This window comes from Phycisphaerae bacterium, from assembly GCA_018003015.1.
Classification (GTDB): domain Bacteria; phylum Planctomycetota; class Phycisphaerae; order UBA1845; family PWPN01; genus JAGNEZ01.
In genome coordinates, this window is record JAGNEZ010000009.1 from 57672 (window position 1) to 115342 (window position 57671).

General features: G+C 64.0%; 42 protein-coding genes and 1 tRNA gene (2 of these 43 cut by a window edge). 18 read left to right on the plus strand and 25 right to left on the minus strand.

The genetic code is table 11. The features are described from left to right. From KA354_06100 to mdh, 3 genes are all read right to left on the minus strand, one after another. Window positions 1-2180 carry the 5' portion of a calcium-binding protein gene (locus tag KA354_06100; GenBank protein MBP7934205.1) on the minus strand. The gene continues 277 nt to the left of window position 1, outside the view, so the window shows 2180 of its 2457 coding nt (coding positions 1-2180); it begins with the start codon at window positions 2178-2180; its stop codon lies beyond the left edge, outside the window. 706 nt (window positions 2181-2886) lie between these two features. Further along, a complete protein-coding gene (locus KA354_06105) occupies window positions 2887-3759 on the minus strand; it encodes an RNA methyltransferase (protein ID MBP7934206.1) in 873 nt (290 codons plus the stop codon). Between the two features lie 15 nt (window positions 3760-3774). Next, on the minus strand, window positions 3775-4716 hold the full coding sequence (gene mdh, locus KA354_06110) for a malate dehydrogenase (protein ID MBP7934207.1): 942 nt from the start codon (window positions 4714-4716) through the stop codon (window positions 3775-3777). A 149-nt stretch (window positions 4717-4865) separates the two neighbouring features. Between mdh and KA354_06115 the strand changes: the two genes are divergently transcribed. Beyond that, window positions 4866-6629, plus strand: coding sequence for a TIGR03790 family protein (locus KA354_06115; protein MBP7934208.1), 1764 nt, complete (start codon window positions 4866-4868; stop codon window positions 6627-6629). 20 nt (window positions 6630-6649) lie between these two features. Here the strand turns inward: KA354_06115 and KA354_06120 are convergent, their stop codons facing one another. Together KA354_06120 and infA are read right to left on the minus strand one after the other, a co-directional pair. Further along, a complete protein-coding gene (locus KA354_06120) occupies window positions 6650-8473 on the minus strand; it encodes a TIGR03960 family B12-binding radical SAM protein (GenBank protein MBP7934209.1) in 1824 nt (607 codons plus the stop codon). Window positions 8474-8577: 104 nt separating this feature from the next. Then, window positions 8578-8805 carry a translation initiation factor IF-1 gene (infA, locus tag KA354_06125; protein MBP7934210.1) on the minus strand — a complete coding sequence of 76 codons (228 nt, stop codon included), beginning with the start codon at window positions 8803-8805 and terminating at the stop codon, window positions 8578-8580. A gap of 175 nt (window positions 8806-8980) precedes the next feature. Between infA and KA354_06130 the strand changes: the two genes are divergently transcribed. The 4 genes from KA354_06130 (at window position 8981) to KA354_06145 (ending at window position 12151) form a co-directional block, all read left to right on the plus strand. After that, the gene (locus tag KA354_06130; GenBank protein ID MBP7934211.1) at window positions 8981-10390 is read left to right on the plus strand and encodes a hypothetical protein; all 1410 of its coding nucleotides are present in this window, start codon (window positions 8981-8983) and stop codon (window positions 10388-10390) included. A gap of 83 nt (window positions 10391-10473) precedes the next feature. After that, window positions 10474-10698, plus strand: coding sequence for a hypothetical protein (locus tag KA354_06135; GenBank protein MBP7934212.1), 225 nt, complete (start codon window positions 10474-10476; stop codon window positions 10696-10698). Between the two features lie 104 nt (window positions 10699-10802). After that, the gene (locus KA354_06140; protein ID MBP7934213.1) at window positions 10803-11846 is read left to right on the plus strand and encodes a hypothetical protein; all 1044 of its coding nucleotides are present in this window, start codon (window positions 10803-10805) and stop codon (window positions 11844-11846) included. 5 nt (window positions 11847-11851) lie between these two features. After that, window positions 11852-12151 carry a GNAT family N-acetyltransferase gene (locus KA354_06145; GenBank protein MBP7934214.1) on the plus strand — a complete coding sequence of 100 codons (300 nt, stop codon included), beginning with the start codon at window positions 11852-11854 and terminating at the stop codon, window positions 12149-12151. Here the strand turns inward: KA354_06145 and KA354_06150 are convergent. Together KA354_06150 and KA354_06155 are read right to left on the minus strand one after the other, a co-directional pair. Further along, window positions 12109-12957 carry a SpoVG family protein gene (locus tag KA354_06150; GenBank protein ID MBP7934215.1) on the minus strand — a complete coding sequence of 283 codons (849 nt, stop codon included), beginning with the start codon at window positions 12955-12957 and terminating at the stop codon, window positions 12109-12111. The two genes, KA354_06145 and KA354_06150, sit on opposite strands and share 43 nt — an antisense overlap. Before the next feature lie 46 nt (window positions 12958-13003). Beyond that, the gene (locus tag KA354_06155; protein ID MBP7934216.1) at window positions 13004-13861 is read right to left on the minus strand and encodes a 4-(cytidine 5'-diphospho)-2-C-methyl-D-erythritol kinase; all 858 of its coding nucleotides are present in this window, start codon (window positions 13859-13861) and stop codon (window positions 13004-13006) included. A 293-nt stretch (window positions 13862-14154) separates the two neighbouring features. On the opposite strand from KA354_06155, the gene KA354_06160 reads away from it, so the two are divergent. Then, window positions 14155-14334, plus strand: coding sequence for a hypothetical protein (locus KA354_06160; GenBank protein MBP7934217.1), 180 nt, complete (start codon window positions 14155-14157; stop codon window positions 14332-14334). A 30-nt stretch (window positions 14335-14364) separates the two neighbouring features. On the opposite strand, the gene KA354_06165 is transcribed toward KA354_06160, so the two are convergent. The 6 genes from KA354_06165 to KA354_06190 form a co-directional block, all read right to left on the minus strand. Next, complete coding sequence (locus KA354_06165) at window positions 14365-15783, minus strand: MFS transporter (GenBank protein ID MBP7934218.1); 1419 nt, start codon at window positions 15781-15783, stop codon at window positions 14365-14367. A 388-nt stretch (window positions 15784-16171) separates the two neighbouring features. Then, window positions 16172-17008, minus strand: coding sequence for a PEP-CTERM sorting domain-containing protein (locus KA354_06170; GenBank protein ID MBP7934219.1), 837 nt, complete (start codon window positions 17006-17008; stop codon window positions 16172-16174). A gap of 542 nt (window positions 17009-17550) precedes the next feature. Then, entirely contained in the window at window positions 17551-18021 is a 471-nt protein-coding gene (locus tag KA354_06175) for a hypothetical protein (GenBank protein ID MBP7934220.1), read from the minus strand. A 410-nt stretch (window positions 18022-18431) separates the two neighbouring features. After that, a tRNA-Ser gene (locus tag KA354_06180) sits at window positions 18432-18518 on the minus strand. A gap of 310 nt (window positions 18519-18828) precedes the next feature. After that, the gene (locus KA354_06185) at window positions 18829-19002 is read right to left on the minus strand and encodes a hypothetical protein (protein ID MBP7934221.1); all 174 of its coding nucleotides are present in this window, start codon (window positions 19000-19002) and stop codon (window positions 18829-18831) included. Window positions 19003-19113: 111 nt separating this feature from the next. Further along, on the minus strand, window positions 19114-20784 hold the full coding sequence (locus tag KA354_06190; protein MBP7934222.1) for a hypothetical protein: 1671 nt from the start codon (window positions 20782-20784) through the stop codon (window positions 19114-19116). A gap of 724 nt (window positions 20785-21508) precedes the next feature. Here KA354_06190 and KA354_06195 point away from each other — a divergent pair. Continuing rightward, window positions 21509-21778, plus strand: a complete 270-nt coding sequence (locus KA354_06195; protein MBP7934223.1) for a hypothetical protein — start codon at window positions 21509-21511, stop codon at window positions 21776-21778. A 32-nt stretch (window positions 21779-21810) separates the two neighbouring features. On the opposite strand, the gene KA354_06200 is transcribed toward KA354_06195, so the two are convergent. Both KA354_06200 and KA354_06205 read right to left on the minus strand, forming a co-directional pair. Continuing rightward, window positions 21811-22629 (minus strand): hypothetical protein, encoded by an 819-nt coding sequence (locus tag KA354_06200; protein ID MBP7934224.1) that lies wholly within the window; start codon window positions 22627-22629, stop codon window positions 21811-21813. 17 nt (window positions 22630-22646) lie between these two features. Further along, the gene (locus KA354_06205) at window positions 22647-23516 is read right to left on the minus strand and encodes a metallophosphoesterase (GenBank protein MBP7934225.1); all 870 of its coding nucleotides are present in this window, start codon (window positions 23514-23516) and stop codon (window positions 22647-22649) included. A gap of 66 nt (window positions 23517-23582) precedes the next feature. On the opposite strand from KA354_06205, the gene KA354_06210 reads away from it, so the two are divergent. Together KA354_06210 and KA354_06215 are read left to right on the plus strand one after the other, a co-directional pair. Next, complete coding sequence (locus KA354_06210) at window positions 23583-24323, plus strand: ABC transporter ATP-binding protein (GenBank protein ID MBP7934226.1); 741 nt, start codon at window positions 23583-23585, stop codon at window positions 24321-24323. Then, complete coding sequence (locus tag KA354_06215) at window positions 24280-27327, plus strand: FtsX-like permease family protein (protein MBP7934227.1); 3048 nt, start codon at window positions 24280-24282, stop codon at window positions 27325-27327. The genes KA354_06210 and KA354_06215 overlap by 44 nt, the downstream gene beginning before the upstream one ends. Before the next feature lie 156 nt (window positions 27328-27483). On the opposite strand, the gene KA354_06220 is transcribed toward KA354_06215, so the two are convergent. After that, the gene (locus KA354_06220) at window positions 27484-28602 is read right to left on the minus strand and encodes a peptidylprolyl isomerase (protein ID MBP7934228.1); all 1119 of its coding nucleotides are present in this window, start codon (window positions 28600-28602) and stop codon (window positions 27484-27486) included. 144 nt (window positions 28603-28746) lie between these two features. On the opposite strand from KA354_06220, the gene ispG reads away from it, so the two are divergent. Both ispG and bioD read left to right on the plus strand, forming a co-directional pair. Then, window positions 28747-29922: a flavodoxin-dependent (E)-4-hydroxy-3-methylbut-2-enyl-diphosphate synthase gene (gene ispG, locus KA354_06225; GenBank protein ID MBP7934229.1), complete on the plus strand. Its 1176-nt coding sequence runs from the start codon at window positions 28747-28749 to the stop codon at window positions 29920-29922. A 288-nt stretch (window positions 29923-30210) separates the two neighbouring features. After that, window positions 30211-30948: a dethiobiotin synthase gene (gene bioD, locus KA354_06230; protein ID MBP7934230.1), complete on the plus strand. Its 738-nt coding sequence runs from the start codon at window positions 30211-30213 to the stop codon at window positions 30946-30948. A gap of 110 nt (window positions 30949-31058) precedes the next feature. Here the strand turns inward: bioD and KA354_06235 are convergent, their stop codons facing one another. From KA354_06235 to KA354_06250, 4 genes are all read right to left on the minus strand, one after another. Continuing rightward, complete coding sequence (locus KA354_06235) at window positions 31059-32285, minus strand: argininosuccinate synthase (GenBank protein ID MBP7934231.1); 1227 nt, start codon at window positions 32283-32285, stop codon at window positions 31059-31061. Between the two features lie 107 nt (window positions 32286-32392). Beyond that, complete coding sequence (locus tag KA354_06240) at window positions 32393-33205, minus strand: class I SAM-dependent methyltransferase (protein MBP7934232.1); 813 nt, start codon at window positions 33203-33205, stop codon at window positions 32393-32395. A gap of 45 nt (window positions 33206-33250) precedes the next feature. Beyond that, window positions 33251-34846 carry a shikimate dehydrogenase gene (gene aroE / locus KA354_06245; GenBank protein ID MBP7934233.1) on the minus strand — a complete coding sequence of 532 codons (1596 nt, stop codon included), beginning with the start codon at window positions 34844-34846 and terminating at the stop codon, window positions 33251-33253. Between the two features lie 122 nt (window positions 34847-34968). After that, the gene (locus KA354_06250; protein ID MBP7934234.1) at window positions 34969-36516 is read right to left on the minus strand and encodes a 2-isopropylmalate synthase; all 1548 of its coding nucleotides are present in this window, start codon (window positions 36514-36516) and stop codon (window positions 34969-34971) included. 474 nt (window positions 36517-36990) lie between these two features. Between KA354_06250 and KA354_06255 the strand changes: the two genes are divergently transcribed. The 3 genes from KA354_06255 (at window position 36991) to KA354_06265 (ending at window position 42223) form a co-directional block, all read left to right on the plus strand. Continuing rightward, a complete protein-coding gene (locus tag KA354_06255; protein MBP7934235.1) occupies window positions 36991-39342 on the plus strand; it encodes a glycoside hydrolase family 127 protein in 2352 nt (783 codons plus the stop codon). A gap of 130 nt (window positions 39343-39472) precedes the next feature. Then, a complete protein-coding gene (locus tag KA354_06260) occupies window positions 39473-41326 on the plus strand; it encodes an MFS transporter (protein MBP7934236.1) in 1854 nt (617 codons plus the stop codon). A gap of 345 nt (window positions 41327-41671) precedes the next feature. Next, window positions 41672-42223, plus strand: coding sequence for a hypothetical protein (locus tag KA354_06265; protein MBP7934237.1), 552 nt, complete (start codon window positions 41672-41674; stop codon window positions 42221-42223). A 974-nt stretch (window positions 42224-43197) separates the two neighbouring features. On the opposite strand, the gene KA354_06270 is transcribed toward KA354_06265, so the two are convergent. From KA354_06270 to KA354_06285, 4 genes are all read right to left on the minus strand, one after another. After that, window positions 43198-43668: a GNAT family N-acetyltransferase gene (locus tag KA354_06270; protein MBP7934238.1), complete on the minus strand. Its 471-nt coding sequence runs from the start codon at window positions 43666-43668 to the stop codon at window positions 43198-43200. A gap of 45 nt (window positions 43669-43713) precedes the next feature. After that, entirely contained in the window at window positions 43714-46938 is a 3225-nt protein-coding gene (locus KA354_06275; GenBank protein MBP7934239.1) for a hypothetical protein, read from the minus strand. 48 nt (window positions 46939-46986) lie between these two features. Then, on the minus strand, window positions 46987-50187 hold the full coding sequence (carB, locus tag KA354_06280; protein ID MBP7934240.1) for a carbamoyl-phosphate synthase large subunit: 3201 nt from the start codon (window positions 50185-50187) through the stop codon (window positions 46987-46989). Between the two features lie 215 nt (window positions 50188-50402). Further along, window positions 50403-51677: a Gfo/Idh/MocA family oxidoreductase gene (locus KA354_06285; protein MBP7934241.1), complete on the minus strand. Its 1275-nt coding sequence runs from the start codon at window positions 51675-51677 to the stop codon at window positions 50403-50405. A gap of 85 nt (window positions 51678-51762) precedes the next feature. On the opposite strand from KA354_06285, the gene KA354_06290 reads away from it, so the two are divergent. Genes KA354_06290 through KA354_06300 form a run of 3 tightly spaced genes read left to right on the plus strand, consistent with a single transcriptional unit; the run spans window position 51763 to window position 55034 of the window. Beyond that, the gene (locus tag KA354_06290; GenBank protein ID MBP7934242.1) at window positions 51763-53283 is read left to right on the plus strand and encodes an extracellular solute-binding protein; all 1521 of its coding nucleotides are present in this window, start codon (window positions 51763-51765) and stop codon (window positions 53281-53283) included. A gap of 18 nt (window positions 53284-53301) precedes the next feature. Continuing rightward, entirely contained in the window at window positions 53302-54186 is an 885-nt protein-coding gene (locus tag KA354_06295) for a sugar ABC transporter permease (GenBank protein MBP7934243.1), read from the plus strand. Beyond that, complete coding sequence (locus KA354_06300) at window positions 54183-55034, plus strand: carbohydrate ABC transporter permease (protein ID MBP7934244.1); 852 nt, start codon at window positions 54183-54185, stop codon at window positions 55032-55034. Before KA354_06295 ends, KA354_06300 begins: the two co-directional genes overlap by 4 nt. On the opposite strand, the gene KA354_06305 is transcribed toward KA354_06300, so the two are convergent. Next, window positions 55009-57291: a hypothetical protein gene (locus KA354_06305; GenBank protein MBP7934245.1), complete on the minus strand. Its 2283-nt coding sequence runs from the start codon at window positions 57289-57291 to the stop codon at window positions 55009-55011. The two genes, KA354_06300 and KA354_06305, sit on opposite strands and share 26 nt — an antisense overlap. A 372-nt stretch (window positions 57292-57663) precedes the next feature. Here KA354_06305 and KA354_06310 point away from each other — a divergent pair, with 372 nt between their 5' ends. Then, window positions 57664-57671 carry the 5' portion of an ATP-dependent Clp protease adaptor ClpS gene (locus KA354_06310; GenBank protein ID MBP7934246.1) on the plus strand. 352 nt of this gene lie beyond the right edge of the window, so the window shows 8 of its 360 coding nt (coding positions 1-8); its start codon is at window positions 57664-57666; the stop codon falls past the right edge of the window.

Below are 57671 nucleotides of genomic sequence, written 5' to 3' on the forward strand. Positions count from 1 at the left end.
ACGTTGCCGGTTCCAGATGATCCGCTGACGAGCACCGTATCGGCTCCGGCCGTGCCGTTGAGGATAATCGTATCAGCCTGAAGATCACCCATCCCCGAGCCCGGCGGGTTGGCGAGGTCGATGGCGACTCCGGTGACATCGGTTCCGGCGAGGTCGTTCACGGTGATGACGTCGGCTCCGCCCAGGGCTCTCAAGCCGATTTGCTCGACGTCGTCGACGTCTACGGTCACGCTGCCCACGTTCCGGAAGAGACGCAGCCGCTGGCCATTGGCGGAGATATCGATCGTTTCTGCGGCGCCCGAGCCGTTGAAGACCATCGCATCGATCCCAGCCTGCCCCTCGACCGTGTCGCTGCCGTCGCCGGGGTCCCACTGGAAAATGTCCTCGCCGGCCCCGAGGAGAGCCACATCGTTGCCCTGGTTGCCGTCGATGAAGTCGTCGCCATCGCCGCCGAGGATCAGATCAGGGCCATTTCCGCCCCGCAGGGTGTCGTCGCCGACTCCTCCGTCCATGGTGATCTGAATCAAGGCGGCCAGGTTCCCCGTGCAGGTGACGGTGTCGTTGCCATCGCTGGCGTTGATGACGAGCCTCTCACAGGTACCGATATCCAGGGCAAATGGGGCGGGATTGACCCGGTCAAGACGCACGCGCGTTCCGTTGGCTATGACCGTGAAGTCCTCGGCACCTATGCCGCCGTTGACCTCGACGGTGTCGACGCCTTCGGCGCCCTCGACGAGGTCGGTGTCGTCACCTGGGTTCCAGACGAAGCGGTCGTCCCCGATTCCCAGGTTGACCACGTCATCGCCGTTGCCGCCGGTGATAGTGTCGTGATCATCGTCGCCGTTCAACACATCGCTGCCCTGACTGCCGGTCAATATGTCATTGCCGGTCCCGCCGTTCACGGTCAAGGCGATCGAACCGGCCGCCAGTCCTTCAGCCTGCACGTTGTCGCTGCCGTTACGCGCCCTAACCGTGAGCCGGTCATTGGCTCCCTCGGCCGCGGTGACATTCACAACCACGGCGAGGCCGGTAACCGTTGTGCCGGCTCCGCTCCCGGTGATGGCCACGTTGTCATCGCCGTCTGTGGCGTCCACGATGACGTTGTCCGCCTGTCCATCGCCGACCGCACCGTCGAGCGTCGAGGCCAGGTTGACGTTGATTTGAGCCACGGAGGTTCCGGTGAGGTCGTTCAAGGTCACGATATCGGCTCCTCCCGCGACTCCCAGGTCGATCCGATCGATGTCGTTCAGGTCCATGATGACACTGCCCACGTTGCGGAACAGACGCAGACGCTGGCCGTTGGCGGAGGCATCGATGACTTCGCCGGCGCCAGACCCGTTGAAGATCAGCGCGTCAGAGCCAGCCTGCCCCTCGACCGTGTCGCTGCCGTCTCCTGGATTCCAGCGAAAGACATCATCGCCGCCCCCCAGGAGAGCCACATCGTTCCCGCGGTTGCCGTCGACCGTGTCGTTGCCGGAGTCACCGATGAACATTTCCGGGCCGGAGCCTCCGCGGAGCTCGTCGTTACCGCTTCCGCCGTCAAATGTGGTTGCCTCGGTATCGGTAAAGACTCCGTTGGACTCGTCTATCCTGACCAGATCATGCCCCCAACCCATGTTGAGCCGGATGCGATCGAACTGAGCGCGGTCGAAAGTGAAATCGGCCGAACCGTTGTCCTCGAAATCGATTTCCAGAACGGCAGGCACTCCCGACCTCAGGCGAAGGGTCAGCCGATCGCTTGCCGCCGTGCCGAAGACGAAGAGCTGAGTCCCGATGACAACGGCGGCAGGTCCTGTGCAGCCCGGGTCGGCAGGCTGGTTTGCACCGCTGTAGCATCGCTGAAATACGCCGAAATCGCTCAGGTCGACATCGGCATCATCATCGAAGTCGGCGGCCTGGCAAAGCGATGTGCCCGCCGAAGGGATGGCCGGTCCCGACCAGCAGGAGTTCAGCACAGCGAGGTCGTCGGGACCCACATCACCGTCGTGGTCAAAATCGCCTGGCGTGGTGAGCGGGCAACCGGCTGTATCGACGATCGCCCCGGGGATAGTGTCGGGGCAGCTGTCGACGTTGTCGCACACGCCGTCGCCGTCCAGGTCACTAATACAAACGGCCGTCGCGAGCGACTGAATCGCCAACCCAGCTGCCAGACAAACGCCAAATCCGCTGAATCGCCTCATGACTCGTATCCTCATACAGAACCAGCGTGCGTACCGTCCTCACGGTGGTTCAGCGCCCGTCCACGATGCTTGAGTCGCTCCGTGATGGGGGCGCGGATACCACCCGTGCCATCAAGACGTGCCCACCCGTTACGTGAGGCGATTCCCGAACGCCGCTGTACGCCGCGAGCGCGTCGATCACCCCGGTCACAAGCAGGACACGTCGGCAGGAGTCGCGGCGCTCCAGCAGGAAGACAATCGCCAATCCGACGATCCGTCGAGTCGTACGGCAGTCACATCCTGTCCGGCCTCGACGGGATCATACGCACGTTCCGGTGATCCAGACCACATTTTTCGGCCTTATCTCGAGGCCGCCGTTGGGAAACGAGGTCTCTTCGTCCCGGCCGCATGGTTCGCGACCCTGATCGGCAGCCAATCACGTGATCCACAGGCGATATTCTTTCAGCCCTTATTTGCCTCTTTCACGATTCAACAGCCTATTCCCCTGCCCATCCCCCCGCGCGGGCCGTGCGACCCCGGCTCGTTGAGCTCCAGATTGAGGAATGCCGGCATGATGGCGTTCCCGCGTATCCTGAGGGGTACCGAGTGGCAGGCAGGCGAGATCCGGGTCAGAGCGCGACTTAACGCCCCGTCATCGACCTTCCAGGACACGACATCATACAGGTGGACGCCGAGAGGTTCATTCCTGTCATTCTGAGCCGGAGACTCAACGATCTTTTCTCTTGGCGATCTTGGCATCTTGGCGGCTCGCAGGCCTGCCCTCGTTGGTCGAGCGTTTCGACGGCCCGTAGCGGGCGAACTCTTCGATCTGCTGAGCCAGGCCAATCAGAATCTGGGCCTCCGCGCGGGTGAGTTGGGCACGGGAGAGGATAGCCCGGATGGGGAACATGAGGTGGTCGGGCTTTTCCGGTCGGAGGTAGCCGAGTGTCAGCAAGGCGTGCTGGAGCTTGTCGGTCAGGCGGGCCATCATGGCCAGATCAGCCGGATCGGAGTGGCGACGTCTGACCTCATCGGTGTGGCGATACCGGGCCAGCGACAAGAACGTCTCGTACAGGCAGATGGCCACGGCGTGAGACAGATTGAGGGTTGGGTAGTGCGGTGAGGCCGGGATCTGGACGACGGCGTCGCAGGCCAGGAGGTCCTCGCGGGACAAGCCGTTGTCCTCGGAGCCGAACAGCAGGGCTAGATCGCCGTCGGCCACATGGGCGGCCAAGGCGGCTCCGAGGTCGCGGGGCAGGAGGTCGTCGCGTTGATGGACGGGGCCGGGCCGGCGGCTGGTGGCCACAGCGAAGACTGCCCCCTGGAGGGCCTGCTCCAGGGACTCGACCACGCGGGCGGAATGGAGTCGGTGCTCGCCGTGAGTACTGCGTTGCATAGCCTCGCGATGGAGCGGATCGGCCTGGGGAGCGACCAGTACAAGCGGGCCGGCCCCGAAGTTCTCCATGATGCGGGCCACGGCTCCGATATTGCCGGCGATTTGCGGGCGGATCAGAATCACGCGCACCCGGGCCATAGCCCCGGAGGGTTTGCCAACCGGGGGAAGACGGGATTCGGAGGGTAAGCGCTCGTCTTCCTCCATGCGCGAATCGCACCATCAAGCCATGAGCCTGCTGGTCAGGGCCACGAGTTCCTTCACATGGTCGATGCTGACCTGGAACGCGGCCCTCTCTTCCGGCGTGAGCGGTATTTCGATCACTTTCTCGACGCCACGGGCCCCGAGCATCACCGGCACGCCGACGAAGTATCCGCCGATGCCGTATTCCTTGTCGCAGTAGGCCGCGCAGGGCAGGATTCGCCGTTTGTCCCTGATGATGGCCTCGGCCATTTGGACGCCGGCTGCGGCGGGGGCGTAGTATGCGCTGCCGGTCTTGAGCAAGGAGACGATTTCGCCGCCGCCCTTTCGAGCCCGATCGACGATGGCATCGAGGCGAGCCCGGCCGATGAGATGCGTTATCGGGATGCCGGCCACCGACGTGTAGCTGGGCAGCGGGACCATGTCGTCGCCGTGTCCGCCGAGGAGCAGGGCGGTGATGTCTTCGATGCTACAGTTGAGTTCCATGGCGATGAAGGCCCGGTAGCGGGCGGTGTCGAGAACGCCGGCCTGGCCGATGACTCGATGGGTAGGGAAGCCGGACGCTTTCCAGGCCACGTAGACCATGGCGTCGAGTGGATTGCTGACGACGATCATCACCGCATTGGGGCTGTACCTGGCGGCCTGCTGGGCGACGCTCTTGACGATCTCGGTGTTCTTGGCGACGAGGTCGTCGCGGCTCATGCCCGGCTTACGGGCCAGGCCGGAGGTGATGATGATCAGGTCGCTGCCGGCGGTCTCTTCGTAGCGGTTGGTGCCGATGATGTCGCAGTCGAACCGTTCGATCGGGGCGGCTTCCCGGAGGTCAAGGGCCTTGCCCTGGGGCAGCCCTTCGACGATGTCAACGAGGACGATATCGCCCAGTTCCTTGGCTGCCGCCCAATGGGCACACGTGGCCCCGACATTGCCTGCGCCGATCACGGTGATCTTCGCCCGTTTACCCATGTTGGACTCCTCCGCGGCGTGAGGCCGCCCATCCCGGCGACGACGAAGGAATGGAGCCTGCGTCTGCCGCACGCGGGCGGATTATAGACCGACGACCAGGTGGGGCCAAGCCGATTGGCGAGCCGGCGGAATCCACGTAGAATGAACGCGTGGACCCAGGCAAGAGCCGAGACGCAAGCACGACTCGATCGATCGGGCATGTGGTCTGCCTCGCCATTGGCATGATCGTCATTGGGGCCGGCGTTCCCGTATCGGCGGGGGTGCTTGCCGCCGATGAGCTGCTGCTCATCTACAATGACGCCGATCCGGCCGGCAAGGGGCTGGCTGAGCGATACGCCGAGGTTCGCGGGGTGCCCGCGGACCGGCTCTGCCCACTCATCGTGCTGGGCAGGTCTGAGGAGATTGTGCCGGGCCAGTTCGAGAGGCTGATCCGCCAGCCGGTGCGAGACTATCTCGAGCGGCACGGACTTCGCGAGAAGGTGCGATGCCTGGTGCCCTTCTACGGTCTGCCGATCCGTGTGAGTCCCCGCAAGAACACGGCCGCGGAACGGGTGTTGCTGCTGCAATGGCGTCGCCAGCTCCAGGAGACGCTGATCGAACTGGACAAGGTTGACGCCGAGTTGGCCGTTCTCGCCGGTGAGGACCCGGCGACGCGTCCGACCACCACGCAGCCGAGCGACAAGGATCTGGCGCGTCTGGCCGAGGATTACGAGCGGCTGCGGGCTTCGGCCTTCGCGCGAATCATGCCCAATCCGCCGACCCGGGAGCCCCCGCCAGCGTTTCATCGGTGGGTTAAGCTGGTGGAGACGGGTGAAGGGGCGGCTCGACTGCTGGCCCAGATCAGCACGCGGGCGGACGCCGGGGAGGATGCTTCCCGGGCGCTAGCCGACTCACAGCGACAAGGGCGTGAGGTCTTGTTGCAGGCCCGAGCGCTGATGTCTCGCGCGTTCACCGATCCCGAGCGGGAGAAGGCCCGGCCACTGCTCCGTCAGTGGGGAGGTCTGCTCGACGTGGCGTATAGTCTGCAGAGCGACATGCAGGAGGTTGAGGGGCGGGAGACCGAGGCGGCGGTGGACAGCGAGCTGATGCTGCTCTGGTGGGACCACCATCCGCGCTACCGCTGGCAGCCGAACCGGCTCAATTGGCGGCAGCGAGTGGCGTACCCGACAGGCAGCCCCGGCGCGCCGGAAGGCATCGGCACGCAGCCGGCAGGGCGGGACGAACGGCGTACCCTGCTGGTCTGCCGGATCGACGGGCCGACGGCCGGTGTGGCCCGCCGGATCATCGACGAGTCGATCGCCGTCGAGAGAGCTGGCCTTCGCGGGAACGTGGCCATCGATGCCCGAGGCATACGAGGAAGCCAGGGGCACGGTGAGTATGACACGGATCTTCGCAGCCTCGCCCAGCTGCTGAAGGACAATACTTCCCTGCCGGTCCACCTGGACGACCGTTCGGCGCTGTTCGCGGACGGCGACTGCCCGGAGACGATGCTCTACTGCGGCTGGTACAGCCTTCGCCGATACGTCCGGGCCTGCGCGTTCGTTCCCGGATCGGTGGGCTATCACATTGCCAGTTTCGAGGCCGCCGGTCTCAAGCAGCCGAAGGAGACGGGCTGGTGCCGGGGTCTGCTGCTGGACGGCATGGCTGCCACGCTGGGTCCGGTGGCGGAGCCTTATCTCCATGCTTTCCCGAAGCCCACGGAGTTCTTCGGCCTGCTCCTCAGCGGGAGGATGACGCTGGCGGAGTGCTACGCCTACACCACTCCCTGCACATCGTGGATGATGATGATGATCGGTGACCCGCTGTACCGACCGTTCGGCGCCAAGCCGGTGCTAACGATTGACCAGGTATTCCCGGCGGAGCTGATCCCCCCCGAATGGGCAGGTGGACGACCGGCCTCACCGGCGAACTGAGGACACGCGGTCAGCCGGTGTCACTGCGGGTGTTCGGTCGGAGTGGCGTGGACAGCCCGAGCGACGAGGTCTTCGTACTGCTGGCGAAGATAGGCACGATCGGGGCCGCTGGCGATGTGGTCCCACGGGAGAATCTCGCTCACCGGGCGCTCGCGGTGGGCATAGAAGCCCGGATCGAGGCCGGTCTGCTCGAACGCCTTTTGCCAGAGGTCAAATCGGAAGCACTCGTCCCACCCGTCCATGCGGGCGCCGAGCCGATAGGCGGCCTCGATCACCCCGCTCAGCCGGCGATCGCCGCGAGACAGCACGCCCTCGAGAATCGAGCGCTCGACCTTGTGGGTCTTGATGCGGACGGCCGAGCGGAACTGCTCGGAAGTGCGGCGGAGCAGGATCCGAGCCTCGTGGAAGTAATCCGCGTGAGGCTGGGCAGCCCACTGAAGGGGTGTATGCGGCTTGGGGATGAGCCAACCCACACTGGCCGTGATCGAAGCCGGCCCCCCCCCGACCGCCCGCTTGGCGAGGCTCAGCTTCCGTGACAGGTGGAAGATGTCGGCGATGTCTTGCTCGCGCTCGCCGGGGAAGCCGCACATGAAGTAGAGTTTCACCGAGTTCCAGCCGGCCGCGTACGCCTGTTTCAGGCCGGCGAACAGGTCCTCGTCGGTCACCTTCTTGCGGATCGCGCTGCGTAGCCGCGAGCTGGCCGCTTCGACCGCCACGGTGAGGCCGCTCTTGCGGACGCTGGATACCAGCCAAGGGATATCCGAGAGCATCTTGTCGACCCGGAGCGAGGGGACCGACAGACTCACGTGCCGTTCATGGAACTGTTTGTTGAGCCGCCCGGCCAGTTCCGCCAAGTGCGGGTAGTCGGCGGTATTGAGGCTCAGCAAGCCGATTTCCTCGCAGCCGGTCGCCTCCCAGGCGTGTTCGGCGATTCCCAGGATACGATCGACGCTGCGAGCGCGAACCGGGCGTTTCGTGTAGCCTGCATGGCAGAAGCGGCAGCGCTGGGGGCAGCCGCGCATGATCTCAATGCTAACGCGATCGTGAACGACCTCGGTGTGAGCGACCAGCGGCCGGAGCGGCACGAAGGCATCCTCGAAGTCGGGCGTCTGACAGCAAGCGATGTGTTGAGGTGGCGTGAAGCCGGCCGGACACCGACCACGCGGGCGGAATGCAGCCATGGTGCCGTCGGTGTGGTAATCCACATCGTACAGCGCCGGGGCGTAGATCCACTCGAACTTCCGGGCCATCTCCCTCACCATGTCCGACCGGCTGGCACCCTCGCGTTTCATGCGGCGGTAGAGCTCGACGATGGCCGCCATGCTGTGCTCGCCTTCGCCGATCACCACCAGATCGACGAAATCGGCGATCGGCTCGGGGTTATCCGCCTGGGGTCCGCCGACGATGACCAACGGATCCTGTTCTTCCCGCTCCTCGCCACGCAGGGGAATGCCGGCCAGATCAAGGAGCAGCAGCAGGTTGGTGTATCCCAACTCGTAGTTGAGCGAGACGGCGAAGATGTGGGCATTGCGGGCGGGCTGGCGTGTGTCCCAGGTGAACAGTGGGATATCGCGCCGCCGCATGATCTGTTCGGCATCGCCCCAGGGCGCGTAGACCCGCTCGGCACAGACTCCCGGCATCTGATTGCACAGGGCGTAGAGGATCTGGCAACCGAGGTGGCTCATGCCGATGGAGTAGGTGTCCGGGAATGCCAGCGCGACGCGTACGTCCGCCCGTTCCCAGTCGCCTGGGCGCACAGGCTGGTTCCACTCATGGCCGATGTATTGTCCCGGCTGCCGGACAAAAGGGAGAAGCTCTTCGCTGATCCGTTGACGGAGGCTCATGCGGGATCAAAGGCTGAACGGAGGAGGGTGGCAGGCCGTCCCTGTGCGCAAGGTTGAGTGTGGGGGAGGATCGGGCGTGAAGCGACCGAGCCCGTTCCGCCGTTTCACCGCTGGCGATACACGATCCGCCCGCGTCCCAGATCGTAGGGGGAGACTTCCACGGTCACGATGTCACCGGGAACGATGCGGATGAAGTTCTTCCGCATCTTGCCGGCAATGTGGGCAAGCACTTCGTGCTTGACTCCGCCGGTCTCTGCCTCGACGATGAACTGGGCGTTGGGCAGGGCCTTGATTACCTTGGCCTCGAACTGAATACTCTGGGCCTGGGCCACGTCGCACCATCCTCGCAAAACCACCGATCGGACACCTGGAGCCTTATGGTGAATCCACAGGCGGCCGAAGGCGCATTATCGTCTGCCTTGCGAGAAAAGGCAAATGGGCGGCGCGTGTGACGGGTGCCGACCATCTGCGGTATAATCGCTTCGTTGAGAAAACCGAAGCGACCTGGTGAGCAGAACGAATCCATCCAGACACGGCGTTTCTCCGGCGCGCGCGGCGGCCCTGGTGGCCTTATCCGAGTTGCGTCTCGGCCGGCATGTCGCGGGCGAATCGGTGGAGCATCTGCTGACCGCCGCAGCCCTCAGCGAGCGCGATCGGCACTTGGCCGTCGAGTTGGTCATGGGTGCTCTACGGCATCGCCAGACGCTGGCGGCCGTCTTCGGCACGTTCGCGATCAACGGGTGGAAACGGGTCAAGCCGGAGCTGCAGCAGATTCTCCTGCTCGGCGGCTATCAGCTCCTCTGGCTCGACGGAATACCGGCCTTCGCTGCCGTGGACGAGGCCGTGGCTCAGGCCAAGGGCGAGGGGGGATCGCGCGCAGGCCAGTTCGTCAACGCTTTGCTCCGCTCGCTGCAGCGCGAGATCGAGCAGCGCCGAGTACCCGCAGCGGAGGCCGATGCGGTCAGGGCCATCCCGATTGACCCCTGGCAGTACTGCCAGTTCCGTCGGGCGGTGCTGCCGGATCCGCACCGGCATCCGATCGATCATCTTGCGGCCGCCGCTTCCCAGCCGAACTGGCTGGTGAAAAGGTGGTGCGAAGCCTTCGGGCTGGAGCGGGCGCGAGAGGTGTGCCTGGCGGGGCTATGCCGGCCGCCGATCGTCCTCCGCCCCAACCGGCTGCGAACCACGGCGCAGGCTCTGGCCGATCGTCTCTGCGAGGAAGCTGCCGCGGCGGAGCCGGTTCTGAGGGGCGACGTGGTCGTGGTGAGCCATTGGGGACCGCTCTCATTGACGGGCGCCTTTCTCGAAGGCTGGTTTCAGCCCCAGGACCGCACGGCCATGGGGGTGATCCAAGCGATGGCGCCGGCGTCTGGCCAGCGCGTTGTCGATCTCTGCGCCGGTCCGGGCACCAAGACCACGCAGATGGCGGAACTGATGAACAACACGGGGGTGATCCTGGCCAGTGACAAGGATGACAGCCGGCTGGCACCCGTTCGGGAAAACGGTGCCCGGCTCGGGCTGAGCATCATTGACACGGTTCTCCCCGGAGATCTCGAGGCGGCGGCGCGTGCCCTCGGGCCCATCGACTGGATTCTGGTGGATGCGCCGTGCAGCAATACCGGCGTACTGGCTCGCCGCCCGGAGGCCCGGTATCGAATCCGCATGCGGGCCCTTCAATCGCTCTCCGCCCTGCAGTTCCAGCTTCTGGATTTCGCCGCCCGCCTGGCCACCCCCCAGAGCCGGATCGCCTACAGCACCTGCAGCCTGGAAATTGAGGAGAATGAAGCCCTGGTCACGCGGTTCCTGGAGCGTCACCCGGACTGGCGGCTCGAGCGGTCGGCCAGGATCCTGCCTTGGGCGGGTGCGGCGCCGGCCGACTATCACGACGGGGGTTACTGGGCGATTCTGGCCCGATGACTCATTTCCTGGGGGAGGTCAACTGGTTTCAGACAAGATCCGATGAAAGAGGCAGGTCCTGTAGTCTTGGCGAGGCAAGAATCATGCCCCCTCCGGATTATCAGACGCTGCTGACGGTGCTGTTTGCCTTGCTGGGGGGCGGCATATTCCTTCGTGTCGTCGGGAAGGAGAAGCACCGGCGCGAGAAGTGGCTTCAGTACCGTCTCGAGGAGAAGCTGAAGGAGCTCAGGGCTAAGCAGATGGAAAGCCCGGACGGGGAGGCAAGCAACGAGCCAATCACCGCAACTCCAACCGAGATCGAAAGTTAGATGCTGGCCGGTCGTGTTGACTTGGCCGCCGACAGCCCTTAGAGTGCCTCTGGACTCGGGATGCTGAGCCGCGACGGCAAGCCGCAGCCCCAGGAGCAAGTAACGTGTTCGAACTACCCAATCCTGAACGGAACCGGTCAATCCGATCCATGTCGCTGGCGATTGCGATTGGGGGCGCTGTGGTGGGCGGTGCCTTCGCGTTGGTTGGGCTGTACCAGTTCACCCCCTGGTCGAGCGCTCACGGATCTGGTGTCTTTCTGCTGGCCGCGGGGTGCATTCTGATGACGGTCTCGCTGTTCGCCTACTGCCTGCTGGAGCTCACCGCCCAGGCGGAGGAGAACGTCAACCGCATTCACCAGATCGCCGTGGATCTGCTGGTCATCGCCCGGCGTATTGAGCCCCACTTCAAGACCATCGCGGACAACGTGCGGCTGTCTGACACGGCCAAGTCGCTCGCTCACCGGGAGCTGGAACGGGAGGCGCTTCGGCAGGCAATCCACGAGGAGATGTACGGCGGGGATGCAGAGGCCGTCCAGTATCTCATCAACGAGATGGAGCGTCGTTTCGGCTACAAGCAGGAAGCTCAGAAGCTGCGTGAGGAAGTCAGCCTGAAGCGTGAGATGACCATTGAGGAGAAGATCAACGAGGCCCTCTCGCACATCGAGAAGATGATGGACGAGCATCGGTGGGACCGGGCCCAGGTCGAGTCAGACCGTCTGACCAAGCTGTTTCCCCGTCACGAGCGGGTGAGTTCTCTGTCCGCCGAGTTGGATCGCCGCCGGGATGTCCGCAAGCAGGAGCTTTTGGACCAATGGAAGTTGGCGGTCCAGCGTGAGGAGATCGACCGTGGCATCGCGATTCTGACCGAACTCGACGCTTACCTGACGAAGGAAGAAGCCCAGGCATTGCAGGATTCCGCCCGCCACGTGTTCAAAGCCCGGCTGGTCAATCTGGGCGTGCAGTTCGGGCTAGCCGTGACCGAGAGCCGCTGGCGCGACGCCCTCGAAGTCGGGCTCCGCATCCGCCAGGAGTTCCCGAACAGCCGGATGGCCCAAGAGGTCTCGCAGAAGCTGGAGACGCTTCAGGTCAAAGCGGGTTTCGTGGCCGACGCCGATCTCATCGAGCAGCGTCCGGTCCCGGCAGAGTGACTGAAGTGCTGATTCGACTTGCGAGGCCGGCCGATCTCGTGGCCATCAACGACATCTACAACTACGACGTGCTGCAATCCAACTGTACCTACCAGACCAAGCCGGAGTCGCCGGATGAGCGGCGTGCGTGGTTCGAGGAACACGGCGAAGGGCATCCGGTGACGGTGGCGGAGCGTTCGGGCGAGGTTGTCGGATGGGGCTCCCTGTCGTCGTTTCGTTCCCGCGCCGCCTATGCCCGGATCGGTGGAGGCCGTTACCGAGGTCAGAGTCCGGCGCCGAAGGAGTCGTTCTCGCCCGCGGCCTGAGGTGGCGGAGGGACGGTGGGCGCCTTAGGCCCAGCCGTCTCGGAAGAACCGCGATCGGCCCGTGACGGGCGCGGAGCGGGAGGAGTGGCCTCGCGGCGTGTACCGGAATCCTCGGCCGTCTGGTCAGTCGTGGCCGGGTGGTCCGCGTCGGATCCTCTTCCGTTGGGCTGGCGCCGGCTTTGGGCATCGCGTTTGAGATCGGCGATGAGCGAGTTGTAGTCGCCGAAGTGGTCGCCGGTTATCTTCCTGCCTTCCCCGGCGCGGGCATCGGCCACGGGGGCGGGCGGCGTTTCCCTAGGCTGAGGTCGAGGCTCGCGAGCCGGCTTGGGCTGGGGGGCAGGCGCGGCTTCCGCGGGAATGGGGGCGGCAAGATCCTCCACGTCCTCATAGTCGTCGAAATCGTCGAACTTGGCAGGCTTGTAGTCGGGTGATTTGGCTTTCTCCTGCTCGGCCTGGTAGGCCTCGACGACCGCCTTCTGGACCTGCTCGCGGCAGGCGGCGTTAATGGGGTGGGCCACATCGGCGTGGAGCTTGGCTCGGCCCTGAGTGTCCTTGGGGGCCCGGTTCTCGTTCAGGGAGGCACCGCAATCGTTGCAGAACCGGGATCTCAGATGGTTCTTCGAACCGCACCGGGGACACCTGTCCATCAACTTGCGCGAAGGCATGGCCACAAACACGCCGTTTGTGCCATCGATGATTTTCAGGTCGCGGATGACGAACGCGCCGTCCAGGGTGATGCTGCAGAAAGCCCGAAGTCGCTCTCGTGCGTTCTCCACCAATTTGATCCGTACTTCCGTGATTTCCATGGGTGCAACCTCCGAAAAGGCGAAAAGGTGCAGAGCTCCGCGGACGTCAATTCTGCTCCAACGGCCGTACCACGCAAGCGTCCACATCGAGGTCTTGGGCCGCTCGGTCGGCAAATGTCCGAGCCTGGGACTCCTCGTCGAAAGCCGTAAACAAGGTCGATCCGCTGCCCGACATCCGCACCGGACGGCCGGCGAGGGCTGCGGCCCGATCGCGCCACGCGCGCAAGGCCGGGCTCAGTTGGAAAGCGGGCCCTTCCAACATATTGTAGCTCTGTTCCATCCACCTGACCGCCGGCAATCGCTCCGTGGGCCAAGTGGCGATGGTCGGGGGAGAGGGTGTCTCGGCCGGGCGCCACGCGGCGTAGACCTCGGCGGTTGAGACCGACACACCCGGCAGCAGGAGGACGATCCAGCCGCTCCAGGCCAGGGGAACGGGCCGGACGTGCTCGCCCCGGCCGCTGATGACGACCGGAGCACCGTAGAGGAAGAGGGGGACGTCGCTGCCCAGCCGCGCCGCGAGTGGCAGGAGGCGATCTGTCGGCCAGTGGAGGCCCCAGAGCCGGTTCAGGCCGATCAGGGTGGTGGCGGCATTGGAGCTTCCGCCGCCCAGCCCGCCCCCCATCGGAATACGTTTCGTGAGTCGGCAGGTCATTCCCGACCGTGCTCCGGCCTCGGCGGCAAGCACAGAGGCGGCCCGCCAGATGAGGTTGCCTTGTCCCGCGGGCAGGTCCTGCCGGTCACAGATCACCTCGAACCGCGCATCCGCCCTCTCTGAGAACGCCAGATCGTCGAAGAGTGTGATGGTGCTGACGAGGGACTCGATGTCGTGATAGCCATCCGGCCGGCGTCCCACGACTCGCAGCGTCCAGTTGATCTTGGCGGGCGATTGAAGCGTTAGGTCCATGATCACTGTTGCCCGAATTCGCGCCGGCCGCCGCACGTCAGACTCTGCCTCCGCCCTTCACTGGCGGCGCGATTCTAGCAGGCGGGGACGACCTGTCAACGACGCACGCGCGTGGCTTGGGGGCGGGGATCATGGCCAAGGTGGCTATTCTCGGACTCTCCCCCGTTCCGAGGCTAGAGCGACCCTCGGGCCGGTCCCGGGGGCCATTTTCAACTCATCCCCCGGGCTCGCCGACCCGATTTTATCAGTATCCGGGCTCAGGGAAGCTCCAGGCAGACGAGGACCAAGCGCACATGGCTGTCACGCTGATCTGTCCCAATCTCAAGTGCCGAACGATCCTCCAGGTCCCCGACAAGGCTCGGGGCAAGAAGGTCCGTTGCGGGAAGTGCGGCAAGAACTTCATTGTCCCTGATCCCACCCAGAAGCGGGCGGCGGCCCCGGGTAGTGAGACGGCCAGCCCGGCCGGCAAGTAGCTCCCGCCTGGCCGCGAGGTTCCTCTTTCATCAATCCTCCGGCAGGGGCCGGTCCTTGGTTTCCGGCGCCCAGATCAACGCAAGCAGTCCCAGCAGATAGAACCCGCAGAGCACCACCGCCCCCCAGCGGAAGACCTCGACCACGCCGACGTTCCGCAGGAAGTCGGTCAGCAGGTTCGAGAACAGCAGGATGGCGGCGGTCAACACACGAGCGGCGTTGTAGCAGAAGGCCGTGCCACTCGATCTCAGACGAGTTGGATAGATCTCTGGGAAATAGATCGAGTAGCCACCAAACACGCTCAGGGTCACGAAGCCCACGAGGGGCAGCAGCACGTAGACCTGCCACTCCTGCCTGAGGGTGAGGAATACCGCAGCGACAACGATCAACGCCACGGCAAATGAAGCTCCGAAGCTGATTTTCCGGCCGAACCGGGTAGCCAGGATGGTGAACACGAACATGCCGAAGAAAGCCCCGACATCCTGGAGCAGCGTGCCCAGGGCCTTGACCGTGCCGATCTTCTCCCTGGTCAGGCCGGAACCCTTGAACGCCTCGTTGATCAGTTCCGGAGACCAAAAGCCGACGCCCCACAGACCCACGACGCCTGCAGAGGCCAGGGCCACACCGGCCAGCGTGTTTCGCCGCCAACGCGGATCGGTGAACATGCTGCGTATGTCGCCCATCTGTTTGTGGAGCTTGTCCTGGGCGTTCTGTCGCGCCGCAAGCCAGGTTTCCGGCTCCTTGATGGTCTTCATGATCAAGAACACGAGCACGGCCGGCACAGCCCCGAGGAAGAACAGCAATCGCCAGCCGGGGATGCCGTTGGGGAAGAGGCTACTCAGGTAGCCGTCGGCGCAGAGGCCCTTCAGATAGAAGCTCTCGGGCAAGACCAGCGTCCAGGCCAGCGCCGAGGCGGTGATGTTGCCCACGGCGGACAGGGCCTGGAACATGCCCAGGGCAAACGGCCGAGAATGGGACGGTAGAGTCTCGGCGATCAGGGTAGCCGCGGTCGCGAAGGCTCCGCCGATGCCGCAGCCCATCAGGAACCGCCAGCAGCAAAAGTCCCACCAGTAGACGGAGAAGCCGGACAGTCCGGTGAAAAGCGAGTAGATGAGTACCGACATCGAGAGCGTCTTGGCCCGCCCCCACTTGTCGCCCACGATCCCGAAGTAGAAGCCGCCGACCGCCCAGCCGATCATCATCGCGGCGGTGGCGTAGTTGCCGTAGGTGCGAACCAAGGCGGCGGTTTGATCCAGACTGGTCAGGTCACCCAAGGCGGGGGCGCGGGCGAGGACGAAGATTCGCTGGGCCATGGTATCCAGCGTCCAGGCCAGGGCTCCGATGAACAAGACCCACCAGTGGTAATTCGACATGCCCTGGTACCACCGCTGGCTCGGTGATCCGGCCCCATCGGTTGACGTTGCGCCAGAATTGGTGGTCTGATGGCTCATCAGGCTGCTCCCGCGATCGGAGTCATGGAAGCTGTTCCTCACATGGTTCAGCTTGCGGCAGTAGAGAGGTTCGCTGCCCCGCTGTCAACCTCGACGTTCCCGACCGGTCCTCCGCGCGCCTAAGACCGGGTTGAAAAACGGGTTGCGACGATGATCAGCCTCGACCATTCGATCCTCGGATCAGCAGGCGGACATCCCGTTGGCTGCCTTCGCCCGATGGCGTTCGGGCTGTCATCGGGGGGATGAACCAGAACGGGGATTGGGTCACATGATGGGTTGACGAGAACAACTGGGTTACTCGAATTGGCCCCGGTCGCGTACGGCGATCCGCAAGGCATAAAAAAAGCGGAGCGCGGTGGTGCGCTCCGCTTGGTTGAGCAGGAGTGACTTACTTGCCGACGCGCCGGGTCAAACCGAAGAGCCCGCCAAGGACGAGCAGGAGTGACATGGCCGCCGGTTCCGGAACGATCAGCGCGGTAGTGGTGCTGCCCATCCCGGCGATCTCGCCAGTCGTCAAGGCGCGATTCCACACTGCGGCTGTGGCGACGAGTCCCCAGGCGTCCTCCCAGTCGTTGTCCGCGAAGAGCAGGAAAGTCGGATCGAGGGAGAACCTGCCGTCAACGCCCTGAGCGGGGCCGTCGAGGTACAGCGCGCCGTCAACATAGACTCTGAAGAAGCTGCTGTTGTCGACGGACCAGACGATTCGGTGCCATTGGGACGAATCGAAGGTCAGGGTTGAGTAGCCTGTATCAGCGGTGCCGATGACGGATTCGGTGCGAGACGGCCCCTTGATGAACAGATCGCCGTCATTGGAGTTGCCCATGTTGGTCTGGAACAGGCTGTTGTAGTAATTGCCGTTCCACATGGCCGTTTCCGTTGTCTGGAGGTAGTCGACAGCGACGGTGTACTGATTCACGCAGCTGCCGCCGCCGTTGGCGCCGATGTTGTGCGTGACCGTCAGGTAGTGCCAGCTCAGTTCCTGAACGACACCCGCGTCGCTCATCCCCGGCTCGATGACAACCATGGGACCCGGCATCCAGGTACTGTTTTCGGGATTGCTGGTGGTCAGGTCTGTACCCACGGTTGCCTTCAGCTTGTCTTCGCTGGTTTGGAACCGCCAGAGCCCGGTGACGCCTGCTGGGACATTGCCAGCAGCCGCCACACCCGCCGCCACAAGAACCGCCATGACCGAGACGATACGTGCAGACCAGTTAGATACTCTCACTTTTCCCTCCGTTCAGAACGATATACACCAAACACAGAAGCCCAACGGACAACCCGTGACTGGACCCCCCGTAGTTGGTTAATCTTATCCCAACACCTGCGGCTTTTCAACGATCTGTGTCTGGCAACCGGCGTTCCCACCCCAGGTCCGCGTGCTCCGTGGTCGGTCGCGGGCTACGACGACGGCCGCTCGGATGATGCCCGGTTCTCCGCGACTGGATTTATTGGACCTCCGCAGGAGCAGGTTGGGAGGGCATGGGGTAGGAGAGCGACTTGCTCACTTGGAGGGATGGCCCGGGCAGATCTGCGGGTGTCCACCCCCGCTCGCGTAGTCACGTAGCCGTCGCCGCCGGCTTGTGGGTCGCGTGGTGCGGCAGCTCTTGGCGAGGGGGGGACCATGCACGGGGAAAGGCATCCCTGGTGGTGAGACAGGGACCTGAACGGGGCGAGCGGCTGGACGCCTTTCCGGGCGTTTTCGCACCGGTTGTGCCCGGCGCCGCGGTCCTGGAGCGTTGTCTCCTGGCCGAGTTGCGGATTCCGGCCTCACTCCGGAGGCTGAGGCTGGAGCCGGCCGCCCCTAAGCGTGGAGTTCGAACCGGAGAAGCCGCGACGCGACGCAACCGCCGCCCCGCATTCCGGGCAGACTCCGCTGGTGTTTCCGGTGAGGTCGTAGTTGCAGTGGCCGCAGTAACCGCTGAGCTTGCGGGCCAATCGCCGCCTGAAGGATCGCGTCTGAGCTGTTGCCCGGGCCATTAGGATCGCAGCTCCTGCGAGGACCAATCCGGCGCCCGCCAGGCCCAGGACCCAGCATGGGCGCAGCTGTTCACGCTCGTACGCGAGGTAGGCGGCCGACACGACGGGGATGGCAGGGCCGTTGCCGATGAGCTTATCTTGCAGATTAGCAGCTATGAGAGTCCCTGAGATCCAAGCCCCAAGAACGGCGAGCAGCCCGACGACGATCATCGTTGCGCTCACCCATAGCACGGAAATCCCGCCAGCCTTCACCTTCCCCATCGTCGCCTCCATAGCACGCCACGGCCCGCCCCTCGAATTGGATCCAGTATACGAGTTCCTTTCCGAGCCATCAAGGATCGGCCGGACGGCCAGGCCCGCAATCTGCACGAGGGGGGTTACAGTCTGACCATGGACAGGTACGCCCAAACGGTCCACAGGAATCGAGCCACGGCCCTGGCGGTCTTGCCGGATCTCTCCATCCCTCCGGTCCAGGAACTGGAGGCCACGGGAACGGACGGGGCCGGTGTCAAAGGGGGCTTCGTCTGGGCGCCTAGTTGGGCGCAAAACAGGCAACAACCGGAGGCTGTAGTAGACGATGGCGGACAAACACCACTAGAACCTAAAAGCAGTACAAGGCGCAACAACACCCGCAAAACCGCTGAAATCGGCAAGTCTACGGGCGATTCTAACGGAGGCGGAGGGATTCGAACCCCCGGTGCAGTTTCCCGCACGCCGGTTTTCAAAACCGGTCCCTTCAGCCGCTCGGGCACGCCTCCGGGAAAGCCGTCGGCCCGCGACCAACGATGACGAACTCGGGCAGGGACTCGGAATCCCACTCAGCGCCGGGCAGTCACGCGGCTTGAGGCCACTGAGGCACCACGCGACGACGGGGAGCCCCACTCTGTTTCATCGCGGACGAAGCGTAACGGCAACACGGCTCTCACGCAACCCTGCCGCACGGTCCCGGGCGGCCTGCACCTCGCGGATCCGGTCTCTGAGGAGGCAGATCGGCGAGAATCCCGAGGCCTCCGTAGGAGCTTTCCCCGCCAGGTATCGCGGCACGCTTGGGGGAGTCTTCGCAGCAACTCAGGATCCCGTGCTCCGGGCGACGAGCTCACTTTCGAGATCCTCGATGCGGGCCCGCACCTTCCTGGTCAGCGCCCACTTCGCGGTGAGAGCCTCGGCCAACTGGCGGACTTCGATGGTATCGAACGGCTTCTTCAGAATAAGCAGCCGGTCGCTGGGTCCCAGTCTGCTCACCCGTTGTTGATGACCTGGGTGCGCACGTGGTATTCTCCGGCCAGCCACACGCGTACGGTCAACCGCTTCGGGGCGGATACCCTGCGGCGATCGCCGTACGGTCCCACGAGCTCAGTCCGGCATGTACGACGTGTCGATGCCGTGGTAGAGCATGAGAACGACCTCGATGAAGTACGCGCTGGTATCGAGAAACCGCTCGTAGCCCTGGGCCGACTGCGTTCTGTCATCCACCCGCCGCCAGTCCACGATTCCGTTGCCTACGCCGGCTTCGCGTTCACCGGTTACCCCGAACCACAATCCGGATCGAGCGGAGTCTGCCACCCACAGGAACCGCCACCAAGCGCGCTGCAGCGTCTCCAGATCTCCGGTCCGCACCGCTTGGCGCCACTCCATGCGTGCCAACTGGAGACCTGCTCCGGGTGAGAGCAGCTGATTCTCGGGACGCGCGGTGTCGAAGTAATGATGAAGATGAGTTCCATAGAAACGCCAGTCCGTGGGATCAGCCGTGTGCGGCGTCATTCGGATCGACGATGAGCCTCGGTCGCCGACTGTCCAGAAATCGCTGATCGATCTGGCCAGGGGGTCACCGGCATCGAGCACACCCGCCTCGTAGGGCAGGAAACAGAGTTGGTCAATCTGGTCACCGTGACATGGCATGTAGCCTCCGGACGCATCGCGGTATCGAAAGAAGCCCTTCCAGACTCCGGCATCGGCCATCGCTCTCACGCCGGCGCTCAAGACCGTCGCCGCAGCGGCGTAGTCCCGAACCGGGCTCTGGCCGGCGGCCTCACTCCACAGCGCCAGGGTTCGCATGGCCGCCGCAGAGAAGACCGCGTCGGTGAGCCACAAATCCTCGCCGCTCGAGTTTGAGCGGACCATTTGATGTGTTGTGTTGACGTGGCGAGCGATAAACTCGCCCCCGTCTCGAGCCGCTGGCCAGGCGTCCTGCAACCATTGGTCCGCAAGGCTCGCCCGCCCGATAGCCCGCTTGTATTGGCCGTATTTCCACATGGTGACGATCATCTGCCCGGTCACCGCGGCATTCGGCCCGCTGCAGCCCTCTCGTTTCCCCAGCGCGTCGTACTCCACGTCGCTGCAGATAGCACCACGGTCGTCACCGGCGTCGGCCACGATCGGCTGACGTCGCTGCAGAAGCCAGGTCTGGAAGAAGCGATCCAGGATCCGGTCATATCGACCGATACTGACCGAGTCGCCGTGCAACTTCCGGGCACCGGCCATCAGACCGATCGCGCCCATGGCTGCCTCGCCGGGCCGGACCCAATCCGGGCCCTTCCAGTGAATCCGGTTGTCATTGAGAACACCGTACCCATCCGCGTCGGGAGCGACCGCTGCGTGGTTGGTCGCATCTTCGCTGAACGAACAGTCGGCAATGTAGTCGCACTCCTTGACCAGGGTCTGCCTGGCCCACTGGCGATCGCCGGGCATCGGCAGCCACGTCCCGGACACACAGGCGGGGTTGGCCGGCGTGGCCGGACCACTGAAGCACCGTTGGAGCAGGCCGAAGTCATCCTGATCGACATCGCCGTCGCGATCGCCGTCTGCCGGCATTCGGCCGGCCGCGTCGGCCGTCAGCGCGCAGCCCGGCGGCAAGGCATCAGCTTCGAGGGGCACGCCCGCACCGGCCATACAGGGAAGGAAGAGCGTGAAGTCATCACCGTCAACATCCGCATCGCCGTTGACATCGCCGGGAATGAGCCCAGCCTGAGCGACGACGCCGGCCGACATGGGGGCAAGAGCCGATCCGGCGATCGTGAGGCCCACCAGGATGTGCCTCCACGTTCGGATCGCCCCTTGAGGGCGTGCCGCTCGGTGCCGAGCGTTTACGCCCCCTTCAGCACTCTCCACAGCCCCAGGCCACACCGCCGTTTGACCTCTCAAAAGAACTCCCCATTCCCCTGAGCCGCCGCCCTGCAGGCCACTCCACTTTCAGCTCGATCGCAGCATCCGCCGATCAAGGCCCCGCGCGCAGGTCGCCGGACCGGCGCGGCCGTGGACCGGCCACCAGGCGTCCTCGCAGCCGACCTTCCGCATCCTGACCATGAGCCTCTCTCCAACCCACCGGGAGGCGGCGTTTCTGTTCGGCGTCTGGCACCCGAACACGCCGTTGCCTTGCCTGAAGGTCGACCGGCCGAGCCAAGCATCGCGGGTACGCCGGAATGCTGCCGAGCAGTCACCTCTTCATGATACGACACAACCAAGGGGTGACCATCCTGTGTGGGCCAAGCGTTGCCGGGATCCGGAACGCGCGAAAGTTCACCGCGATTGAACCATCCGGTCAGTTATCGGCCGTTGTAGTCCTATCGCGAGGACGATACGGTGCCGAATCAATTCTCCAAATCATCTAAAGTCGCTATTTTCTGTCTTTTTGGCTGTACAAAACGCAAATAGGCGGTGTAGGATGTCTGGAAATACTCACCCATCTTGCCTTGGGCAGGACGCTCCGCGAGGAAGAGCGAGGGGGGTTGAACTTGGAGAGGAGAACGGGATGTGGTTTGAGCATAGGTTCGAGGTGGTTGGGCATGTGCCTTTTCCGATTGACATGTTGCGGTACGACAGTTGCTTTCCGGCGACGGTGCAGGACTCCAAGGCCATCACCGAGTCGCTGGAAGGCCCGCATAGCAGTATGAAGACCGTGGCGCTTGTCTGTCTCACCCACAAGACCGACTGGAGGCCGGCGGCGGACCGCTGGCGGGCATGCGGCTGGACGATCCGGCTGCATTCAAAGCAGAAGACGCCGAGCTTCCCGGAGCGTTGATATCCCGGCTCAGGGGTTGCCGGGCATTGTGATCACGAGGAAGACGATGCTGGTGCCGGGGTCGAGCTGTCTCGCGAGGTCTCTGCTGGCGAGGTGGCCGTTGCCGGCCGACGTCTGCGGTCGGGGTGGAACTTCACGGCCGCCGTTGTGGCCGTCTTGCCGTCTTGGACCTTGACCGCCACGGTACGAGTCCCGAGTATCTCATGCCACAGCTCGATCTCGTACTCCCCGGTCGGCAGCCCTTGAACGGCCGCCTGTCCTTTGGCGTCGGATATTGCGAAGAACGGGTGATCGACCACGTGGCACCAGGCGAGTTCCCACGGATGGACATCGCATTTGAGCTTGATCACCTCCGGGTATTCCAGGACCACGCGGCGTCTCTGGCCTTCCGGAATATTGAAGCTGAACTCCTTGTTTCGCCTGGCGAAGCCGTGGGGGACCTCCAGCGTCTTGGTGTCGTTGTGAAATTCGAGCGGCTGGCCGACCATGACACCCACCACGTGAGGTGTGAACCAGCACTTCTCGTTGACACGCACGGGTTCACTGGGCGCCGGCCACTTGCTGTCTTTGGGTAGGCCTTTGACCACGGCAACGAACACGTTCTGGAGTTCCCGATCCTTGCTCACCAGGAGTGTGTCTTCCGTCCTCGGCTTCTCTCTGACCAACTGGGCGCAGTAGGGATCTTCGCTGCAGTCGACCTCCTTGGGTTCCGGCGGATTGCCGTCGTACAGCACCTTGACTACGAACGAAGGTGCCGGGCGCTGCTCCGCGAAGAGAATGCGGCCGGCCGCCAGCCCCCCCACCGTGAACGCCGCCCGACCCATGAAGTCCCGTCGACCTATCTCTGTCATCGGTGTTCCCTTTCGCGTCAGAGATCAAGCACTTCGTATCTTTTGGCCAGATAGGTGCATCCCACGTTGATGCACTCGATATGCCCGCACCGAAGCCGGTCCAGCCTATGGCTGTGGCCGCACACGAGCATGCGGACTTTCGGTTGTCCCAGCAGCGCCCTTCCGAACCAATCGCTGCCCAGGAACGCGCCGGCAAACGCCCAGGAGGGGGTGTCCGTAGCGGGCACCAACTCGGCAAAAGGCACGTGATGCATTCCCACGACGATTGGATCGCACTGCCCGGCCACTTCCGTCAGATGTCGGCTGAGCCGATCCACCAGTCGCTGGCAGAACTCGACGTCGGTCATCCTGAGCCGAGTGTGTTCGCCGTCCATCCAGCGGGTGCCGATACTGAAAGCCGCTTCGGGCACATCCGATCGATCGGCCAGCAGGTGCTGGAAGCCGGGGAGGCGATCAGCGGCTCCCGGAGCGATTTTAGCCTCATAGAAGCGGAGCGGAATCCCCAGCTGCCGTGGCCGGTAGCTGAAATCGTACCATCCGATCGAGCCGACCAGGCCAACATGGCCGAGCACCGCCGGCTCGATGTCGAGAGGGTGGAAGCCTGCCTGACGGCAGATCGCGGGCAGCTCGCGTTCCAGTTTGTCAAGGGAGTCGCCGCCAGGGCCCGTCCAGATGTCATGGTTGCCAGCCACGAAGAACTTCCGCCCCTTGAAGCGGTCGAAAAGCCGAAGGGCCTCCAGTACAATGCCCGAGTCTCGCCCGGCGACATCGCCAAGGACCAGTAGGGCATCGGCCTCGAGCCCGCAGATCTCCTCGGCAATAAGTCGGGTCGGCTCGCGACTGCGAGTGATATCGTAGTGAAGGTCGGCGGTGGCAACGATCCGCATGGTCATTGACCTCGATGATCCAGTGTAGGAGCCGTTTCAGCCGACTACAAGATGGCGCGGAGTGACATGGACGCGGTACTAGCAATCGAGGATCTGGCCAAGACTTACCGCATGGGCGGTCAGGTCATCAGGGCCCTGGACGGCGTGTCGCTGAGGGTGGCGGCGGGCCGGCTGGTTGCGATCATGGGGGCCAGCGGCTCGGGCAAGAGCACGCTGCTTCACCTCTCGGGTGGATTGGACACCTGCGACCGCGGCACGGTCCGGGTCGAGGGTCTGGACATCACCCACATGTGGGATCGCAGCCGCACGCTCTTTCGCCGGCGGCGGGTCGGGATCATCTTCCAGGCGTACAATCTCCTGCCCACGCTCACCGCGGCCGAGAACATCGCCGTACCCCTGCTCGTGGACGGCGTGCCCGGCGCGGACATCCGTCGCAGGGTGGGTGACATCATGCGGCTGGTGCACATTGACCACCGTTCCGAGCATCGCCCCCAGGCCATGTCCGGTGGTGAGCAGCAGCGCGTGGCTATCGCCCGGGCCCTGCTGAACGATCCGGCCCTGATCCTGGCCGACGAGCCGACCGGCAACCTCGATTCGGTCAACGCGGCGGAGATCTGGCAGTTGCTCCGTCATCTGGCCCACGAACTCAACAAGACGGTCCTCATGGTCACACACGAACCGGTGGCGGCCTCCTACGCGGACGAGATCCACGTGCTCAAGGACGGCAAGCTCATCGGCTCGATCGAGGGAGTAGAACTCGGCGATGCGGCACTGGTGGCAACTCGGTACGCGAAACTGGCGGGCTAAGCCCGGACGGACAGCCGGTGCCCTCGCTGCCATCGCCCTCGGCGTTGGCGTGGTGATCTGGGTGACTTGCGCCTATGAGTCCGTGCGGCTGGCCCTTCGTGATCAGGTCTGGCTGTGGGTGGGTAAGAGCCACGCCGCCATTGAAAGCGGTTACGGAGCCGACGGCAACGTCTTCCAGTCGGTCAGCGAAGAAGTCCGGAGGATCCCCAACGTCAAGCACGTGACCTACCAGCTCAAGCGGCGAATGCTGCTTCGGAGGCTCGATCCGACCACCTCCCGCCCGGAGACCGATCTCCCTCTTGCGGTCCCCACTTCTCAGCCCCCGCCGCTCGCCAGTCTGCCGGCCGACGTTGCCTTCGACGACGAAGCGGACCCCAGCATGCTCGATCAACTCGTGCAGGCCATCGGCATCGAGCCGGATCTCGAGTACATCTTCCGCGACTACGACCAGGAGCGTGTTGCGGGACGAATGCTGCGGCAGGACGACACCGACGCGGCGGTGATTGACTACCAGTTCGCCAACATGCTCGGCCTCAAGCTCGGCGACAAGTTCACCCTGCGCGCGGCGGCCCTCAACGAATATGACCGCCCGACCGAGTCGGTGGCCGTGTTCACCGTGGTCGGCACGCTCAAGCACCGCCGGGTGGCCAAGACTCAGCGTCCGGTAGTACTGGCCAAGCTCGATCGCATCCAAGCACTGTCCGGCTATGGACGCGATCCGAAGCGGGTCACCAAGATCGATGTAATCCTGGAGAACACCACAGACCAGGCGATCGTCCGGGCCGAGTCCGATTTGAGCATGATCGTTCGCAAGTACCAGGAGGGTTACCTGGTTACCTCCTCGCGTGCCAAGATGAGACAGGTCCAGATGGCCCAGGATCAGACTGGTGTGGTCATGGGAATGTTCTCCACCGTAGCCCTTTTCACCGCCCTGTTCACCATTCTCTCGACGCTGAGCATGGGGATGGTGGAACGGATCGGCCAGATGGGCACACTCCGCTGTCTGGGCATGACCCGTGTCCAGATGGCCCTCCTGGTCCTGGGCGAAGCCTTGCCAACTGGCATTGTCGGCATCCTCCTCGGTATCCCGGTTGGACTGGGTCTCGCCAAGATGAGCGTCTGGCTGGCCCCCGAGTACATCGGTGAATTGGCGATCAACAAGTCCGGGCTGGCCCTCGCCCTGGCCGGCGGGCTCGCTACAACGCTGGCCGGTGCGTTGCTGCCGATGATGCAGGCCCTGCGCGTCTCACCCTTGGCCGCTTCCCGGCCCCAGGCCCAGCCCCCTTCGGGCATTCTAGCCTGGCTGGCGGCGCTTTTTGGCGTCGCGATGATTGTCACTCACTCGGTGATGCTGGTTCGCATTCCCGCCAACCAGTGGTTCCTCAAGCCCCACCTCAGCTTCATCGGCGTAGGGCTTCTGTTCACCGGTTACGGGCTGATCATGCCCCTGACCATCCGACTGGTGGGCCCGCTCGCGGTTCATCTGATGACCGTCGTCCTCGCCCTGCCCCGGCGGCTGCTGGGCGACCAGATCGGGCGGGCGGTATGGCGCTCGTCGGCCATCTGCTGCGGACTGATGGTCGGGCTATCACTCATCGTCACGCTGGTCGTCCTAAGCGCCTCCCTGGCGGCCGGATGGGATTTCCCGAAAAACTTCTGCGAGGCCTTTGTGTACACCCTGCCCCCGATCGACTGGACCGTGGCCGACCAGGCCAGGCGGACGGAAGGCGTCAGGAACTCCAACATCAAGGGCAAGGAGGAATGCGCCCTCATCAATACCGGCATCAAATGCCGGACCATTGGCGCCGGGCTCTTCGACTTCCCCGTTTCTCTCTTTGTCGCCGGCGATCCGGAGGAGTTTTTCCGGATCGCCAAGCTCGAGTTCGTCGAGGGCAACCGCGATGAGGCCGAGGCCAAGCTCAAGCGCGGCGGCTACATCCTGGTCACGCCCGAGTTTGTCCGTACCAAGAAAAAGACTTACAAGGACAAGGTGCTCGTCCGGCAAGGCGCCCTGTTCGGTCAAGGACGCTACTTCGAGATCGCCGGCGTGGTCACCAGCCCGGCCCTGGACATCGCCGCCAACTACTTCAATGCCGGGGACATGCTGGTTGCAGCCGCGGTCCACGTCGTGCTCGGCACGTTGGACGATGCCAGCAAGGTCTTCGGGCTGCCCCGCCAGACGAGCCTGTTCCTGGTCAACTTCGACATCCCCTTCTCGGCCCACGTGCCGCCTGAGTTCAAGGAAGCCAGACCACCGCTGACCAGCGACCCGCTTCGAATGGTCAGCCAGCTGAGATCGTGGGCTCCTTTGATGCCCGAACGAAAGGCCGAGATCGACTTGATCATGGGTGATGTCGAGAATCGCCAGGCCAGCCCCGGCAGCCGCGTCGCCTGGGACCAGGTACCTCTCCTTCGCCTCTTCCGCGAGGCCCTCACGCCGCAACTGGCTCCTCCCTGGCCCGATCTCACCCCGGAAGAGCGATGGCAGACCTACCGCGAGGAGCTGGTGATGCGGCTGATCGCCAGGCGGACCGGCAGCTCCAACACCATGCACGCCTCGGTCCGGGCACTCAAGTCCCAGATCGACCACGATCTGGGCCGAGCGACCCGGCTCTGCTCGGCGATTCCAATCGTGGCCCTGATCGTGGCCGCCCTGGGCGTGGCCAACCTCATGATGGCCAACGTCACCAACCGCATCCGTCAGATCGCCATGCTCCGATCCGTCGGAGCTACCCGGTGGCAGATCACCCGACTGGTCATCGGTGAAGCCCTAGTGCTGGGTGTCCTTGGATCGCTGATCGGCGTCGCCCTGGGGATGCACGCCGCCTTCGGCATTAACGCCATGACCGAGGCCATCTGGGGTTTCCGCCCCGAGGCGACCGTTCCCTGGGGCTGGCTCAGCCTCGCCATCGGCCTGACCCTGACCGTATGCCTGATCGCAGGTGTTCTCCCTGCCCGGCGAGCCGCCAGCACGAACATCATCGACGCGTTGCGCACGACCTGACGGTCGTGCGAGCGGTCGGCTTTCCATCAGCTTCCGGTTTGGTGATCGCAGCCCCGGAGCGTTCCGGGAGACGCCCCGAGGGGCCGAGGGCAACAGGCGCCTCCCTTCTGCACCGTCGTTCTGACATCCCAGTGTTTCGAGGAGTTGGCGCTTTCCCTACTTCCTCTCCACTCTGCGTTTCTGCGCGAAAGCGCGGCCCAGGGCGGGCTCGCGGATGTCGACAGCAGCTGACTGAGCGAGCTCACTCTCCAGCGTCTCCTGCCGAACGCGGCTCAGCCGGTCGCTCAGGCTCTTGCGAAGCCCGTCCTTGCCGACGCTCTCGAATCTGGCGTTGCTGGCGGGGAACCGACGTTCCAGCTTGATGAGGTGATAGGTGTTCTGTTCATGGATGGCGGTTGAGACTTCGCCCTCTTTGAGGCTGAAAGCGGTCTCGCGGATGAGTGGCGGAATGCCCGGGTCATTTCGCGTGAACGGTGAGACCAACCCGCCTCGAGCCGCGTTGAACTCGTTCTCGCTCAACTGCCGGGCAACCAGTTCGAAGTCTTTCCCGCTGGCAAGCAGGGCCTTCGCCCTGGTGACCGCGGCCAGCGAACCGAGTTGGATGTGACGCACCTGGACCTTCTCGCCGTAAGCCAAGGCATATTCCTCACGGAGCATCTTCTCGGTGATCTCCATCCTGGCCACTTCGGCGGCAGCGATCTTGGCCAAGTATGCCCGCTGCTCCATGCGCAGCTGCCACTCGCGCGCGGAGATGTTCTTGGCGGCCAGGAACTGATCGAGAAGCGTCTGAGCGGTCGCGGCATCAATGCTTGGGCCGTTGGAGGCGCTCAGCGGGGAGGCCAGCCGGCGAAGAGCGTCCTGATGAGCGGCGGCCACATCGGCGGCGGTGACGCTCAGCTGCAGCTCGCCAGCCCGTTTCTTGGCCGCACTGAGCAGCACGAGATGTTCCAGGATGGTCAGGCCATGGCACTCATAGAGCAGTGTATCCACTTCGGATCGGTAAATAGGCGTGCCGTCCACCAGGGCCAGGACCTCGCCCGGCTGGGTGGTTGGGGAAGAAGCCGGGTCAGAGGCAACCGAAAGAGCACTCGCCAGCGGCGCGGGTGATGGAGCCGGGCCCGGCTTGGGGTCCGCGGGCGTCTGGGGAGACTCCAGAACCTGCTCCACCGGCGTGCCCACCGGCTTCTCCTGCGTGGCGCAGCCCAGCCAACAACAGACGAGCCCTGTCGTCAGGGCGATGAATCCAACCAGACCCGTGTGTTTGACTCGATCCATGGCGACCTCCACGGCCGTTCGATGACGGCCTGAGGCACACCATTTCACTCCCCCTTTCGCCGGTTGGCAAGGGGACCATGACGTGCCCGCCGAACGCACCTATAATGCTCTCTTCGGCAGTTGCGAACGGAGACCTACGGTCCTATGAGCCATGAACCCTCGGAACGGAGCTTCAAACGCCGGTTGACACGGCAGGTCAAGATCGGCAACGTCCACGTGGGCGGCAACGCGCCTATCTGCCTGCAGTCCATGACCAGCACTCACACCCATGACGTGGACTCGACAATCGCCCAGATCAACCGGCTTGCAGCCGCCGGGTGCGATGTGGTTCGAGTGGCCGTGCCGGACCGAAAGGACACGGAGGCGCTCAAGGAGATCGTCCGGCAGAGTCCGATGCCCGTCATTGCCGACGTCCACTTTCACTTCCAGCGAGCTCTGGAGGCCATCGCGGCCGGCGCGCACAAGATCCGGCTCAACCCCGGGAACATCAAGGATCGCAGGCAGGTCAACGAAGTCATCCGGGCCTGCCACGATGCGGGCATCCCCATCCGAGTAGGCGTCAATGAAGGCAGCATTGTCGAGCGTCAGGACAAACAGCTCCGGGCGGCGGAGAAGGACAGTCTGGCCGCCGATCGATCGAATCTCGTGGGACTGATGGTTCGAAAGATGGAGGACTACATCCGCATCTTCGAGGAAAACGACTTCCGCGACGTTGTCCTGGCGGCCAAGAGCCCGGATCCGATCACTGTAATCGACGCGTACCGGGCGATCAGTCGGAGGTTCGACTACCCGCTGCATTTGGGCGTTACCCACGCCGGGCCGCCAGAAACGGGACGGATCCGGTCGATCGCCGCTCTGGCATCCCTGCTGGCCGAGGGGATCGGAGACACGATTCGCATCTCGTACGCAGCCGATCCGATCCACGAGGTCGAGGACGGCAAGGAGTTGCTCTGCAGTCTCGGCCTCCGGCGCAGGACGGAGCCAGAACTGATCGCCTGTCCGACCTGCGGGCGAATCGAGGTGGACCTGTTCAAACTCGTTACCCAGGTCCGGACGAAGCTGGCATCCCTCAAAACGCCGATCAAAGTGGCGGTCATGGGTTGTGTGGTCAACGGCCCGGGCGAAGCCGAGGGGGCGGACGTCGCCGTCTTTGCCGGCCGGGGCCGAGGCGTGATCTATGTTCAGGGAGAACAGGTCCGGAGCGTCAACGAAGACCAGATTGTTGAGGCACTCTACGACGAGGCCCGAGCTTTCGCCTCCCGGGTCGAACGCGGGGAAGCCCGACTGTCGCGGGGCGAAGTCAGCATCACCCCGGCGTGACCGTCCGGCCGCGGGGCTGATGCCCACGCATCATGATGTCGGGTACCTCTTGATTGTCAGTCCGGAGTCTTCGCCACAGCGGTCGCAAGACTTGTTCTTCTCGCTCGGTGGATGAAGACAAAACACGGATGTGGAGAGAGCTCAACCTCAAAGGATGCTTGCGATCCTCCACTGTTCTGCCCCTCCGGGGTGTGCCTTTGCCAAGGCCCCGGCCCGGTCCGGCGATTGGCGGTCGGCCCACACTCGCCCCTACAATGCACACGACCTCGAGGGTTTGGAGTACGATCCATGAACGGCTGGTTCGTGACGGGCACGGATACGGGTGTGGGCAAGACAGTGATTGGCGGGGCACTGGCCATGCTGGTCCGGGCGGCGGGTCTGCGCGTCGGAGCGTTCAAGCCGGTGGCTACCGGCTGTCGGCGGGACATGAGGCTGGGGCTGGTGTGTGAGGATGCCGAGTTCCTGGCTCACTGCGCAGATGCCGCCGAGGACTTGGCGACGATCAATCCGGTCCGTTACGCCGGCGACCTGGCCCCCATGGTGGCGGCCGAATGGCGCAAACAACCCATTGACTGGGAAGCTATCGACCAGAGCTGGGGGCGGCTCCGGCAATCGTCCGACTGGATTATCACCGAGGGGGCCGGCGGCCTGCTCGTGCCCATCGACCGGGACAACACCATGGCCGACCTGGCCCGGCGTCTCGATCTGCCGCTGGTCATCGTCGCTCGTCCTGGACTGGGGACGATCAACCACACGCTGCTGACCCTAGAGGCCGCCCGAGCGCGGAAGCTAACCGTGGCCGCCGTGGTGATCAACGGCTACCGTCCGGGATCGGCCACATTGGCGGAGGAGACCAATCCCGAGGTCATCGGCCGGCTGGCGAAAATGCCCATTCCCCTGATCGTGCCGTTCGATGCCCGAACCGACACTCGCCAGGGAATCATCGGCGAGTCCGTTCTGTACCCGCTCCGCGACTTTGTCAATCATGCGATCGGGCAACAGAGAAAGGCAAACCGCACGCCGTGACCGCCCGCTGCCCTCTGCTCGTGACCAGTGAAAGCCGCAGGCCCCAAACCGGGGTCATGCTCGTGTCGACTCCCCGAAGATCCTCCCTCCGTTCTTGGTGTTTCGGATTTCTACTTCCTCTTCCCCTTCTGTCGCTCGACGATCCCGCTCACCTTGGCAGGCAGCCCGAACAAGCGGATGAAGCCGATTGCATCGGTTGAGTCGTATTCATCGCCCATGGTAAAGCTGGCCAAGTCGGGCATGTAAAGGGAGAAGGGGCTCCTGCATCCGACCACGCGGCAGTTGCCCTTGTACAGCTTGACCCGCACCGTGCCGCTCACGTTCTTCTGCGTCGTGTTGAAGAACGCATCCAGAGCCTGGCGCAACGGTGCGTACCAGAGACCGTAGTAGACCAGCTCCGCGTAGCGCAGGGCGACTTCCTGCTTGTAGTGGAACGTGTCGCGATCCAGGCAGACGTGCTCGAGCGACTGGTGGGCGGCGTACAGGATCGTACCCGCCGGCGTCTCGTACACGCCGCGGGACTTCATGCCCACTAGGCGGTTCTCGACGATATCGACCTGCCCGATGGCGTGCCTGCCGCCCAGCTCGTTGAGCTTCTCGATGATCTTGACACCGTCCATCGCCCGGCCGTTGAGCCCCACGGGCACGCCGGCCTCGAAGTCGATCTCGACGTAAGCGGCCTTGTTCGGCGCCTTCTCGATCGGCACGCTCATGACCAGCATCTGGTCCTTGGGCTCGTTCCAGGTGCTCTCCAGCTCGGCGCCCTCGTGGGAGATGTGCCAGAGATTGCGGTCCCGGGAGTAGATCTTCTTCTTGGTCTGATCGACGGGGATGCCCCGGGCGCTGGCGTACTCCACGGCCGCCTCGCGGCTGCGGAGCTTGAACCGGGGGTCTTTCCAGGGGGCGATAATCTTGAGCTTGGGATCGAGGGCCATAACGGTGACCTCGAAGCGCACCTGGTCGTTGCCCTTGCCCGTTGCCCCGTGGGCGACGGCGTCGGCCCCGAACTCGTGGGCAACCTTGACCTGCTCCTTGGCGATCAGCGGGCGGGCGATAGAAGTACCCAGTAGGTACCGGCCCTCGTAGACCGCCCCGCTCTTGAGCATCGGCCAAAGGAAATCGCTGACGAACTCCGACCGCAAATCGCGAATCACGCACTCGCTCGCCCCGCTGTTGAGGGCCTTCTTGCGGACCGCCTTGAGTTCATCCCCCTGACCCAGCTCGGCCGCGAAGGCGATGACCTCGCAACCGTAGTTCTCGCGGATCCAGGGCAGAATGACGCTGGTATCGAGACCACCGGAATACGCAAGAACGACTTTCTTAGGATTCTGTGCCATTTTGATGTTCCTCTTCCATCGGATCCCGTGAAAGCGGGGATTATCCGCTCCTCGCCCGCACATGTCCAGCAGCGTGCCCCCGAAGCGTCGCCCCGCAGGTTCCACGATCAGAGCGGCACGGCCTGCATCGGACGACAGTCACGCTGCCTGGCCGGTACCTTCCACGGCTTGCGTCCCCCCACCATGCACCAGAGATGGTACTTGACGAACACGTCCGCGTTCACGTAGCCGATCTCCTTGAGCCAGCGGACTTGATCCATGAACGGCTCGTGCAGATCATCGCCCTTGGTCTTCGGCCGGTCGAAACGCTCAACGTTGCGGCGTCGCCAGTTCCTGAAGTGCTCCCCCCACTGCCGGGCGTGCCCTTGCAGTTCGGGCGGCACATGGGGCATCTGCTCGTCCACGTACCGTACCCACACGTTCAGACTCCCGAGGTACGCGTCCAGGTCCAAACCCTTCATCTCGTCGGTGTTGAGCAACCAGCCGCCCTCGGCGAGGAGATCGAAACTGCGGGCATAGACCGCCCTTTTCTCGTCGGGCTCGAGGTGGTGAATGGCGGACATGGAGAAGATGACGTCCACAGGTGCCGACACGCGGCTAACCCAGTCTTCTTCCATCGGCGAGAGCACGTAGGTCACCTGGCCCCCGAACCTCGCCAGCCGTCGCCGGGCGGTCGCCAGAAACGCCTCCGATGAATCCACCCAGTAACATGAGGCACGCGGGCACACGGTCAGCATCCGCTCCAGCAACCGACCACTGCCCGCACCAAGGTCAATCACCCGCGGGCCTGCCAGCGAGACCAGATCCACCTGGCGAATCATCTCCTGCTGCAGGAACTCGTACATGGGCACGAGGAAGGGGGCCATTTGGTCGTAATCCTCGGCCATCTGGGCGAAACGTCGCCTGTCCACTGATTGCATGCCTATACCTCCTTTGGAGTCCGAAATCGAAGCGTCAAGGCGGCACTAGCGGCCGAGACGCTCAACGAGGTGAAGTCGAATCGTGGCGATTGGGGCGGGAATGCCGGTCCAGATCTGGAATTGGGCGGCGGCCTGATTGACGAACATCGCGACGCCGTCGATGATGCGGCAACCGCACTCTCGGGCATCGCGGAGCAACCGGGTTTCGATCGGATTGTAGATCGTGTCAAACACGACCATGTTGCCCGAGCGCGGACCACCGGGCAGCGGCGAGTCGTCCACCTTTGGCCACATTCCGATACTGGTGCAGTTCACGACCACGTCGGCCTCGAGCCGGGCGCGATCCTCCCACGGCCGTGCGGTGGCCTGGAATTCGTCAGCCAGTCCGCGGGCCTTGTCGGCGGTGCGGTTGCAGATCGTCACCCGGCAACCAGCGTCGCGCAGACCGGCCACAATTGCCCGGCTCGCTCCGCCGGCGCCCAGGACGACCACGGCGGCATCGCCAAGATCGCCCCTCCCGGCCAGGCCGGCCATCAGGGCGTCCATCGCCCCCCGGTAGTCGGTGTTGTAGGCCGAGACTCGGGCGTCGGAGCCGTCCGGTTTCGTGCCTTTCTCCACAGACAGCGTATTGGCCGCTCCGATCCGGCGAGCCAGCGGCTCGATGTGGCCGCCGCGTTCCTCAACGTAGCGCAGCAGATTCTGCTTGTGTGGAATGGTCACGCTGCAACCCCGCAGGTCCAGCCATGGCCGGCGCAGGCACCCGTCGACGAAGGCCCTGAAGTCGGCGTAGTCCGGCTCGACCCGCATGGGCAGGTAGACGCCGTTGTGGCCAACCTCGCCGAACGCCGCGTTCATGATTGCCGGACTCATCGAGTGTGCCACCGGGCAGCCGATGACGCCGTAGACACGGGTCTCGGCGTTGAGTGCGCCCCAGCGGTACGTCTCGCGCAGCTGCGAAACCGGCATCTGGCCGGGAGCGCTCTCCTGCCCCGCTTCCAAGACTGCAAACGTCAACGCCGCCCCCCACTTGCGGGCCAGAACGCGGGTGAGTATCCCAGCCTCACCCATGGACAGGGCGATGGTCGGGCGCACAGCGGCAGACGCCCGCAGGGCCTCGAGCATGAGCAGCGAATCGGTAATCTTGTTTGCCTTGCACGCCAACTTGACAACATGGGCCGGCTCACGAGCGATGTCGGCGAGAATCGATGCCGGGCCGTCGGGGGTCCTCTCGAAGTCGTGCTTGGACAGGATGAGCCGGGCGCGCGGGCGGCCGCTATCGGCATTCACATCACAGACCAGGCCGATCTTCTGGCGGATACTGGCACTCCGCCGCCAGGCCTCATACTCGAAGTCCAGGTAATGAGCGCCGCACAGCCCGGCCAGTTCCATGAGGCTCACCCGCCGCGATTCGTCGCCTTCCCACCGGCCACCCTCCTCGGCCGGTCTGCAGGTGACGATGATCTCGCCCGGAAATGAACGGGCGGCGTCCATCAGGCCGCGGACCGACGCCAGGTCGTGATCCAGAAGGTAGTCCAGTCGCAGTTCGATCATGTCAGCATGAGCAGCGGTTGCGGCCCGGATGTCGGCGGCCATGCGCTCATACGTATTCGCTGTCAACGGAACGCAGAGCTTTGTTGTCATGGGGTCACCTGCTGACTTCTTTTCCCCGGTCAACGTTGTCTCCGCCTGACCGAGGAGGCCACTTCATCCGGTATGGTCGCTGGATGCTATCGTCAACACCCGGGCCGCTGTAGATCCCGCTGTCAGTCCTTGGCGGCCGCGGGCGGACTAAGCGCCTTGGCAAGCCCCCTGACGACCCGGTTGACGGCATTGAGGAACGCCAGAGCGCTGGCTTCGATCACATCGGTGGACCGGCCGCGCCCGCGATACGATTTGCCGCGGGCCACGAGTTCCAGCTGGACTTCGCCCTGGGCGTCGCGCCCACCAGTCAAGGCGTGCAGGTCATACTCCTTGAGCACCGCATCCACGCCGGTCATGCGCAGGATACAGGTGAACGCGGCGTCGATCGGCCCGTCACCGGTGGCGGCGTCGGTCACAACCTCGTCGTTCTGGTGGTTCTTCAGACGAACGGTCGCGGTTGGCACGACGCCGGTTCCGCCAGTCGTCTGCAGGGCGACCAGTTCCCAAGCCCGGCCATCGTCGGCTTCGTCCAGGATCTGGCGGACAATCGCCTCCAGATCCTCGTCGAAGACCTCCTTCTTGCGGTCGGCCAAGCTCTTGAACTGGGCAAACACCTGATCCAGCCGGCTGTCGTCCAGATCAAAACCCAACTGCATCAGCCGCTCGCGGAGCGCATGCCGGCCAGAATGCTTGCCGAGCACCAACGTCGAGGCGGTAATGCCCACGTCCTCAGGATTCATGATTTCGTAGGTGGACCGGTGAGCGAGCATACCATGCTGATGGATGCCGGCTTCATGGGCAAACGCGTTCTCCCCGACGATGGCCTTGTTCCGCTGGACATGCAGGCCGGTCAATGCACTTACCAGGCGGGACAGCGGATACAGCCGCTTGGTGTTGATCCGTGTCTGACACCGGAAGACGTCGGCCCGGGTGCGGATGGCCATGACGACTTCTTCCAGACTCGCATTCCCCGCCCGTTCGCCGATGCCGTTGATGGTGCACTCGACCTGCCGAGCACCCGCCCGAACGGCCGCCAGCGAGTTGGCCACCGCCAAACCCAGATCGTTGTGGCAGTGGACGCTGATGACCGCCTTGCTGATGCTCTTCACGTTGGCGAAGAGATACTTGATGATGTCCTCGAAGTGATCGGGGGTCGAATAGCCTACAGTGTCGGGGATGTTCACCGTCGTCGCCCCGGCCTCGATGACGGCTTCGACGACCTCGGCCAGAAAGGGCAACTCGGTCCGGGACGCATCTTCCGGCGAGAATTCGACGTCGTCGACGAAGCCTTTGGCCAGCTTTACGCCTTCGACGCTCAGCTTGATGATCTCCTTCTCGGCTCGCTTCAGCTTGTACTGGCGGTGAATGGCCGAGGTCGCACAGAAAGCGTGGATGCGCGGCTTGGCCGCACCCTTGACTGCCTCCGCGGCCCGAACGATGTCTTTCTCCGTACAGCGGGCCAGTCCCGCGACCGCGCTGTTCCTGATCACGCCGGCGATCTGCCGGACGGCCTCGAAGTCGTCGGGCGAGGTGATGGGAAAACCGGCTTCGATGACGTCCACGTTAAGGAGCTCGAGCTGCTTGGCGATCTCCAGCTTCTGAGTGGTGTTCAACGACGCTCCCGGAGACTGCTCCCCGTCCCGGAGCGTGGTATCGAAGATGCGGATCATGGGCCGATCTTTCGTTCCCGACGGCTCGCTCGCGCTCATGGCCTGTCTACCTCCAACTCCCTTAGGCGTACACGTTACCCCGGGTCCACCGGGGTTACCAGCCCACCGGTCACCCGGCGAGGCGGCAGTTGAACTCACCAACGAAAAAAGCCCCACGCTTGGTTGCGTAGGGCTTCTCGATTCCAGCTTCTTCTTTCGGTCAGCCGGCCGAAGACCCTACGCGCAGACCAACAAGCAGCAGGCCAAGGGCGAGCCCCAGCTCTGCTGCCCCGCTCACGCGCAAGGTCGAGTTATAGGCCGAAACCGACATCATACTGGGGATCATATCGGCTCGAGCCACGCTTGTCAACAAGTGAATTCGTGTTTTCCGGGCCGGGTAGCGGCTGGCCAAGCTCTGGTGTATCCTGCCCACGGGAACGGACAGCTGCTGTCTGGGCTCGTCCGGCCCCTCAACCACGATCCTTCGAGGTGTCTATGAAACCCAGTGTGTTTGTGATGGCGGTGGCCATGACCCTGGCCGCGGGACTCCAACTGCGGGCCGAGCCCCCTTCGCATGCCCGATTGCAGGCCGTGCCCTTCACCCAAGTCCAGATCCAGGACGAGTTCTGGCTGCCGCGGATCGAAACCAACCGGAAGGTCACCCTGCCCCATAACATCAAACTGTGCGAGGACACCAAACGAATCGACAACTTCGCCGTCGCCGGCAAGAGAAAGGAGGGCAAGTTCGAGGGAATCTACTACAACGACTCCGACGTCTACAAGGTCATCGAAGGCGCCGCCTACACACTGGCTCTGCACCCCGACAAGGAGTTGGAGGCCAAGACCGATGAGATCATCGACCTCATCACCTCGGCTCAGCAGCCGGACGGCTACCTGAACACCTACTACACGCTGGTTGAGCCCGGCAAGCGATGGACCGACCTGCCGGTCAAGCATGAGCTGTACTGTGCCGGCCACATGTTCGAGGCGGCGGTGGCCTATTGCCAGGCGACCGGCAAGCGCAAGTTCCTCGAGGCCTCCTGTCGCATGGCCGATCATATCGACGATGTGTTCGGACCGGGCAAGCTGATTGGCTACTCGGGCCACGAGGAGATCGAACTGGCCCTGGTCAAGCTCTACCGTGCCACCGGCAACGAGAAGTACCGGAAGCTGGCGGAGAGGTTCGTCGCCATCCGCGGCCAGGAGCGCAACCCGAAGGAGGAGTACCGCCAGGCCCATCTGCCGGTCAAGGAGCAGAGAGAAATCGTGGGGCATGCGGTACGGGCCATGTACCTGTACAGCGGCGTGGCCGACATCGCCGCGATGACCGGCGACCAGGGCTACAACGATGCCATGGAGCGGCTTTGGCAGAACGTCACTGGCCGCAAGATGTACCTGACAGGCGGCATCGGGGCCGAGGCCCGCAACGAGGGTTTCTCCGCCGACTTTGACCTGCCCAACGACTCCGCCTACGCCGAGACCTGCGCCGCGATCGGCATGTGCTATTGGAACCACCGTCTGCTGCTGCTGCATGCCGACGGGCGGTTCACCGACATCCTCGAGCGGGTCATGTACAACGGGGCCCTGGCCGGCGTCTCGCTGGGCGGCGACCGGTTCTTCTACGTGAACCCGCTGGCCAGCCGCGGCGGGCACCATCGCCAAGCGTGGTTCGGCACCGCCTGCTGCCCGAGCAACGTGGTTCGCTGGCTGCCCTCGCTGGGCGGGTACATCTATGCCCAGAACGACAAGGGCGTTTGGGTCAATCTCTATGTGGCCAGCACCGCCAAGATGACGCTGGCGGGCAACGAGGTGAGGCTGGTCCAGGAGACCCAGTATCCCTGGTCCGGTCAGGTCAAGATCAAGCTGGAGACGGCCAAGCCCACCAGCTTCAGCGTGAATCTGCACATCCCCGCGTGGTGCGAGGCCTTCGCAGTCAGCGTGAACGGAGGGGAGATTGCCGGGGTGAAGCCGGAAAAGGGCTACCTGCCCCTCTGCCGGGAGTTCAAGAGCGGGGACGTGATCGACCTCAATCTGGCCATGCCGGCGCGGCGAGTGGAGTCGGACCCGCGGATCAAGGGCAACGTCGGGCGGGTAGCCATCGAGCGCGGCCCGCTGGTCTACTGCCTCGAGGGCACGGACAACGCCGGCAGAGTCCGCAACGCGGCACTTCCCCGAGAAGCCAAGTTGACCGAGAAGCTGGAGCCGAAGCTGCTCGACGGGGTGGTGGTGATTACCGCGGATGCGCTGGCGGCCGGCCGGGCCGACTGGGGTGGGGCGCTGTACGGCAAAGCGAGCGAGGCCGCCAAGGCGAAGCTGACCGCGGTGCCGTACTACGCTTGGGACAACCGCGAGCCGGGCGAAATGGTCGTCTGGATCCCCGAGGCCACCGGCTTGGCCGAGGCGTCGCTTCCGCCGACCAAGGCAACCCGGGCCAAGGTCATCGCCTCCCGATGCTGGGAACGTGACACGGTCGCCGCGGTGAATGACGGGGCCATGCCGGCGCACTCGAACGACACCGGCGCCCCGCGGTTCACCTGGTGGCCGAATAAGGGCACTCAGGAGTGGATCGAGTACCGCTTCGAGCGCCCCGAGATGGTCTCCTCCGCCGAGGTGTACTGGTTCGATGACTCGACCACCCAGGGAGGCTGCCGCGTGCCGAAGTCCTGGAAGCTGCTCTGGAAAAAGGGCGACCAGTGGGAACCAGTGCAGGCCCCGGCGGGATTCCCGGTCCAGCGCGACCAGTTCAACCGGGTGACGTTCACTCCGGTACCTACGATGACGCTCCGGATCGAGGTCCAACTCCAGGATGGGATGAGCGGGGGGATTCTGGAGTGGCGAGTACCGTAGCAGCGGATCGCGCGTGCGTCGTCCCGCCGATCTCCTGTGAGGGCGAGACCTCGCCCCTCTCACAAGGCCGATGAGACACCGAGCAGGCAATCATGAAGACAAGATACACTGCATCCAGCGAGGAACGCCCATGACTCCGGCGATCGCAACCCAACGCAACCCCTGGGCCTGGATCCCGTCGCTGTACTTCGTCCAGGGCATTCCGTACGTCATGGCCAACGTGGTTTCGGTCATCCTGTACAAGCGGCTGGGAATCTCCAACACGGACATTGCCCTGTACACGAGCTGGCTCTACCTGCCCTGGGCCCTCAAACCGCTGTGGAGTCCCTTTGTGGACATGTTCGGAACCAAGCGGCGGTGGGTGCTGGCGATGCAGATCCTCCTGGGCGCACTCCTCGCCTGCGTGGCCCTTACCATCCCGATGCCCAGGTTCTTCCAGTACACGCTCGCTTTCTTCTGGCTGCTGGCCTTCAGCTCGGCGACCTATGACATCGCGGCCGACGGATTCTATATGCTTGGCCTTCAACAGCATCAGCAGGCCGCCTTCGTGGGCGTACGCAGCACGTTCTATCGTATCGCGACCATTGCCTCCCAGGGCCTGCTGGTGATTCTGGCCGGGGCGATTGAAAGCCACAGCGGTCTGCCACCGGTGGAGTTCCAGGTCATGGCCAGGACACAAGTGGCCGCAACGACTTCCACGCCGACTACGCCGCCGAGTCCCGCCGCCGACGACGGTCCGGTCCACATCGTCGTCGAATCGGCCCGCGTGGAAATGGGCTTGACGCCGCCGGACAAGGCCGTGCTCCAGGAGCTTCTGCAACAGGCCCGGTCGAGCAACATCGAGAACGGTTTCTGCCCAGCCCCGCAAACCGGCGGGAAACAGGAGCCCTCCTTCTGGACTCGACGCGTGGCAACGCCGCTCAAGGAATCACTGAAGAAGCACTTCGGTGACCCGCGCAAGAGCACCGACAAGCGAGCCGGAAGCCTCGCCACGGCGACCATTCGCCTTTCGGGGCCACCGCAACCGGGCCAGACCGTCGCGGTCGTGGTCAGCCGAACCAGAGGTGACGAGAATATCGAGGCGATCGAAGGGGCACGGCTGGCATTCACCGACCAGAACTGGAACCGGCCGGCGCGGGTCGTCCTCCAGGTCGATCCCAAGCTGGACAAGGAGGTGACCACCACGTTCCAGGCCTCCGCCGGGAACATCCCGTTGGCATGGAGCACAGTATTCGCGGTTCTGGCGGCGGTGTTTGTGGCCTTTTGCATCTACCACCGGTTCATCCTGCCCTATCCCGCGGCCGACCGGCCCTCCCTGTCCACAACCGAAAGCAGTCCGCTCGGGGAGTTCTTCCGTACTTTCGCGCTGTTCTTCCAGAAGAAGCGAATCTTGGCTGCGATTCTCTTTCTTCTGTTCTTCCGATTCGCCGAAGCCCAGCTGGTCAAGATGGTCTCCCCCTTCCTGCTCGACGGCCGCGAGGTGGGCGGCCTGGGCCTGACCACAAGCGAGGTTGGCGTGGCCTACGGAACGGTAGGGATTGCCGCCCTGACGGTCGGCGGTCTGCTCGGAGGGTATGTCATCTACCGGGAGGGTCTGCGCTTCTGGCTCTGGCCCATGGTGCTCATCATGCACCTGCCGGATCTGGCGTTCGTCTACCTTTCCTACGCCCAGCCGGAGAACATGTACCTGATCAGTGCCGCGGTCGCAACCGAGCAGTTCGGGTATGGCTTCGGCTTCACCGCCTACATGATGTTCATGATCCTGCTGGCCGAGGGGGAACACAAGACCGCCCACTACGCGATCTGTACCGGCTTCATGGCACTGGGCATGATGATCCCGGGCATGTACAGCGGCTGGCTCCAGGAGACCATCGGCTACCAGCACTTCTTCGTCTGGGTCCTGTTGTCGACCATCCCGGGTTTCCTGGTCGCCGCCCTGGTCAAGATCCCGTCCGACTTCGGGCGTAAGAAGCAGGCGGCGTAGGTCCTCGGCCAAACCGATACGGCGCGTGGCGACGGAGGATTTCGGCGCGCGTCGTCGGGCCGCCTTTCGGTTTTCGGCCTTCTCTCCACTACTCCCCTACTCCGCTTTCCGTCCTCCGCCCAACCCGAAAACAAGACCGAGAAGCCCCCTTGGCACCCCGGCGAGCGGCTGGCGTCAACCTGCAGAACTGGAGAACCCTCCAAACCGGGGTAGGTGTAACAAGGGGGCGGTAGTATAATGGTGGAAAACGACCCGGCCGCGTAACCGGGCAAGGTCACATGGGAAATCGGATAAGCAGTACCGGTTCATCTCCTTGGGTCCATAACCGAACAGGAGGATATCCTCATGTACCCGAGAATCCGTAGATCCTCTGCGGCGGCCTTGCTGTGCCTGGGGCTGCTCACCTTCGCGGTGGGCGGGCCTACGTGCTGGCCGTCACCCACCAGCTGGAACCAGAAGACGGTCACGTTCCCGGCTTATTCATTCCCGGTCGGCGAACCGAGCTACTGGTTCGACCTGACCGAGTGGACGCGGCCCGACCGACCCACGACCTTCACCGTCGATTTCACCACCACCAAGTCCCTCGATTTCGTCAACGACGCCAACGGCGACGGCACCTACAATCCCGAGGAACTGGATGATGTGCGCGCGTGGGCCATGCTCCAGAACGGCCACGGCGGGGGGACGACCAGTTACCTGCCGATGAAACTGAAGTTCATTTCGTACCATAAATACCAGGCAACGCTTGTGGGCCTGGCTCCCGACTTTGCCACTGGACAAGGGTCACCTGCCAAATGGAAGGTCCGAGTGGACAAACGATACCATGGCGACCCGGACCTCGACTTTACCATGGAGGTCAACTGCCAGGTCACGTTCACGCCGTGGGGACAGCTTTGACCGTTGCTCGCATTTCGAGCACCCTGGATGCGCCGCGAACCCCCGCATCTCGCCCCCCATGTGGCCGTACGCGCGAAGCACCCTTGTGCGAACCTGAGCAGAGATACCGAGTACTGAGCCAACGCCTGAGGGCTGAATAATCGCTGACTGAGCAGCCGCTGGCCCATGGGCGGCGGTAGGAGGATCAGTGCGGCCGCTGCCGCAACCGGGATCGTGCCCACCGCGTCGGTCGTCATTCGCGACCGCGTCCGGGTAGAGAACGCCACTCTTTGCGGCATCCGCCGCCATCATCGCATTGGGCAAACCCTACACCGTCAGAAACGCCGGGATAGTAGTGAGGCAATCCCCGTCTCGCTCGCCCTCCAAGCGATCACCTGCCCGATGGGCCTGGAGAATCCTCGGCCACCGGATTGCGGGAAACAGACCGCGCGGGCGCCCCGAACATGATCAGCTGTTCTGCCCCCTCCCGAAAAAAACAACGACCATGGCCGTTTCCGGCCTCTTGCCGGAAACACTCTACAGGCGACAACGCAGGAGCGGCCGTACAGATGATCTGCACAACGATGGAGAGTCTGAGGCCCGCGTTGAATTCCATCAGCCCTGTCGGCACAATGGTACTTGGGAGAATCACCGGAAAACGACACAGCCGCGGGACTGGCCGCCCATGAAGTCCTTCCGCAGCGGTGATCCGCTGCTGAGCGGGGGAGCCCCTGGCCGCGCCAAAGGCTGGGGGCACTTTTCTGCCCCTCGGTATTACATAATAGCACCGTGCTCAGCCTGCGCCGTCTTGCCAGACAGTCCCTTACGGCGTAGATGGGTGACTTCGCCTGTAACCGCTGAAAACTCGCCTTGGCTTCCCTTGGCGCCGAGCCTCCGGCGGAATCCAAGGTGACAGCCGTCTTCGCGGCATCCAGAGCAGGAGAGCGTGGTCGTTTCGATATCGACCAACAGAAGGGAGAGCCTGCTTGGGAAGTTCATTGGATCGCCTTGGCCAGGAGGATGACCTCCCGGCCGAGGAAGATGTCGGGCTCGTAGACCTGCCGGCCGGTTTCGGTCATGCCCATGGACCGGTAGAAGGCGGCGGAGCTGTCCACGAGGGCGGCCACAGTGGCTTCGCGATGGCCGGCGGCACATATCAGGTTGACGCCAGCGTCGAACAGGGCCTTGCCAACGCCTCGCCGGTGATAGCGAGGGTGAACGTAAAGCCGGGCGATCTCGTTGTCCTTGACCGCGACCACACCCAGAATCACACCCTTCTCGCGAGCAACCAGGTGCGGGCGGCTCCTGGATTCCTCGCCAACCGTCTCGACCGACGAACGCTCATCAACCAGAAATGCGGTCTGCGCCGCGGTAAAATGCTCGCGCTCGGCCAGCCAGCGGAAGCAAGCCTTGAGCAGGTCGCTCACTTCGGGAATATCCTCGGCTCTCATGCTCTCGATCAGCATGATGGTCGGTCCTTGTCAAGCACCCGGCACCACGGCAGGCAATACTCAAGGCGACAGAAGGAACACCTCGACACTGCGCGGAGCAACCTGTCCTCGAAGTACCCACGATCCGCCCTCGTCTTGATTCGCGACAGCCCGACCGCTCCACAGGCTTCGAACCTGACCAGAGTGGGGCAGACGGAGAAGATCACCTTTCACGTCCGTGTACCGCCCGTTGTAGACCGTGAGAATCGTCTCCGACGAAGTGGTAAACCGATTGGCGTAGACACCCTCGACAAGAGTGGGCACGAGCGGCTCGCAGTCCGACGAACGGAAGGTCGCCGCGTGATCGCTCAGGATCCGGCGGGCGCGCCGGGCAGTCTCCTGGAAGCCGGGCGCATACCACGAGTCGCCGCGGCCTTTGAGCCAGATACCCAGGCCGTGGAACAGGCAGCGGTGCAAGTCGTCCTCGGTGACGGGTACCGGGCGGATGCCTTGGCTGACCATCTCGATGGGTACAACCTCGGGGAACACGAACCGCGACAGGGGCAACCGGGCTACATGGCGAGCGGAATCCTCGCCGGACATGCCGTAGTCAAAGGCTCCATCCACCAGGCCCATGGTCGCGTCGCACGGCAACTGCTCGATGTAAATAGCCGTTCGCAGGCCGCGGCGATCGAGGGCGGAGCGGATCTCGGCGAGCATGGCCTGTTCCTCGACCAGGGGATTGGACGGAACGGAGTGGCCGTGCTCGGATGACCAGCAGGCCTTTGCGGCATCGGCGAAACCGAACTCATCCACATAGACGGCGTCCGCCCCGGTGTCGGCGGCTACGTGGGCAATGGCCTGGGAGAGCTCGTGCCTCCAGGCGGCCACGCCGGGGCAAGCGTAGAACTCCATCTCGCCGGGCCACCACATCAGTTTTTGCTGGGCGTCGAGGATCTGCCAGGCGGGCAGGGCCCGAGCCGCCAGTGGCGCCCGCCGATCGATCAGGTACCCCTCGAAATACAGGCCGACCTGGACGCCCCGCTGGTGAGCCGCCTCGACGGCCTCGCCCAGCCTCGCCAGCCCGCCCAAATCGTTGGTGCGGTACTCCCCGACTCTGCCCGTCTTCTCGTGATAGGCCCAACCGGAGATATCGATCATGTCGACGCCGCCAAAGCAGCGGATGGATTCGTTGACCAGGGACTGTGTCCTGTACCTGGAGGCGTGAACATCGAACAGGTAGTCTGTGCCACCCAGGGGGTAGTCCCGGCGGCAGTAGAACAGACGACCGAAGCCGCCAGCGCGCCGATTCTCAACCAGGGCTCGGATCGAGTGGCGATACACATCGTAGGCGTCGTGCCAATCGCCGAGATGAGTCAAGAGGATGCAAGGGGGAAGCGTGACCTTCCCGTTGGCCGGAACTGGCATTCGGGGGTACTCGACCGACATGGCCGTCGCGTCTGCATCCTGGCTGAAATGAAACGTCTTGGGCAGCAGGGAAGCATCCTCGATCGCAAGTCCGATCCCCCCGCCGTCGGTCGGGCTGAAGAGGTCCATCAACTGCAGCGGGAACGCCCCACCGTAAAGCTGATCAACCCGCACAGGGCGATGGTCCAGGACGGTGCTCCGCGTACCTAGGAGATACCATCGCTCCTCGGGATTGGTGGAAATGCGGCAGCCGGCCAGGCGCGGACAACAAACGGTGATATTCCGAGGTGGGGCGACCGGGCTGGACAGCGCAGGCGTCAGGCGGATCCGGCCGTCATCGGTTGCCTCCAGCCGCAGGTTCACCTCAAAACCAGTATCCGCGCCATCCGTCGCCCATGCGAGTTCGGTCACAGTGCCGGCTTCCCGGCGGCTGATGCGGCCTCCACGATAATGCAGGGCGAGCAGCTGTCCCTTGTCGTCGCGGATCTCCAGCAGGGTAGCGGGCGATAGGCATGACGCGATCACCTCCCGCTGTAGCGGCACGATCTCGAGGCGACGGATGCTGAGACCAGCCTGCACGTCGGCGACCAGGTCCAGCCAGGCATTCCGAATGAACAACGTGTCTGCTTCGAGCCGCGCAGACGTCTCGGTCGTGGCCGGGGCCGGAAGGCTCAAAGGCCGACGTGCCGGGGCAGCGTCCACCGGATGCAGGGCCGGGTGATTCGGCGGGCGAACACTCGCGGCCAGCAGAAAGACCTGACCAGCGGTCATGCGATCTTCGATCTCAATGCGGATCAGGGTGTGATCGGGGTCGAGGGGAACAACGTATGCTTCGGGGACCGTCTTCACCGAAGCCTCGCGCCGGGTGAGCGACCAGGGCATGGCCGAGCGTCGCGAACCATCATCGTAGTACGAGTGGACGACCAGTTCATGAGGGGAGACGATCGGCCCTCGCGAACGCACCGATCCGGTGCCTGGCCAGGGGGAACCTGTGCCGAAGACGCGGCTCGCCAGGAGCAAGGCCAGTTCGCATCCTCGCCAATGACCTTCCAGTACGAGACTGTGGCTTGCGTCAACGGCGGTGGCAACGGCTGCCCGAGCTGCCGAGCCCAGGCGGAACTGAGCACCACCCTGTTCGAAGATCATCCCGTCAGACCACAAGCAACGCAGGCCGAGAGCACGAGACAGCCAGCCCTGGTTGACCGGCTGACCAACTGCCAACCCGATCGGCAGCCAAGCACCCGCGGCCACCCGCGACGCCGCAGGAGAGGCTGGCGGCCAAGCCGTTGCCGGGGCGGGCGCAAGGTCCGTCGACGTGGCTCGCGGATCGGCGGCAAGGAAGGCTATCCGGCGGAGTCTGAATGTCGCCGGTCCCCGCGTGCCGCGCAGGACGATGCTGACTCGTGCCACGCGGTCGGACTTGAGCAGGCCGGTGAGGTTGACGAGATGCAGCCCCCCCGTTGCCGGGAGGTCGATTCGGGTGCGGCCGCCGCTGGCCAGGGGGTTTTCCGGATTGAGGGCGCCAGGGGTGATCGGCCCCGTGGAGTCATCGCTGAGGAGGATGTCGACTTCGGGCTCCGGTCCCTGAAGCTCGTAATCCACGGCAAGCCAGGGAAACGCCTCGATCCAGACCGGGCACGTGGTCCGGGTCCAGGCCATGGCCTTGCCCGCAGCCGAAATGGAGAAGACTCCTCCTCGGTCGCCGAACGCGGCGCCGGACTGGTGGTCGGGGCTGTGAACGAGCCACGGTTCCAACCGCCAGGCTTCGCTGCTGCTGAAGCGGGCCTCCCAACCCACTTCGACCAACGAACGCCCATAATCCGCCGAGGCTGTCGGAATAACGGACATCCACAGAGCGGCGGCAAGGAACGGCAGCATGAAAACCTTCCTGATCCACGGACTAGTCGTGCCGGCAACGGCAGGCGGTCATTGAATGTCGGCATGGTACTCCTGGAGTGACTTGACTCCACCTCTGCCGCGACGACGAGCAGCGATGCCCTCAGCCGAGGCCAGCGCAGCGCTGATCGTGGTGATGTACGGTATCTTGTGCTTGATCGCTGACTTGCGTATGTAGGAGTCGTCACGCTGACTCTGCTCACCCGCCGGTGTATTGATCACCAGCTGAATCTCCCGGTTGGTAATCGCGTCCAGAATATGGGGCCGGCCTTCCTTGAGCTTCCGAATAGGCTCGGCTTTAACACCGTTGGCGGTCAGGAACATCTGCGTCCCCTCGGTGGACAGGATACGGAAGCCAAGCTCCTGGAACCGCCTGGCGGCGGGCAAGATGGCCGGCTGATCGTCACGGTTGACCGAAATCAGCACCGTACCCTCGGTGGGCAGGGTCTGCTTGGCAGCGTCCTCGGCCTTGTAGAAAGCCAGGCCGAAACTGTCGGCCATGCCCAGGACCTCGCCGGTCGAGCGCATTTCCGGCCCGAGCACTGGATCGACCTCCGGGAACATGAGGAACGGGAACACCGCCTCCTTGACACCGAAGTGGCGGATCGTACCCCCCTTCAGACCGAGGTCGGCCAACTTCCTGCCGAGCATGAGCTGGGTGGCGTGGCGGGCCATCGGTATGTTGCAGACCTTCGAGACCAACGGCACGGTCCGCGACGCCCGAGGGTTGGCCTCCAGGACATAGACCACGTCCCTGGCAATCGCGTACTGCATGTTCATCAGGCCGACCACGCCGAGTTCGCGAGCGATCCGCCGGGTGTAGTCCTCGATCGTACGAAGGTGATTCTCCGGGATGCTGATCGGCGGGATCACGCACGCGGAATCGCCGGAGTGAATCCCGGCCTGCTCGATGTGCTCCATGATCGCGGGCACGAGCACATCCCTGCCGTCCGAAACCGCGTCCGCCTCGGCCTCGGTCGCGTCCTGAAGGAACCGGTCGATGAGGATGGGCCGCTCCGGGGTGACATCGACGGCCGCGGCTACGTACTCGCGCAGCATCCGGTCGTTGTGAACGACCTTCATGCCCCGACCACCGAGCACGTAGGACGGGCGAACCATCAGCGGGTAGCCGATGCGGCCGGCAATGGCCAGAGCCTCATCCAGCGTGCTGGCCATTCCGGACTCGGCCATGGGGATGCCCATGCGGTCCATCATCTGGCGGAACAGGTCGCGGTCCTCGGCCAGATCGATCGTATCGGGGCTCGTGCCGAGGATGCGGACCCCTTCGGCGGCGAGTTCCTGGGCGATATTCAACGGGGTCTGACCGCCAAACTGGACGATCACACCCTCGGGCTTCTCCTTCCGGTAGATGCTCAGCACGTCTTCGACGGTCAGCGGCTCGAAGTAGAGCTTGTCCGAGGTATCGTAGTCGGTCGAAACGGTCTCCGGGTTGCAGTTGACCATGATGGTCTCGTAACCCAGATCGCGCAGGGCGAAAGCCGCGTGGACGCAACAGTAGTCGAACTCGATACCCTGGCCAATACGGTTCGGCCCACCACCAAGGACCATAACCTTCTTCCGACCGCTGACGGAGACTTCGTCGGGTGCGTTGTAGGTCGAGTAGTAATAGGCGGCGCTCTCCACCCCGCTGACCGGCACGGCCTGCCAGGTTTCGACCACGCCGAGCGCGAGCCGCCGCTTCCGAATGTCCGCTTCCGGTACGCCCAGCAACCCGGCGAGGTATCGGTCGGCGAAGCCGTCCTTCTTGGCCCGGGTCAGCAGGTCGTCGGGCAGAAGCCGGCCTTTGTACCGGAGGACTATCTCCTCGAGCTCGACCAGTTCCTTCATCTGCTGAATGAAGAAGGCTTTGATGTAGGTCAGCTCATGGAGCTGCTCGACCGTTGCCCCTTTCCGCAGGGCCTCGTACATGATGAACTGTCGCTCGCTGGACGGCTCGCGGAGCATGGCCAGGAGTTCGTCCAACGGGCGGCGATTGAAGTCCTTGGCGAAGCCCAGGCCGTAGCGGCCGTTTTCGAGGGATCGGATCGCCTTGAGCAGAGCTTCCTTGTAGGTCTTCCCGATGCTCATGACCTCGCCGACGGCCCGCATCTGGGTGCCAAGCCTGTCCTCAGCGTCGCGGAACTTCTCAAAGGCCCACCGGGCGAACTTGACCACGACATAATCGCCGGAGGGTGTGTACTTGTCGAGCGTGCCGTCGCGCCAGTACGGAATCTCGTCGAGAGTCAGTCCGGCCGCCAGCTTGGACGACACCAGGGCGATCGGGAAGCCGGTGGCCTTGGATGCCAAGGCCGAGGAACGCGAAGTGCGAGGGTTAATCTCAATCACCACAACCCGGCCGGTCTTGGGATCGTGGGCAAACTGAATATTGGTCCCACCGATGACCTGGATCGCCTCGACAATGTCGTAGGAGTGCTTCTGCAGTCGCTGCTGCAGTTCAGGGGCAATCGTCAGCATGGGAGCGGTGCAGTAGGAGTCACCGGTGTGCACGCCCATGGCGTCCACGTTCTCGATGAAGCAGACAGTGATCATCTGCCCCTTGGCATCCCGGACCACCTCGAGCTCCAGTTCCTCCCACCCGAGCACGGATTCCTCGACCAGGATCTGGCCGATCAGGCTGGCAACGATGCCACGGCTGGCGACAGTCCGCAGTTCCTCGACATTGTAGACCAGACCACCGCCGGTACCCCCCATGGTGTAGGCCGGTCGGATCACCACCGGGTAGCCGAGTTCAGCAGCCACCTTCTCGGCATCCTCGACCGAATAGACCGCGGTGCTCTTGGGCATGTCGATGCCGAGCTTGTTCATCGTGTTCTTGAAGGCGATGCGATCCTCGCCACGCTCGATGGCATCAGCCTGAACTCCGATGATCTGAACGCCGTACTTCTCCAGCACGCCGGCCTTGTCGAGTTCGGACGCCAGGTTCAGGCCGGTCTGGCCGCCGAGATTGGGCAAGAGGGCGTCGGGCCGCTCCTTGGCGATGATGTCGGTCATGGCTTCGAGGGTGAGCGGCTCGATATAGGTGGCGTCGGCCATGCCGGGATCGGTCATGATGGTGGCCGGATTCGAGTTGACCAGCACAATCTTGTAGCCCAGTCCGTGCAGAGCCTTGCATGCCTGGGTGCCTGAGTAGTCGAACTCGCAGGCCTGCCCAATGATGATGGGCCCCGAACCGATGATCATGACCTTGTGGATATCGCTCCGCTTGGGCATCAAAGCCGCTCCTTGTCTGCAGGACGTGAGACGCACCCTGGTTTCGTGCCGGAATACTAGCGGAAGCGACCCTGTTCGCCAATAGATCGCAAACCACCGGTCGCCTTCAGGGGCGAGAAACGCGGCGCAGACCTATCACTCTCCGGGCATACAAGGCCTCCCCTTCGGCAACGGACGCCGACATCGGCCAGATTGCTGCTCGGCCAAACGGACGGTCAGATCTTCGGGTACGCGTAGCCCTTACGCCGCGGACGCGACAGCAACTTGTTGGCCTCATCGTCGCCCACGAACTTCTCGGTCTTGGGGTCCCACTTCAGTCTGCGGCCGAGGTCGCGGCAGATGTTGACCAAATGGCAGACGCTGTTCGACCGGTGAGCGATCTCGACGTCGGCGTTCGGCCGCTTGCGGGTGCGAAGACATTCGAAGAAGTTGTCGAAGTGCCACTTGACCTCGCCGGGAACGTTGGCGGGCATGGTAGCGGGCTGGTCCTTGAGCAGTTCCGGGCGGTCGGTCAGGAAGGAGCCGCGGAGTATCTCGATCTTGCCTTTGTCGCCTATGAAGATCGCCCCGAGGTCGGCCAGGTCCCGCTTGGGGCCTTCAAGCTTGAGCAGCGTGCCGCTTTCGTACTTCAGGGTGACCTTGGCCTGGGGGCCGGAGCCCTCGGTCCACATCTCGACCGGGCCGGTGTAGTCGGTACCCAGGGCGCACTGGACCTGGTCAAGGGCGTGCGTTCCCCAGCCGCTGACGCCCCACGATTGTCCGCCGCCATCGTAGTCCCACCAGATGCCCCACTTGCCGTAGAGGTCGGGATGATACGGCCGGAGTGCGGTCTGATTGCACCACTGGTCCCAGTCCAGCCCTTCCGGTACCGGCTGGCCGGGTTGGTCTGTCCAACGGGTCGGCGGTTCGAAGTTGCAGGCAATGACGGTGTCAACCTTGCCGATGGCCCCCTCGCGGACCAACCTGCTGGCGTAAACATTCGACGGCTGGGACCGCTGCTGCGTGCCGACCTGAAGGACGCGGTTGAGTTTCCGAGCCGCCTTGACCAGGACCTGCCCCTCCTCGATGGTCAGAGTCAGTGGCTTCTCGGCATAGACGTCGAGACCAGCCTGCATGGCGTGCAGGCAGATCAGAGCTCGAGCGTGAGTGGTGGTCGGAACGAACACCGCATCGAGTTTCTCCTTCTCGAGCATCTTGCGGTAGTCCTGATACTTGTTCCACCGCTCGCCGCCGGGGACTGCTTTGGCGGCATCCTCCACCCTCCTCAGATAGCAGTCGGTCGCAGCCACAATCACCGCGTGGTCGGCCAGGTTCTCGCCGGCCATCAGATGCCGGCCACGGCCACCGGTACCGATGAAGCCCACGGCGAACTTGTCGTTCGGGCCCTTCCGGCCGGGAGCGGCCAGCACGCCGGACGGGATGAAATACGGGAAAGACACACCTGCCGCCGCCGCGGCCACCGAATTGCGGAGGAAATCACGACGTCTCATCGCGTCTAGCCCCTTTCGTCGACCAAGCCTCGGATCCAAAGGCCGGATTGCGACCAGCCCGGCGGCACCAGATGCACGCCAATTCATGCCCTCTACAGTACGCCAGGTCGACGAGATCCGCAATCTCAGAACTGGCCGAGTCACGGCGGACATGACCCGAATGGGCCGACTGGCAGGGACCCTGAATCCGAAGGCGACACGGCAGGAAGACCACGCCACCGATTGCCCGCCAAGCGGCCCAGTCCAACCGCGGGATGTAGGCCAAACGGAAGCCAACGCTATCTGCCTTGTGCAGGCCGCCGACTGCGGTCATACTATCCCCGTGGTGCGAACCACGACCTGCTATTGGCTGCCCCATGCCCTTCTTGTCACGACCCTTCTATCGGCTGTCGGAGGCCATATCGGCTGCCGCGATCAGGATGCCGGTCTGCCCGCCAAGCTGATCATCGCCGACACGGGGACCACTGAAGTCAACAAGGCCACCTGGGATCGGGCGATCGAGCTGTTCAAGCAGCGGCATCCGGATATGGATGCCGAGCGGCAGGTGCTCAAGGACGACGACTACACAACCTACGGTCTGCCCTCGCTGATGCGCAGCCGCCGGCCGCCGGACATCTACTTCGCCTGGGCGGGGTACTCCATTCAACGCGACGTCGGCGAAGGCGTGGCCCTGGACCTGACCTCGGCCCTGAGCGGCGATTGGCTGGCCACTTTCGACCCACGGGCCTTCACCGGCTCAACGCTGGAGGGACGGTACTACATGGTGCCGGACTCGATCGCCTTGTCCAACGTGATCTGGTACTGGCGGTCGATTCTCAGGCGTCAAGACATCGAGCCGCCACGAACCTGGCAGGCGTTCACCGACGCCTGCCGGCGATTGTCGGCCGCCGGGGTGTGCCCGATCGTGCACGGTAACCAGGCGGGCTGGCCGGCCGGCAATTGGGCGGCGCATCTGGTCGAGCAGTACGCCGGAGTGGAAATGTACCAGGCGGCCGGCGTGCGCGGCTCGATCGTGCACCTCAATCAGCGGCCCTTCGTGCGCGCCCTGCGGCTGCTTGAGGACCTGGCGGCCATGGGGACGTTCAATCGTGACATGAACACGATCAACGACGCCGAGGGCGCGGCTCGCTTCAGCGCCAAAGGGGGAGCATTCCACTTCAACGGCCAATGGCTGCTGCAGGACATCGAGGATCAGGACGACATCGGCTTCATCGGCGTGTTGCCGCTGCCCGACCTGCCAGCCGAGCCATACAGCGTCTTGGCCACGGCGTCGGGTTACTTGATCCACGCGCAATCCCCTCGCCGCGAAATGGCAATCGAGCTGCTGAAAGCCTACATGCTGCCGGAAACCCAGCGGATCGCGGTGGCCGGCGGCGTGTTCTCCGGTACGCGGGAGGCAAACGTGGGCCAGAAGCGCTCGCCGTTGATGGCTCAAACCGTGAAGGTGCTGGCCGGTGCGGACCACTTCGTCCCTGCGCCGGACATCTCCTGGCACCCGCGAATAGCAGACCGGTTCTATCACGCGGTTCGCCAGGTCGTGGGCGGCAGTGCCACGGCACAGGCAGCCCTGGATGCCGCCGCCGCGGACGTGGCTGGTTACAGGTAAGGGCGATCAAACGCTACTATGAGCTCTTCGCACTACAGACCAACCTGGCACTGCTGGTGGATGCTCGCACCGGCCGGGGCGGTATATGGACTTTTCGTCATCGTGCCGTTTCTGGAAACGGTATGGCTGAGCTTCCGCGAATCGTCAGGACTCGGACTGACCTCCCGCTGGGTCGGGCTGGCCAACTACCGGCGAGCGCTTCAGGATGCGGTGCTGGGCCGAGCCCTGCTCAACAACGCGGCATACGGCTGCATCACCCTGATCGTTGAGGTCATGCTCGGGCTGGCCCTGGCGGTGCTGATTCATCGCTGCCGGCGCGGACAGACACTCTACCGGATCGCCCTGGCCGCTCCCCTGCTCATCGCCCTTGTGGCCAGCGCTATCCTGTGGCGCAACCTGCTGGGACTCCACGGACCAATCAATACCGCTCTGCAGGTACTCGGGCTCGACAGCCTGGCCCGGGTCTGGCTCGGACCCGAACGGATTGTCTACACCATCAGCATCATGTCCGGCTGGGCGTATTGCGGCTTCTACATGCTCCTGTTCTCGGCCGGTCTGCAACGCGTCGGGCAGGAGCTGCGCGAGGCTGCCCGCCTGGACGGAGCTGAGGGCTGGCGGCTCTTCTGGCACATCGAGCGACCGCTGCTCAGACCGGTCCTGGTGGTGTCCGTTGTGCTCTGCGTTACCGGGGCGTTCCGGGTCTTCGACCTGTTCTACGTCATGGTTGGAGCGTCGGGAGTGCCCGAGGCCGAAGTGGCCGCAACCTGGGTAGTCAAGTCGGCATTCAAGTTCCAGGAGCTTGGTTACGCGGCGGCCATGGCGGTGCTGGTCGCGGTCTTGTTGGCAGTTCTGTCGGCGGTCCTGCTGAGACTGGTCAACCGGACCAAGGAGGTCGAGCTGTGAGCGAACGCCCCAGGCCCGCCGCCGGCTCAAACGCTCCTGGCGGCTGCCCGCGCCACGCGGCACTCCTCGTCGCCTCGGCGGCCACGGTCCTGCCGCTGGCCTGGATGGTGGTGGCTTCGATGCGGCCGGGGGCGGAGATCCTGGCCAATCCCCTGGCCTGGCCGGAGAAGCTGACCCTCGAACCGTTCATCCGAGCATGGCAGATCGGCGAGTTTCAACGCCACTTCCTGGCGAGCGCCGTGGTGTCGACGGCGAGCGTGACCGGCATCGTCCTGTGTGGCTCGCTCGCCGGTTTCGGCCTGGCCCGGTTCAGCATCCCGGGTGGACGATGGCTGTATAGCCTCCTGCTGTTGGGTTTTCTGCTGCCGACCGAGGCCATCGTGCTGTCCCTGGCCGGGCTGACCGAGAAGCTGGGAATCAGCGGTACGTGGCTGGCCCTGATCGGTCCGTACATGGCGATCGAGCTGCCGACGGCCGTGTTTATCTACCGCAGCTTCTTCGTCTCCATCCCCCAGGCATTCCACGAAGCCGCCTGGCTCGATGGAGCCAGCACCTGGCAGGTCTATTGGAGAATCTTCCTGCCTATGGCTTGGCCGGCGACGGCCGTGGTGGGCATCGTCAGCTTCCTGGCGGTCTGGAACGAGTTCCTGCTAGCCACCCTGCTGGTCGTTGATCCTGACCTGCAGACCATGCCGGCGGCATTCAATGCGTTCTACGGCTACCGGCGAAGCGACCACCAACTCATCCTCGCCGGCCTGACCGTCTACGTCCTGCCGGCGATCGTGGTGTACCTGGTTTTCAATCGGGTCATCTCACGCTCGGTCACTGAGGCAACGTTGAAGGGTTAAGTCTCGGCGGATCAGGATCCAAGTAGACGGCCACAGGCCTGCCCAGCCCGGCCGGCACATCCTCGACACGCAACCCGGCGGCAACCTGCTGTGTCCCGCCATCAACCCAATCTCCGCGGGTGCAGTCATACCAGGCCACGTGATATCGCCCTGCCTCCATCTGCACCCCAAAAGTGTCGCCGGTCCTCAAGTAGGCGATGTATGTCTTTCCAGGATCGGCCAGCACGTAGGTTGTGTTTGCCCGGGCAAGATCGTCCCGCGGCGAGGTCCGGCTGAATCGCGTCGCCTGCATGAAGCGAACGAGCCGACCGCAGGTCTCGAGATCACTCACCGGCGTGGACGCGATGTCCATTCCGAGAATCATCGAATAGCCTCCGCCCATGGCGATCGACCAGACCTTGTCGCGGAGCACGTCTCCGGTGCCCGACGACGGCCCACCCATCCTGGAATCGGCAAACTCGGCCATGTTGACGTTCACCCGGCCACCCACGCGTTGCCACGCCTCCACTGTTCCAGCGTGCAGATCCCTGGCTGTATCCCTGTTCCACTGCACGGCGAACTGGCCGGGAACGCCGCTGCCATCGAAGTCAAACGTCAACCCGTCGTTCTGGTGGATCGCCACTGGATGGTCGTTGTCGTCTTTCTCGGCCACCTGCTCGGCGATACGGCGGGCATGATCGCGACTGAGCCCTTCGGCGTATTCCTCGGCCACGCACCAGATCAAATGGCGGTGATGCTTGAAGCGATCAACAAGACCGGTGATGAAGGCCGCCTCTTTGAGCTCCAGCCGGCCGTCGGGGGGAAGGTCCTTGCCGAACGGGGCCACACCGTCGTCATAGAAAACGAAGTAGATCACGATGCCGCGAGCATCCATCGCGGTGAACCACGTTTCCCACTGCTCGAGCACGAGTTCGTTCAGACCTTTGGCCGGGTCGTTGTCGCGAAACGGATTCTCGCTCGCATCCCCGTCCCCGCCGTGGCTGCGGACGGCCATCAGGTAGATGCAGTTCGCCCCCGTCCCCCCCAGCTTGTTGATGAGGGTCATCTGGTCGCCTTCGCGGGTACCGTTGGGATTGCGCTTGCCGCGGTACAGAAACCCCTCCGGATCACCCGGCCCGCACATGTAGAAAGGGCCGCCGCCCTGGTGCTTGAGCCACGCGGGATACTCGGGATCCACGATGATCGAGCCCGGCTCCATCGACTGCATCAGCAGCCTGAAAGCCTCGTCGCGAGGGTTGCCCGGCTTATCTCCCAGCGTGGTGTCGTTCCAGGAGATGACCAGATCGAGGCTCGGAATGACCACCACCGCACGCTGGCCGTTCGCGTGGCCGAAGGCACCATAGGTGTCCAACGGGGCACCGGGCCAGAAACGATGGCCTCGACGATCGATGCCATTGGTCCACCAGAGGTAGCTGTAGCTGCCGTGGTGATCGGTCTGGTTGTCGGGGATCCTGCGCGAACCGAGGCTGCGCTGATCGCGGCACAGTTCGGCTCGCTCCGCCCTGGTTCGAGGAATGGAGTTGGGCAAGGGGCTGGTCACCGCCATGATCGCATGATCCTTGCTGATCAGCTGCCTGCCGCGCCAGTTGCCCTGCCGCAGATAGAGCAAGCCGAACCGAGCGAAATCACGCGCCGATATGCCCAGACGCCCTTCCGTACCGTCGGGACCGAACGCGAGAAACGTCGGGTCATCCTCACACTGGAGAGGGTCCGTCAGCAGCGGGTGCAGGACCTTCTCGTCCACCTCCGCGTAGGTCACCCCGTATACCTTGAGAAACAGGGTATCCTCCAGCAGAGCCATTTGCCAGTCATTGTAGTCGAAGGCTTCGCCAGGCAACTCCCGCACGCCATAACAGGAGGTCTGCGTCGCCATATGCCGGAAGGTCATCATCCGGTCCTTGTAACCAAGGTCCGCGTTGATGTCCTTCAGGCAGGGAACCCACTCCACCACCGGCTGATCAAGGCTCGGCAGTCTGCCGCTCTCAACACCCTTGAAGAGCAGATGGGCAATCACCGGCTTGCAGGCCGAGGCCACGTCGCGGCGGGCACTCGGGTCGCCCCACTCGTAAACCATGTACCCATGGCGCACCACGCAGCCGCAACCACCGAGATAGCTGGCGAACGCACCGAGCCGGGTGGAGCTCATTCCGACGTCAGCCGGCGCCCGACGAATCCATGATTCCGCCGGAAAGAGCTGGCCACGCGGTGCGGAGGCAATCATGAAAAAGGCCACGCAAGCTCGAAGGATCAAGACCATGGTCATCGTCCCGTGTGCCGCAACTGAGGACTCGATGGAGGCAGCTCCCCTCCGGGTCTTCGTTCAGACCGCGCTCGGTGAGCTTGTCCGACTTGTACAGGGCCATACCCCTTTCGCCTCTCGACCGCCAGGCGTAGTACGTCGCTCCATGTTTGGTGCTCTACGGATCAGCTTCCGCGTCGATCAGGTTGACGGAAACCGGGCGATTGGCCGCCGTCGGTGCGTCCGCGGCCATGACGCATATCAGACAGGCGGTCCGGGCGAGCCGCCATACCCAATCTCGATGGAGCAGCGCCCCTAGCCCCCTGCCCCGCCTCACCGATTAGACTACAATAGGCTGTACAAAGCCGCAAAGTCCAAGGAAGAAGGTAGATGGCCAA

Excerpts from the sequence above, each read along its gene's own strand:
- KA354_06105 (MBP7934206.1), bottom strand. The coding sequence starts at position 3,759 with ATGGAGGAAGACGAGCGCTTACCCTCCGAATCCCGTCTTCCCCCGGTT.
- mdh (MBP7934207.1), bottom strand. The coding sequence starts at position 4,716 with ATGGGTAAACGGGCGAAGATCACCGTGATCGGCGCAGGCAATGTCGGG.
- KA354_06120 (MBP7934209.1), bottom strand. The coding sequence starts at position 8,473 with ATGAGCCTCCGTCAACGGATCAGCGAAGAGCTTCTCCCTTTTGTCCGG.
- KA354_06135 (MBP7934212.1), top strand. The coding sequence starts at position 10,474 with ATGCCCCCTCCGGATTATCAGACGCTGCTGACGGTGCTGTTTGCCTTG.
- KA354_06150 (MBP7934215.1), bottom strand. The coding sequence starts at position 12,957 with ATGGAAATCACGGAAGTACGGATCAAATTGGTGGAGAACGCACGAGAG.
- KA354_06155 (MBP7934216.1), bottom strand. The coding sequence starts at position 13,861 with ATGGACCTAACGCTTCAATCGCCCGCCAAGATCAACTGGACGCTGCGA.
- KA354_06160 (MBP7934217.1), top strand. The coding sequence starts at position 14,155 with ATGGCTGTCACGCTGATCTGTCCCAATCTCAAGTGCCGAACGATCCTC.
- KA354_06165 (MBP7934218.1), bottom strand. The coding sequence starts at position 15,783 with ATGAGCCATCAGACCACCAATTCTGGCGCAACGTCAACCGATGGGGCC.
- KA354_06175 (MBP7934220.1), bottom strand. The coding sequence starts at position 18,021 with ATGGGGAAGGTGAAGGCTGGCGGGATTTCCGTGCTATGGGTGAGCGCA.
- KA354_06195 (MBP7934223.1), top strand. The coding sequence starts at position 21,509 with ATGTGGTTTGAGCATAGGTTCGAGGTGGTTGGGCATGTGCCTTTTCCG.
- KA354_06200 (MBP7934224.1), bottom strand. The coding sequence starts at position 22,629 with ATGACAGAGATAGGTCGACGGGACTTCATGGGTCGGGCGGCGTTCACG.
- KA354_06205 (MBP7934225.1), bottom strand. The coding sequence starts at position 23,516 with ATGCGGATCGTTGCCACCGCCGACCTTCACTACGATATCACTCGCAGT.
- KA354_06210 (MBP7934226.1), top strand. The coding sequence starts at position 23,583 with ATGGACGCGGTACTAGCAATCGAGGATCTGGCCAAGACTTACCGCATG.
- KA354_06215 (MBP7934227.1), top strand. The coding sequence starts at position 24,280 with ATGCGGCACTGGTGGCAACTCGGTACGCGAAACTGGCGGGCTAAGCCC.
- KA354_06220 (MBP7934228.1), bottom strand. The coding sequence starts at position 28,602 with ATGGATCGAGTCAAACACACGGGTCTGGTTGGATTCATCGCCCTGACG.
- ispG (MBP7934229.1), top strand. The coding sequence starts at position 28,747 with ATGAGCCATGAACCCTCGGAACGGAGCTTCAAACGCCGGTTGACACGG.
- bioD (MBP7934230.1), top strand. The coding sequence starts at position 30,211 with ATGAACGGCTGGTTCGTGACGGGCACGGATACGGGTGTGGGCAAGACA.
- KA354_06235 (MBP7934231.1), bottom strand. The coding sequence starts at position 32,285 with ATGGCACAGAATCCTAAGAAAGTCGTTCTTGCGTATTCCGGTGGTCTC.
- KA354_06240 (MBP7934232.1), bottom strand. The coding sequence starts at position 33,205 with ATGCAATCAGTGGACAGGCGACGTTTCGCCCAGATGGCCGAGGATTAC.
- aroE (MBP7934233.1), bottom strand. The coding sequence starts at position 34,846 with ATGACAACAAAGCTCTGCGTTCCGTTGACAGCGAATACGTATGAGCGC.
- KA354_06250 (MBP7934234.1), bottom strand. The coding sequence starts at position 36,516 with ATGATCCGCATCTTCGATACCACGCTCCGGGACGGGGAGCAGTCTCCG.
- KA354_06255 (MBP7934235.1), top strand. The coding sequence starts at position 36,991 with ATGAAACCCAGTGTGTTTGTGATGGCGGTGGCCATGACCCTGGCCGCG.
- KA354_06260 (MBP7934236.1), top strand. The coding sequence starts at position 39,473 with ATGACTCCGGCGATCGCAACCCAACGCAACCCCTGGGCCTGGATCCCG.
- KA354_06265 (MBP7934237.1), top strand. The coding sequence starts at position 41,672 with ATGTACCCGAGAATCCGTAGATCCTCTGCGGCGGCCTTGCTGTGCCTG.
- KA354_06270 (MBP7934238.1), bottom strand. The coding sequence starts at position 43,668 with ATGCTGATCGAGAGCATGAGAGCCGAGGATATTCCCGAAGTGAGCGAC.
- KA354_06275 (MBP7934239.1), bottom strand. The coding sequence starts at position 46,938 with ATGCTGCCGTTCCTTGCCGCCGCTCTGTGGATGTCCGTTATTCCGACA.
- carB (MBP7934240.1), bottom strand. The coding sequence starts at position 50,187 with ATGCCCAAGCGGAGCGATATCCACAAGGTCATGATCATCGGTTCGGGG.
- KA354_06285 (MBP7934241.1), bottom strand. The coding sequence starts at position 51,677 with ATGAGACGTCGTGATTTCCTCCGCAATTCGGTGGCCGCGGCGGCGGCA.
- KA354_06290 (MBP7934242.1), top strand. The coding sequence starts at position 51,763 with ATGCCCTCTACAGTACGCCAGGTCGACGAGATCCGCAATCTCAGAACT.
- KA354_06295 (MBP7934243.1), top strand. The coding sequence starts at position 53,302 with ATGAGCTCTTCGCACTACAGACCAACCTGGCACTGCTGGTGGATGCTC.
- KA354_06305 (MBP7934245.1), bottom strand. The coding sequence starts at position 57,291 with ATGGTCTTGATCCTTCGAGCTTGCGTGGCCTTTTTCATGATTGCCTCC.